At 70.9% G+C, this 56,340-nt stretch carries 55 protein-coding genes and 3 pseudogenes (1 of these 58 only partly in view); 41 read left to right on the top strand and 17 right to left on the bottom strand.

Translation table 11 applies throughout. The annotated features are described in order from the left end of the window. Positions 1-1,264: sensor histidine kinase (locus G3I60_RS33450; RefSeq protein ID WP_239070588.1), on the bottom strand; the 1,264-nt coding region annotated here is incomplete at its 3' end. Positions 1,265-1,471: 207 nt separating this feature from the next. After that, positions 1,472-2,419 (bottom strand): 5'-3' exonuclease, encoded by a 948-nt coding sequence (locus G3I60_RS33455; RefSeq protein ID WP_138354839.1) that lies wholly within the window; start codon positions 2,417-2,419, stop codon positions 1,472-1,474. Positions 2,420-2,632: 213 nt separating this feature from the next. Between G3I60_RS33455 and G3I60_RS33460 the strand changes: the two are divergent. The 3 genes and pseudogenes from G3I60_RS33460 to G3I60_RS33470 all read left to right on the top strand — a co-directional run. Further along, positions 2,633-3,448: pseudogene (locus tag G3I60_RS33460) on the top strand (glycine betaine/L-proline ABC transporter ATP-binding protein); the annotation flags it as partial. A gap of 61 nt (positions 3,449-3,509) precedes the next feature. Next, positions 3,510-5,333: an ABC transporter permease/substrate binding protein gene (locus G3I60_RS33465; RefSeq protein ID WP_164299554.1), complete on the top strand. Its 1,824-nt coding sequence runs from the start codon at positions 3,510-3,512 to the stop codon at positions 5,331-5,333. Positions 5,334-5,427: 94 nt separating this feature from the next. Beyond that, positions 5,428-6,141 (top strand): helical backbone metal receptor, encoded by a 714-nt coding sequence (locus G3I60_RS33470; protein WP_343241890.1) that lies wholly within the window; start codon positions 5,428-5,430, stop codon positions 6,139-6,141. On the opposite strand, the gene G3I60_RS33475 is transcribed toward G3I60_RS33470, so the two are convergent. Beyond that, positions 6,110-7,231 carry a TDT family transporter gene (locus G3I60_RS33475; RefSeq protein WP_164299558.1) on the bottom strand — a complete coding sequence of 374 codons (1,122 nt, stop codon included), beginning with the start codon at positions 7,229-7,231 and terminating at the stop codon, positions 6,110-6,112. The genes G3I60_RS33470 and G3I60_RS33475 overlap by 32 nt on opposite strands. A 71-nt stretch (positions 7,232-7,302) precedes the next feature. On the opposite strand from G3I60_RS33475, the gene G3I60_RS33480 reads away from it, so the two are divergent. Both G3I60_RS33480 and G3I60_RS33485 read left to right on the top strand, forming a co-directional pair. Beyond that, entirely contained in the window at positions 7,303-8,247 is a 945-nt protein-coding gene (locus G3I60_RS33480) for a LysR family transcriptional regulator (RefSeq protein WP_164299560.1), read from the top strand. A gap of 168 nt (positions 8,248-8,415) precedes the next feature. Then, positions 8,416-9,333 carry a DUF2510 domain-containing protein gene (locus G3I60_RS33485; RefSeq protein WP_164299564.1) on the top strand — a complete coding sequence of 306 codons (918 nt, stop codon included), beginning with the start codon at positions 8,416-8,418 and terminating at the stop codon, positions 9,331-9,333. A 57-nt stretch (positions 9,334-9,390) separates the two neighbouring features. On the opposite strand, the gene G3I60_RS33490 is transcribed toward G3I60_RS33485, so the two are convergent. Next, on the bottom strand, positions 9,391-10,593 hold the full coding sequence (locus tag G3I60_RS33490; RefSeq protein ID WP_164299562.1) for an amino acid deaminase/aldolase: 1,203 nt from the start codon (positions 10,591-10,593) through the stop codon (positions 9,391-9,393). A gap of 415 nt (positions 10,594-11,008) precedes the next feature. Between G3I60_RS33490 and G3I60_RS45910 the strand changes: the two genes are divergently transcribed. Next, the gene (locus G3I60_RS45910) at positions 11,009-12,151 is read left to right on the top strand and encodes a hypothetical protein (RefSeq protein ID WP_239070597.1); all 1,143 of its coding nucleotides are present in this window, start codon (positions 11,009-11,011) and stop codon (positions 12,149-12,151) included. After that, positions 12,145-13,365, top strand: a complete 1,221-nt coding sequence (mycP, locus tag G3I60_RS33500) for a type VII secretion-associated serine protease mycosin (protein WP_164297074.1) — start codon at positions 12,145-12,147, stop codon at positions 13,363-13,365. The genes G3I60_RS45910 and mycP overlap by 7 nt, the downstream gene beginning before the upstream one ends. Before the next feature lie 14 nt (positions 13,366-13,379). Here the strand turns inward: mycP and G3I60_RS33505 are convergent, their stop codons facing one another. Continuing rightward, positions 13,380-14,312, bottom strand: a complete 933-nt coding sequence (locus tag G3I60_RS33505; RefSeq protein WP_203674521.1) for a serine hydrolase — start codon at positions 14,310-14,312, stop codon at positions 13,380-13,382. Positions 14,313-14,432: 120 nt separating this feature from the next. On the opposite strand from G3I60_RS33505, the gene G3I60_RS33510 reads away from it, so the two are divergent. Then, positions 14,433-15,167: an SseB family protein gene (locus tag G3I60_RS33510; RefSeq protein ID WP_138354847.1), complete on the top strand. Its 735-nt coding sequence runs from the start codon at positions 14,433-14,435 to the stop codon at positions 15,165-15,167. Positions 15,168-15,309: 142 nt separating this feature from the next. After that, complete coding sequence (locus G3I60_RS33515; protein ID WP_138354848.1) at positions 15,310-16,083, top strand: MIP family channel protein; 774 nt, start codon at positions 15,310-15,312, stop codon at positions 16,081-16,083. A 31-nt stretch (positions 16,084-16,114) separates the two neighbouring features. Here the strand turns inward: G3I60_RS33515 and G3I60_RS33520 are convergent, their stop codons facing one another. Continuing rightward, positions 16,115-16,468, bottom strand: coding sequence for a DUF1844 domain-containing protein (locus tag G3I60_RS33520; protein ID WP_138354849.1), 354 nt, complete (start codon positions 16,466-16,468; stop codon positions 16,115-16,117). A gap of 399 nt (positions 16,469-16,867) precedes the next feature. Between G3I60_RS33520 and infC the strand changes: the two genes are divergently transcribed. The 7 genes from infC to pheT all read left to right on the top strand — a co-directional run bounded on the left by infC (position 16,868) and on the right by pheT (position 24,379). Then, positions 16,868-17,611, top strand: coding sequence for a translation initiation factor IF-3 (gene infC, locus G3I60_RS33525; RefSeq protein ID WP_244809812.1), 744 nt, complete (start codon positions 16,868-16,870; stop codon positions 17,609-17,611). Between the two features lie 108 nt (positions 17,612-17,719). After that, positions 17,720-17,914 carry a 50S ribosomal protein L35 gene (gene rpmI, locus G3I60_RS33530; RefSeq protein WP_138354851.1) on the top strand — a complete coding sequence of 65 codons (195 nt, stop codon included), beginning with the start codon at positions 17,720-17,722 and terminating at the stop codon, positions 17,912-17,914. Positions 17,915-18,025: 111 nt separating this feature from the next. Beyond that, on the top strand, positions 18,026-18,409 hold the full coding sequence (gene rplT / locus G3I60_RS33535; RefSeq protein ID WP_138354852.1) for a 50S ribosomal protein L20: 384 nt from the start codon (positions 18,026-18,028) through the stop codon (positions 18,407-18,409). 149 nt (positions 18,410-18,558) lie between these two features. Further along, positions 18,559-19,422, top strand: a complete 864-nt coding sequence (locus tag G3I60_RS33540; RefSeq protein ID WP_164297062.1) for an RNA methyltransferase — start codon at positions 18,559-18,561, stop codon at positions 19,420-19,422. 77 nt (positions 19,423-19,499) lie between these two features. Next, the gene (locus G3I60_RS33545; RefSeq protein ID WP_138354875.1) at positions 19,500-20,594 is read left to right on the top strand and encodes an ATP-binding protein; all 1,095 of its coding nucleotides are present in this window, start codon (positions 19,500-19,502) and stop codon (positions 20,592-20,594) included. Positions 20,595-20,717: 123 nt separating this feature from the next. Further along, complete coding sequence (gene pheS, locus G3I60_RS33550) at positions 20,718-21,854, top strand: phenylalanine--tRNA ligase subunit alpha (protein ID WP_164297060.1); 1,137 nt, start codon at positions 20,718-20,720, stop codon at positions 21,852-21,854. Then, positions 21,854-24,379 (top strand): phenylalanine--tRNA ligase subunit beta, encoded by a 2,526-nt coding sequence (gene pheT, locus G3I60_RS33555; RefSeq protein ID WP_164297058.1) that lies wholly within the window; start codon positions 21,854-21,856, stop codon positions 24,377-24,379. Before pheS ends, pheT begins: the two co-directional genes overlap by 1 nt. Positions 24,380-24,481: 102 nt before the next feature. Here pheT and G3I60_RS33560 read toward each other — a convergent pair whose 3' ends face one another. Continuing rightward, complete coding sequence (locus tag G3I60_RS33560) at positions 24,482-24,844, bottom strand: nuclear transport factor 2 family protein (protein ID WP_138354856.1); 363 nt, start codon at positions 24,842-24,844, stop codon at positions 24,482-24,484. Between the two features lie 294 nt (positions 24,845-25,138). On the opposite strand from G3I60_RS33560, the gene G3I60_RS33565 reads away from it, so the two are divergent. The 4 genes from G3I60_RS33565 (at position 25,139) to G3I60_RS33580 (ending at position 28,986) form a co-directional block, all read left to right on the top strand. After that, positions 25,139-26,359 carry a PP2C family protein-serine/threonine phosphatase gene (locus G3I60_RS33565; protein WP_239070590.1) on the top strand — a complete coding sequence of 407 codons (1,221 nt, stop codon included), beginning with the start codon at positions 25,139-25,141 and terminating at the stop codon, positions 26,357-26,359. Positions 26,360-26,475: 116 nt separating this feature from the next. Further along, complete coding sequence (locus G3I60_RS33570; RefSeq protein WP_164297054.1) at positions 26,476-26,679, top strand: YegP family protein; 204 nt, start codon at positions 26,476-26,478, stop codon at positions 26,677-26,679. A gap of 386 nt (positions 26,680-27,065) precedes the next feature. Next, positions 27,066-28,403, top strand: a complete 1,338-nt coding sequence (locus tag G3I60_RS33575; RefSeq protein ID WP_164297052.1) for a transcriptional regulator — start codon at positions 27,066-27,068, stop codon at positions 28,401-28,403. Between the two features lie 52 nt (positions 28,404-28,455). Next, the gene (locus tag G3I60_RS33580; RefSeq protein WP_138354859.1) at positions 28,456-28,986 is read left to right on the top strand and encodes an NUDIX hydrolase; all 531 of its coding nucleotides are present in this window, start codon (positions 28,456-28,458) and stop codon (positions 28,984-28,986) included. Here the strand turns inward: G3I60_RS33580 and G3I60_RS33585 are convergent. Then, positions 28,968-29,180, bottom strand: coding sequence for a hypothetical protein (locus G3I60_RS33585; protein WP_138354860.1), 213 nt, complete (start codon positions 29,178-29,180; stop codon positions 28,968-28,970). The genes G3I60_RS33580 and G3I60_RS33585 overlap by 19 nt on opposite strands. 91 nt (positions 29,181-29,271) lie before the next feature. Here G3I60_RS33585 and G3I60_RS33590 point away from each other — a divergent pair, with 91 nt between their 5' ends. Continuing rightward, on the top strand, positions 29,272-29,670 hold the full coding sequence (locus G3I60_RS33590; protein WP_138354861.1) for a hypothetical protein: 399 nt from the start codon (positions 29,272-29,274) through the stop codon (positions 29,668-29,670). Between the two features lie 176 nt (positions 29,671-29,846). Continuing rightward, on the top strand, positions 29,847-30,065 hold the full coding sequence (locus tag G3I60_RS33595) for a hypothetical protein (protein ID WP_164297049.1): 219 nt from the start codon (positions 29,847-29,849) through the stop codon (positions 30,063-30,065). A gap of 34 nt (positions 30,066-30,099) precedes the next feature. Here G3I60_RS33595 and G3I60_RS33600 read toward each other — a convergent pair whose 3' ends face one another. Next, positions 30,100-30,720 carry a TetR/AcrR family transcriptional regulator gene (locus G3I60_RS33600; RefSeq protein ID WP_138354863.1) on the bottom strand — a complete coding sequence of 207 codons (621 nt, stop codon included), beginning with the start codon at positions 30,718-30,720 and terminating at the stop codon, positions 30,100-30,102. 143 nt (positions 30,721-30,863) lie between these two features. Between G3I60_RS33600 and G3I60_RS33605 the strand changes: the two genes are divergently transcribed. Continuing rightward, complete coding sequence (locus tag G3I60_RS33605; RefSeq protein ID WP_164297070.1) at positions 30,864-31,784, top strand: ABC transporter permease; 921 nt, start codon at positions 30,864-30,866, stop codon at positions 31,782-31,784. A 97-nt stretch (positions 31,785-31,881) separates the two neighbouring features. Continuing rightward, positions 31,882-32,631: an ABC transporter ATP-binding protein gene (locus G3I60_RS33610; RefSeq protein ID WP_343241786.1), complete on the top strand. Its 750-nt coding sequence runs from the start codon at positions 31,882-31,884 to the stop codon at positions 32,629-32,631. A 57-nt stretch (positions 32,632-32,688) separates the two neighbouring features. Here the strand turns inward: G3I60_RS33610 and G3I60_RS33615 are convergent, their stop codons facing one another. Next, positions 32,689-33,546 (bottom strand): 3-hydroxybutyryl-CoA dehydrogenase, encoded by an 858-nt coding sequence (locus G3I60_RS33615; protein ID WP_138352721.1) that lies wholly within the window; start codon positions 33,544-33,546, stop codon positions 32,689-32,691. 155 nt (positions 33,547-33,701) lie between these two features. Between G3I60_RS33615 and G3I60_RS33620 the strand changes: the two genes are divergently transcribed. Together G3I60_RS33620 and G3I60_RS33625 are read left to right on the top strand one after the other, a co-directional pair. Next, complete coding sequence (locus G3I60_RS33620) at positions 33,702-34,961, top strand: glycoside hydrolase family 10 protein (protein WP_164297045.1); 1,260 nt, start codon at positions 33,702-33,704, stop codon at positions 34,959-34,961. Positions 34,962-35,084: 123 nt separating this feature from the next. After that, positions 35,085-35,819, top strand: coding sequence for a hypothetical protein (locus G3I60_RS33625; protein WP_138352719.1), 735 nt, complete (start codon positions 35,085-35,087; stop codon positions 35,817-35,819). Positions 35,820-36,251: 432 nt separating this feature from the next. On the opposite strand, the gene G3I60_RS33630 is transcribed toward G3I60_RS33625, so the two are convergent. Next, entirely contained in the window at positions 36,252-36,611 is a 360-nt protein-coding gene (locus G3I60_RS33630) for a LysR substrate-binding domain-containing protein (protein ID WP_203674527.1), read from the bottom strand. Positions 36,612-36,915: 304 nt separating this feature from the next. On the opposite strand from G3I60_RS33630, the gene G3I60_RS33635 reads away from it, so the two are divergent. Further along, complete coding sequence (locus G3I60_RS33635) at positions 36,916-37,347, top strand: GNAT family N-acetyltransferase (protein WP_138352729.1); 432 nt, start codon at positions 36,916-36,918, stop codon at positions 37,345-37,347. A 117-nt stretch (positions 37,348-37,464) separates the two neighbouring features. Next, positions 37,465-38,634, top strand: a complete 1,170-nt coding sequence (locus tag G3I60_RS33640; protein ID WP_164297040.1) for a methyltransferase — start codon at positions 37,465-37,467, stop codon at positions 38,632-38,634. Positions 38,635-38,654: 20 nt separating this feature from the next. On the opposite strand, the gene G3I60_RS33645 is transcribed toward G3I60_RS33640, so the two are convergent. Continuing rightward, positions 38,655-39,551: a LysR family transcriptional regulator gene (locus tag G3I60_RS33645; RefSeq protein ID WP_138352716.1), complete on the bottom strand. Its 897-nt coding sequence runs from the start codon at positions 39,549-39,551 to the stop codon at positions 38,655-38,657. A gap of 152 nt (positions 39,552-39,703) precedes the next feature. On the opposite strand from G3I60_RS33645, the gene G3I60_RS33650 reads away from it, so the two are divergent. Next, a complete protein-coding gene (locus G3I60_RS33650) occupies positions 39,704-40,603 on the top strand; it encodes a DMT family transporter (RefSeq protein WP_164297068.1) in 900 nt (299 codons plus the stop codon). Between the two features lie 73 nt (positions 40,604-40,676). Here G3I60_RS33650 and G3I60_RS45915 read toward each other — a convergent pair. From G3I60_RS45915 to G3I60_RS33665, 4 genes and pseudogenes are all read right to left on the bottom strand, one after another. After that, positions 40,677-40,862, bottom strand: a pseudogene (locus G3I60_RS45915) (acyltransferase); the annotation flags it as partial. 26 nt (positions 40,863-40,888) lie between these two features. Next, entirely contained in the window at positions 40,889-41,467 is a 579-nt protein-coding gene (locus G3I60_RS33655; RefSeq protein WP_164297038.1) for a YdeI family protein, read from the bottom strand. A 123-nt stretch (positions 41,468-41,590) separates the two neighbouring features. Then, a complete protein-coding gene (gene gap / locus G3I60_RS33660) occupies positions 41,591-42,589 on the bottom strand; it encodes a type I glyceraldehyde-3-phosphate dehydrogenase (RefSeq protein WP_164608104.1) in 999 nt (332 codons plus the stop codon). 122 nt (positions 42,590-42,711) lie between these two features. After that, a complete protein-coding gene (locus tag G3I60_RS33665) occupies positions 42,712-43,668 on the bottom strand; it encodes a GlxA family transcriptional regulator (RefSeq protein WP_138352713.1) in 957 nt (318 codons plus the stop codon). 785 nt (positions 43,669-44,453) lie between these two features. Here G3I60_RS33665 and G3I60_RS33670 point away from each other — a divergent pair. From G3I60_RS33670 to G3I60_RS33690, 5 genes and pseudogenes are all read left to right on the top strand, one after another. Then, the gene (locus G3I60_RS33670) at positions 44,454-44,717 is read left to right on the top strand and encodes a hypothetical protein (RefSeq protein ID WP_164297034.1); all 264 of its coding nucleotides are present in this window, start codon (positions 44,454-44,456) and stop codon (positions 44,715-44,717) included. A 351-nt stretch (positions 44,718-45,068) separates the two neighbouring features. Next, a pseudogene (locus G3I60_RS47130) lies at positions 45,069-45,161 on the top strand (ALF repeat-containing protein); the annotation flags it as partial. 6 nt (positions 45,162-45,167) lie between these two features. After that, positions 45,168-45,836, top strand: a complete 669-nt coding sequence (locus tag G3I60_RS33675) for a hypothetical protein (RefSeq protein ID WP_203674529.1) — start codon at positions 45,168-45,170, stop codon at positions 45,834-45,836. A 151-nt stretch (positions 45,837-45,987) separates the two neighbouring features. Then, the gene (locus tag G3I60_RS33680; RefSeq protein WP_164297031.1) at positions 45,988-46,449 is read left to right on the top strand and encodes a hypothetical protein; all 462 of its coding nucleotides are present in this window, start codon (positions 45,988-45,990) and stop codon (positions 46,447-46,449) included. A 932-nt stretch (positions 46,450-47,381) separates the two neighbouring features. Then, positions 47,382-47,693, top strand: a complete 312-nt coding sequence (locus G3I60_RS33690) for a hypothetical protein (protein ID WP_343241785.1) — start codon at positions 47,382-47,384, stop codon at positions 47,691-47,693. 457 nt (positions 47,694-48,150) lie between these two features. Here G3I60_RS33690 and G3I60_RS33695 read toward each other — a convergent pair whose 3' ends face one another. Beyond that, complete coding sequence (locus tag G3I60_RS33695; RefSeq protein ID WP_239070593.1) at positions 48,151-48,951, bottom strand: hypothetical protein; 801 nt, start codon at positions 48,949-48,951, stop codon at positions 48,151-48,153. A 596-nt stretch (positions 48,952-49,547) separates the two neighbouring features. On the opposite strand from G3I60_RS33695, the gene argC reads away from it, so the two are divergent. The 7 genes from argC to G3I60_RS33730 all read left to right on the top strand — a co-directional run. Further along, a complete protein-coding gene (gene argC, locus G3I60_RS33700; protein ID WP_164297027.1) occupies positions 49,548-50,576 on the top strand; it encodes an N-acetyl-gamma-glutamyl-phosphate reductase in 1,029 nt (342 codons plus the stop codon). After that, positions 50,573-51,724, top strand: coding sequence for a bifunctional glutamate N-acetyltransferase/amino-acid acetyltransferase ArgJ (gene argJ / locus G3I60_RS33705; protein WP_164297025.1), 1,152 nt, complete (start codon positions 50,573-50,575; stop codon positions 51,722-51,724). Before argC ends, argJ begins: the two co-directional genes overlap by 4 nt. Beyond that, positions 51,721-52,629, top strand: a complete 909-nt coding sequence (gene argB, locus G3I60_RS33710) for an acetylglutamate kinase (protein ID WP_138352689.1) — start codon at positions 51,721-51,723, stop codon at positions 52,627-52,629. The genes argJ and argB overlap by 4 nt, the downstream gene beginning before the upstream one ends. After that, complete coding sequence (locus G3I60_RS33715; RefSeq protein WP_164297023.1) at positions 52,626-53,828, top strand: acetylornithine transaminase; 1,203 nt, start codon at positions 52,626-52,628, stop codon at positions 53,826-53,828. Before argB ends, G3I60_RS33715 begins: the two co-directional genes overlap by 4 nt. Next, entirely contained in the window at positions 53,825-54,358 is a 534-nt protein-coding gene (locus tag G3I60_RS33720; RefSeq protein ID WP_138352687.1) for an arginine repressor, read from the top strand. The genes G3I60_RS33715 and G3I60_RS33720 overlap by 4 nt, the downstream gene beginning before the upstream one ends. Positions 54,359-54,556: 198 nt before the next feature. Next, positions 54,557-55,981, top strand: coding sequence for an argininosuccinate lyase (gene argH, locus G3I60_RS33725; RefSeq protein ID WP_164297021.1), 1,425 nt, complete (start codon positions 54,557-54,559; stop codon positions 55,979-55,981). Positions 55,982-56,076: 95 nt separating this feature from the next. Continuing rightward, a protein-coding gene (locus tag G3I60_RS33730) for a TetR/AcrR family transcriptional regulator (RefSeq protein WP_138352685.1) crosses the window boundary here: on the top strand, positions 56,077-56,340 show its start. Its footprint extends 285 nt past the window's final position; the window shows 264 of its 549 coding nt (coding positions 1-264); the start codon lies at positions 56,077-56,079; its stop codon lies off the right edge, out of view.

A 56,340-nucleotide genomic window follows, 5' to 3' on the forward strand; every position in this document is an offset into this window, starting at 1 on the left:
CGGCACGGGCCCTGCGGCGGCGCTGCGGCAGGGCGTCGCCGTCCGGCGCGGGTTCATGGGTGATGACGGCGGAGTCGCGCGCGGCGACGGGGGCCGCCGGCTGCGCCGTGGTGTGCGCGGCCGTGTGCGTCCGCGTGTGCGGCACGGGCCGCGCCTCCGCCGGCGCCTCCGGGCGGGTGGAGCGCGGGGTGCTGGCGGCGGGCGGCCGTTCGACCGGGTCGATCCGGCTGAGCAGGTGGTTCTTGACGAGCAGCACCGCGCGGACGCCGCCGTAGGGCGACGGCGACGACAGGTCGACGGACAGGTCGAACTTCCGGGTCAGCTGGCCGATCGCGGCCAGCCCCATCCGGGGCGGGTCACCCAGCTCGGACAACAGGATCGGGTCGCGTCCCGCCACCATCCGCTGCGCGTAGGCCCGTTCGTCCGTGGCCATGCCGACCCCGGCGTCGTCGATCGTGACCGAGACGCCGTGGTGGGCGCGTTCGAGGTTCACCGTGACCTCGGTGTCCGGGGCGGAGTGCCGCAGCGCGTTGTCGAGGAGTTCGGCGACGATGATCGCGACGGGTTCCACGGCGTGCGAGACGAGCGCCATGCCCGGCTCCAGGTGGTTGTGGATCCGCACCCGGTGGTAGCCGACGAGCCGGGACTGGCCACCGGTCACCGCCTCCACCAGATGGGACTCCTCACGGGCCAGCCCCACCCAGGCACCGCACACCACGGCGGTGACCTGCGCGCGCCGCAGCGACTGCTCGTTCTCGTGGTCGAGGGCGAACAGCGTCTGCGACAACTCCGGGTCGTCGTAGCGCTGTTGCATGCCGCGCAGGACGTCCTGCAGCCGGTACAGCCCGGCCTGGATGTCCCGGGTGGCGCCGCGCATGCCCGCGCGGGCGGCCGCGTCGACCCGTTTGCGCTCCTGCGCCATGGCGGTCAGCAGCCCGTCCAGGACACTGTCCAGGCCCGCGCCAAGACCGGTGCCGGCGAGCTCCGGGTGGAGCGGCCCCGGCACCTGGATGTGCGGGTGGGCGGCGCGGGTGGCCTCGGCCGGCATGCGCTGGTTCGCCAAGTGGACGATCTCGGCGGTGAACGCGTCGGCGGAGCGGCCGATTTCCTGCCGCGCGCCGTCCAGATGGGTGCGCAGGGCGGCGATCTCCTCGCCCTGCCGGGCCCGGTGACGGCGCGAGCGCAACAGCCCGCCCCCCAGGACGAACGCCAACACGGTCCCGGCGGCCAGGCCGCCGGCGGCCAGGTCCGGTATTTCGATCATCGAATGGACCTCAGGGAGATCAGGGAGCGGGGGGAACGGGGCACCATCCGCCCCGAAAGCGGATCCGCACAGTACACACCGCGACCGACTGATCCCGCACTGTTTTGAGGGAAGATCCTTTCGAATTTGGCCATTCGCGGGTCAGTTCTGTCCGAAGTGTCGGACTGCGCCTCGGCGTTGTGAACGTCGCTCCTTTCGGAACGCGCCCTAGTGCGCCTCGTCCAACGCGTCCAGCAGGCGCATCAGGGAACTGCCCAGACCCCACTGGGCGGCGAGGGCTTCGAGGACCTCGGGGTCGGCGGGCTCGGTGGGCAGGGCCGGGTTGAACGCGGGGAGCGGGACGTCGGGGGCGACCGTGACGACCTTGGGGGCGACGTCCAGATAGTCCGAGGCCTCCAGGATCCCCCGGCGCTTGGCGGGGGTGAGCTTGGAGACCGGGTCCGCGGCGGCACGCCGGACTCCGGCCAGGTCGCCGTGCTCGTTGATGAGCTGCGCGGCGGTCTTCTCGCCGATGCCCTTCACCCCCGGCAGGCCGTCGCTGGCGTCGCCGCGCAGCGCCGCGAAGTCGGCGTACTGGTCGGCACGGACGCCGTAGCGTTCGAGGATGACGTCCTCGGTGATGAAGTCGCAGTCGCCGACACCCTTGCGGGGGTAGAGCACGCGCACGCCGCGGGCGTCGTCGACCAGCTGGAACAGGTCGCGGTCACCGGTGACGATGTCGACCGCCCACAGGGCCTGGCCGGCGAGCGTCCCGATGACGTCGTCCGCCTCGTAGCCGGCGACGCCGACGCGGGCGATGCCGATGGCGTCGAGGACGGCCTCGATGACGGGGACCTGCGGGGAGAGCGTGTCGGGGATCTCCTCGGTGTCCGGTCCCGACGCACCCTCGGGCGCCTCCTCGGCGACGCGGTGCGCCTTGTAGGAGGGGATGAGGTCGACCCGCCACTGCGGCCGCCAGTCGGCGTCCATGCAGGCGACGATCTCGTCGGGGCTGTGGTCGGTGACCAGCCGGGTGATGAAGTCCAGCAGCCCGCGCACCGCGTTGACGGGGGTGCCGTCGGGTGCCTTCACCGACTCCGGGACGCCGAAATAGGCGCGGAAGTACAGGCTCGCGGTGTCGAGCAGGAGCAGCTTGTTCGGGCGCGCGTCAGTCACGCGGCCAGCATGGCACGCCCGCGCGGGGTGATTCCGGCGCCGCCGCGCCGGGCCGCACGGCGCCCGCGGTGCTCTTGCGCCGAATGTGACGAGATGTGACCTGAGTCACCGTTGCGTTTGGTTTGCATAAGGGGGGGGCAGCCGCCGGACTTGAAGTGAGCGACCCACAAGCGGGGGCTGTGCGTCGCTCTTCCTGCGAGCCGCGAGGTATATGTGTCAAGGCTGCAAGTTGAGCATCTGTACAAGGTCTTCGGGCGACAGCCCGAAGAAGCGGTCCGCCGGCTCGAAGCGGGCGCGGACCGCGACGAGCTGCGCGAGGACGGTGTCACACCAGCCGTCATCGATGCCTCCTTCGAGGTGAGCGAGGGCGAGGTCTTCGTCGTCATGGGCCTGTCCGGATCGGGCAAGTCCACCCTCCTGCGCACGCTCAACGGACTGCTTCCACCCACTGCCGGACGCGTACTGTTCGACGGCCAGGACCTCACCGCGCTGAACGACACCGAACTGCGCCGTGTGCGCTCGCACAGCATCAGCATGGTCTTCCAGCACTTTGCGCTCTTCCCGCACCGCAGCGTGCTGGAGAACGCGGCCTACGGCCTCGAGGTGCAGGGCGTCGCCCGTGCCGAGCGTGAGCGCCGGGCCGGCGAGGCACTGGAGATGACCGGGCTCGGCGGCTGGGAGAAGTCCTGGCCCGACCAACTGTCCGGCGGTATGCAGCAGCGGGTGGGCCTGGCCCGCGCGCTCGCCACCGAAGCCCCCGTCCTGCTGATGGACGAGGCGTTCAGCGCGCTGGACCCGCTGATCCGCCGCGAGATGCAGCAGCAGCTGGTGGACCTGCAGAAGACCCTGCACAAGACCATCGTCTTCATCACGCACGACCCCCACGAGGCGGTGCGCCTCGGGAACCGGATCGCGGTGATGCGCGACGGCCGGATCGTCCAGAACGGCACCGTCGAGGAACTCCTGCTGCAGCCCGCCGACGACTACGTCGCCTCCTTCATGGAGGACGTGGACCGCGGCCGGGCGCTGGCAGGCGTCAGCGCGGGCTCCGCCGGCACCCCGGGCAGCACCCTCGGAAAGGAGTCGGCCGATGCCTAGGCTGCAACTCGGCGACTGGATCGACAGCGCCGTCACCTATCTGCGTGACCACTTCGCCTGGCTCTTCGACATCATCACCAACGTCGTGTCCGGTATGTACGACGGCCTGGACGCCGTGCTCGGCGCGCCGTCACCGCTGCTGCTCGCGGGGATCCTCGCGGTCGTCGCCCTGTGGCTGCGCGGTCCCACCGCGGCCGTGCTCACCTTCGCCGGCTTCGCGCTCATCGACTCGATCCAGCAGTGGGACCAGGCGATGGCGACCCTGTCGCTGGTGCTGGTCGCCACGGTGATCACCATCGTGCTCGCGATACCGCTCGGCATCTGGGCGGCCCGTAACCGCACCGTCAGCGCGGTGCTGCGGCCGGTACTGGACTTCATGCAGACGATGCCCGCCTTCGTCTATCTGATCCCGGGCATCTTCTTCTTCGGCGTCGGCCAGGTGCCCGGCGTCATCTCCTGCATCGTCTTCGCGATCCCGCCGGGCGTCCGGATGACCGAACTGGGCATCCGGCAGGTCGACGGCGATCTCATCGAGGCCGCCGAGGCGTTCGGCACCACCTCGCGCAACACCCTGCTGCGGGTGCAGCTGCCGCTCGCGCTGCCGACCATCATGGCCGGCATCAACCAGGTCATCATGCTGGGCCTGTCCATGGTCGTGACCGCGGGCATGGTCGGCGGCGGAGGCCTGGGCGCATCGGTCTTCACCGCGATCAGTCAGGTCAACATCGGGCTGGGCTTCGAGGGCGGCATCTCCGTCGTCATCCTGGCCATGTACCTGGACCGGATGACCTCCTCGCTCGGCACCCGGGTCTCACCGCTCGGCCGCCGCGCCACCGCGGCCCTGACGTCCGTCCGCGGTGCCAGCATCTGGAACTACCGGCCGCAGACCGGCATCGCGGTCGTCGGTGTGGTCGTTCTCGCCCTCGTGGCGGGCGGCATGAACATCTTCGGCGGCTCGGCCGACACGAACACCGCCGCCGCGGGCAAGAACGTCGGCGACGGCCGCTCGGTGAACATCGGCTACATCCCCTGGGACGAGGGCATCGCGTCCAGCTTCCTGTGGAAGGAAGCGCTGGAGGAGCGCGGCTACCAGCCCAAGCTCTCGCAGTACGACGTCGGTGCGCTCTACACCGGGCTGTCCGCCGGGAAGCTGGACTTCCAGACCGACGCCTGGCTGCCGACCACCCACCAGTCGTACTGGGACAAGTACAAGGACAGCCTGGACGACCTGGGCTCCTGGTACGGCCCGACCTCCCTCGAACTCTCCGTCCCCTCCTACGTCAAGGGCGTCGACTCGCTGGCCGACCTCAAGGGGCAGGGCGGCAAGTTCAAGGGCCGGATCATCGGCATCGAGCCGGGCGCAGGCATGATGAAGGCTCTCAACGACAAGGTCCTCAAGCAGTACGGCCTGGAGGGCGAGTACCAGGTCACCACCGGCAGCACCGCGAGCATGCTGGCCCAGCTCGACCGGTCGCTGAAGGCCAAGGAGCCCGTCGTCGTCACCCTGTGGTCCCCGCACTGGGCCTACAGCAAGTACGACCTGAAGAAGCTCAAGGACCCGATGGGCGCCTGGGGCGCCGGTGACGGCCTGCACACCCTGACCCACAAGGGGTTCGCGGCCAAGGAGCCGCAGGTCGCCCAGTGGCTCAAGGACTTCAAGCTCACCGAGCCGCAACTCAGCAGTCTGGAGGCGGCCATCCAGGACGCCGGACAGAACCATGAGCAGGACGGCGTGCGCGCCTGGCTCAAGAAGAACCCCGGCCTGATCGACAAGATCGCGCCGGTGAAGAAGCCGGCGGCGGCCGCCAAGGGCTGACCGGCTGCCCGGCCGCGCGACCTGACGGTGCGCGCCGGGCCCCGACCACGCGCCGTACGGTAGGCCGGTGACTCATCGTCCTGCCGTACGGCGCGTGGTTTCGCTTGTCCCCTCACTGACCGAGGCGGTGGCGGGGACCGCCCCCGGGCTGCTGGTCGGCGCGACCGACTGGTGCAGCCACCCGGCCGGTCTGGAGGTGACCCGGATCGGCGGGACCAAGAACCCGGACATCGCCCGGATCACCGCCCTCGCGCCCGACCTCGTGATCGCCAACGAGGAGGAGAACCGCGCACCGGACATCGTCGAACTGCGAGCCGCCGGGGTGCCGGTCCTGGTCACCGAGATCCGCGACCTCGACCAGGCCTTCGCCGAACTCCACCGGGTGCTGGTCGACGGCTGCGGCCTGGAACGTCCCGGCTGGCTCGACGAGGCGGCGGCCGCCTGGCGCGCGCTGCCCGTCCCCGGGCGGCGGCTGCGCGCGGTCGTCCCGATCTGGCGGCGGCCCTGGATGGTGCTCGGCCGGGACACCTTCGCGGGCGATCTGCTCGCCCGGCTGGGTGTGGACAACGTGTACACGGAGCACGCCGACCGCTATCCGGCGATCCCCGTCGAGGAGCTGCGCGCAGCCGGCGCCGATCTGGTGGTGCTGCCCGACGAGCCGTACGCCTTCACCGCCGACGACGGCCCGGAAGCCTTCCCCGGCCTGCCCGCCGCGCTCGTCGGCGGCCGTCACCTCACCTGGTACGGCCCCTCGCTCACGGCCGCGCCCGCCGCGCTCAGCGCGGCGCTGCGAGCAGCGATCCGCTGAGCAGCCCGCGCACCGTCCGCGTACCGGCGACCGCCCAGGCCGCCACGAGGACGACGTACAGCGCGGCCGCGAGCCACGCGAAGGCGTCGAGGCCGGTGTGCCGGGCCAGTCCCGCGGCGCCCGTGACACAGGTGCCGACGGGGAAGGTGAAGGCCCACCACGTCATCGCGAACGGCATCCCGCGGCGTGCCGCCCGCACCACCAGCGCCGCGGCCAGCGCCAGCCAGAGCAGGGCGAAGCCCATCACCGGCACCCCGTACAGCACGGCGAACCCGCTCATGGCCGCCGCGTACGGTGCCTGGACGACGCCCGGTGCGGCGTCGGCGAGCTGGTTGACGGCCGTCGTGGACTGGCCGAGCGGGCCGAGGACCAGGAAGAGCGTCGGGGTCAGCGCGAGCGGCAGCGGCCCGTGCTGCACGAGCCGGCCCCAGATCAGCGGCAGCATCACCAGGGTGCCCAGCAGGCTCAGCCCGAACATCGCGTAGCAGCCCAGCAGCATCGCCTCCTGCCACTGGCCGGCGGGCAGATGCGCGATCAGCGCCGGGCCGAGCGCGGCCGACACCATCGGCGCCACCACCGGCAACAGCCAGACGGGAGAGGCACTGCCCGGCTCGACGCGGTGCCGGGTGATCATCAGATACGGGACCGTCGCCGCGATCAGCAGCCCGCTGACGGTGCCCGCCGTCCAGAGCACGGAGTCCGCGGCGACCGCGGCGGTCCGCCCGATCACGGGGGAGCCCAGGCTCAAAGTGCCGCCCCCGACCGCGAGCAGCGCCATCGGCAGACAGCCGTAGAACGGGGCGACGGCCGGGTCCAGCAGATGCCGGCGGGCCTGGTCGCCGTGGCGGAGCCAGTGCGCGGTACGGGCGGTGAGCAGCGTGGCCAGCAGTCCGGCGGAGAGCGCCCAGACGACGGTGCAGGCGGTGTGCAGACCGGGGACGCGCACCGGCAGGGCGGCGCCCGCGGTGGCGACGATGGCGGTGCCCATCACGGTGGCGTACCAGTTGGGACCGAGGTGACGCAGGGCGCCGGAGCGGATCTCCAGATCGTGGAGAGCGCGGGCCCGTACAGGGGCGAGGGTGGTTGCCATGCTGTCCACGTTCCCCGCCCGGCGGCCCGGCCGGAAGGCGGCGCAGGTCTATGGGGGCATAACCTGGGCTTATGAGTGCAGACAGTGACACCGGTGACCGCGTCCCCCGGGCGGGCCTGGGCCACCGGGTGCCCGACCTCGGCGCGATGGAGCTGCTGCTCGCCGTCGCCCGGCTCGGCAGCCTCGGCCGGGCCGCCCGCGAGCTGGGCATCAGCCAGCCGGCCGCGAGCAGCCGGGTGCGGGCCGTGGAACGGCAGCTGGGCGTCGCGCTGGTGAACCGCTCGCCCACCGGCTCCACCCTCACCGACGCGGGCGCGCTGGTCACCGAGTGGGCGCGGCGGGTCGTGGAGGCGGCGGAGGCGTTCGACGCCGGAGCGCGGGCGCTGCGCACCCGCCGTGACTCCCGGCTGCGGGTCGCGGCGAGCATGACCATCGCCGAATATCTGCTGCCGGGGTGGCTGATCGTGCTGCACGGCCGGCACCCCGACACCGCCGTGTCGCTGTTCGCCGGGAACTCGGCGGACGTCGCGGAACGTGTCATCAGCGGCGGCGCCGACCTCGGATTCGTCGAGGGGACGGATGTGCCGGGCGGTCTGGACGCGGCGGTCATCGCGCACGACCGGCTGGTCGTCGTGGTGGCGCCGTCGCACCGCTGGGCGCGGCGGCGCAAGCCGCTGTCCGCGGCCGAGCTCTCCGCCACCGCCTTCATCCTGCGCGAGCAGGGCTCCGGCACCCGCCAGGTGCTGGACGCCGCCCTCGCCGGACACGGCGGCCTCGCCGTACCGCTGCTCGAACTCGCCTCGACCACCGCGCTCAAGGGGGCCACGCTGAGCGGCGCGGGTCCGGCGGTGCTCAGCGAACTGGCGGTGGCCGACGAGCTGGCCGCCCGCCGGCTCGTCGAGGTCCCGGTGGAGGGCATCGCGCTGGAACGCGTCCTGCGCGCCGTCTGGCCCACCGGCCACCGCCCGACGGGACCCGCCCGCGACCTGCTGTCGCTCACCCGCCGGCCGGCGTGACGGGACCTACGGCGGGATACACGACAGGACGAGCGGCGGGACCTGCGGCGGACGGGTGCCGGGCGGGCGGCACCGCCCGGCACACCGCCATGCCGGTCATGTGACCTGCCTGTAACCGCCGTACTTACGGGATTCTCATGCTGTGGCCTTAGGGTGACGGCCGTGACCATGACGACCCCGCCCGGCTGGTATCCAGAGCCCGGGCACACAGGCAACGGCCCGGCCCTGGAACGGTGGTGGGACGGCGCCGCGTGGAGCGAGTACACGCGGACCGCCCAGGCCCCGGCCGACCAGGCCGCGGCCCCCGGCATCCCGTCCTACGCCGCCTATCCCGGTGGCAGTGTGCCGGACCGGCCGGCCCGCAGGGGAGGCGTGATCGCGATCGGCATCATCGCCGTCCTCGTCCTCGTCGGCGGTGTGGTCGGCGGCGTCGTCATGCTGAAGAACAGCGATGGTGACAAGGGCTCGGACCGGGCGGCCACCAGCGCGCCGAGCACCCCGGGCGACGGCCCGAGCGGTTCCGACGGACCGTCGCAGGGCCCCGACCAGGCGCCCCGGACCAGTGGCGTCGTCGTGGACGCCCTGGACAAGATCAGCCTGCCGATCCTGCCCGGCTGGCAGGGCAAGACCGGCGCCGGCGGCGCGGGCCTGACCATCGGCGGCTACCCGTGCGTCTCCGACCCGGCCAAGAACTGCGTCCGCGGCGGTGTGTTCTCCGTGCCGGCCGTGGCGTACAAGCTCAAGAGCACGACGCCCGAGGCCGCCGCCAAGGAGGACATCCCGCTCAACGCGGACCAGTCCTACGAGGGCGGGCTCACCTCCCACAAGGAGCTGCTGTCGCAGCCGGTCACCGTCGCCGGGCAGCAGGGGTACCTGGTGCGCTGGCAGGTCGTGACGAAGGTCGGCGACGACGGCTACGTCCAGTCGCTGGTCTTCCCGTCACCGGCCGGCCCGCAGCAGCTCGTCGTGGTCCGCTACGGCTTCGACATCAACGCGCAGGCCCCCGAGCTCGACGTCATGGACCAGATCACCAAGGGCATCAAGGCCGCCAGTGGCTCCGGCGGCACGGGCGGCACCGGCGTCTGACCGCGCGCCCGCCGGCCGCCGGAAACGGGGCCGGCGGGGCCGGTGCGGCCGGGACGTTCAGAGGAACGTCTTGCCCTCGCCCCGGTAGGTCGGCACCGTCGCGGTGACCCGGTCACCCTCCACGAGCTGCAGGTCGGAGAAGCGCTCGCACAGCTCCCCGGCCTTGGCGTGCCGGAACCACACCTTGTCGCCGATCAGCAGATCGTCCGCGGGCGATCCGAGCAGCGGCGTCTGCACCTCGCCCGGACCCTCCTGCGGGTCGTAGCGCAGACCCTGCGGAAGGTGCGGCACGGGCAGCCGGTCGGGGCCCGCGGCGCCCGACGCCGGATAGCCGCCGCCCAGCACCGTCACGATGCCCACGCCGGGACGGCGCACCACCGGCTGTGCGAACAGCGCCGCCGGACGCCCCCGGAACGACGTGTAGTTGTCGAAGAGCCGCGGCACGAACAGCCCGGAGCCGGCCGCGATCTCGGTGACCGCGTCCTCCGCCGCCGTGTGCTGCACACTGCCGGTCCCGCCACCGTTGACGAACTCCAGCTCGGGAGCGACGGCGCGCACCGCCCGCACCACCTCGGCCCGCCGGACCGCCAGTTCCTTGCGCGCGGCGGCCTGCATCAGCCGGATCACGCGCGAGCGCACCGGGCGGCCGGCCAGCGAGTCGCCGACCCCGGCCACATGGCCCTCGTACGCCATGATCCCGGCCAGCCGGAATCCGGGCCGGCGGGCGATCGCCCGGGCCAGCTCGGCCAGTTGCTCGGGCTCCCGCAGCGGGGACCGCAGCGCGCCGATCCGTACCCGGCCGCCCAGCATCCGCAGCGACGTGTCGAGTTCCAGACAGACCCTGATCCGCTCCGAGCCGCCGCGGCGGGCCGCGTCGATCAGGTCCAGCTGGGAGATGTCGTCGACCATCACCGTCACGGCGGCGGCCAGTTTCGGATCCCCGGCCAGCTCCGCGAAGCCGTCGCGGTCGGCGGACGGGTACGCCAGCAGCACGTCCTCGAAGCCGGCCCGCGCCAGCCACAGCGACTCGTCCAGGGTGAACGACATGATGCCCGCGAACCCGTCACGGGCCAGCACCCGTTCCAGCAGCGCCCGGCACCGCACCGACTTGGACGCCACCCGGATCGGCTTCCCGCCGGCCCGGCGGGTCAGATCGGCGGCGTTGGCGTCGAACGCCTCCAGGTCGACGATGGCGACCGGGGCATCGAGATGGGCGGTGGCCCGGTCGTACCGGACGCGGTCGGCTGCGGGATCAGACATGCGCGCAGCTTGCCAGACGGTGACTACCGAACGGTAGGGGTCGTGGGTCACGGGCAGGTCCCGGGCTGCGCACGGCCGGGCGGGAGGCACTTCCACGGCACTTCCGGGGCGGATCATCCCGGTACCGCCGGGTCTGGCGGTACCCGCCGCGGCACCCGTCCCGCAGTACCCCCCGCGACCTGCGCCGCTCCCGATCCACGGCATCGCCGGAGCCCGTAGAGTGGCGCCAGACCGTTTCTGACGAATGGCGGCGTCCGCCCGGAGGGCAGGACCTGCCCTCCGGGCTGGGGCACCTCCCAGCGGCAGCCGTTGGGGCACCTCCCAGCGGTAGTTGTGGGGGCACCTCCCAGCGGTAGCTGGGGGAGATTCGGCAGACACGGTCCGGACCACGTAGGCACATTGCGAGGGGGCACGGGTGAGCACCGGGGTCGAGAACGGAGCGGGGCAGCCGTCCCCTCCGCAGCCGCCCGCCTTCCCCGCGCTCTACCCGACGACCCCGCCGCGACCCGTGCACCGCCCGGCGGCCCGTGAGCCGATCGCCGCGCGCAGCCCCCAGGAGCGGCCGGCGGAGTGGACGCCCGCACCGCCGACCGTGCCGCCGCCGCCCGCCGCACCGCCGCCCGCCGCACCACCGGCCGCCGCGTCACCGTTCCTGGCGCGGCACCCGGAACCACCGCGCCCCGGCACTCCGCCGCAGCAGGCACCGCAGCAACAGGCATGGACGCGCTCGGAACCCGAACCACCCGCCGTACCCGAGCCGTTCGCGGTGCCCGTGCCGCCCGCCCGCCGTCCCCGTACGGCCGCCGGCCGGACCGCGTCGGCGCTCTGCCTCGTTCTGGGCCTCGGCCTGTTCACGGGCGCCGCCACCGGCGCCCTGATCAACCACGACCCGGCGGCGGTCGGGACCACCCAGGGCGCCTACGCCCGCGCCGGCGACCTGTGGCACAGCGTGCCGGTCGACACGCTCCTGCCGCCCGTCGTCAGCCGGCCGGGCGCGGGACCCGGTGGCGCCGACCGCACCTACACGCGGATCGGGGTCGCCCCGGCCGCCGGCTGCGCGGGCGCCTTCGACCCGCTGCTGGCGAAGGTGCTGGCTCCCGTCGGCTGCGTGCAGGTGCTGCGCGCCACCTACGTCGACGCCACGTCCAGCCGCGTCACCACCGTGGGCCTGCTCGTCACCGGCGGCGACGCCGCCGGCATGAGCGCGCTGAACCACCGCTGGAACAGCGAACACCTCGGCTCCCGGCTGGATCTGATGCCTCATCCGGTCGCGTTCCCCGGCACCGCGGCGGCCTCCTTCGGCGACGCGCAGCGGGCCAGCTGGACGGTGAGCGTCTCCGCCACCCTCCCCGTCGTGGTCTACGCGGTGAGCGGCTTCGCGGACGGCCGTCCGGTGCCCGAACCACAACCGGCCGCCGCGGCCACCGCGCCGGGCGCCACCTCCGCCCCGGCGCAGGCCGGCCTCGGCACCGACGTCCTCGTCCTCGCCGCCGACCTCGACGCCCGGCTGCGCAAGGCCGTCACGACCGACCCCGCGTCCTCCCAGGGAGCATCGTGAGGAGATCAGCCGCCCTCGGGCGTACCGCCGCCGCTCTGCTGGGAGCCCTGCTCGCCGTGCTGCCGGCCGCGTCCGCCCGCGCCGATTCGGTCCGCGACGCGGAATGGACGCTGGACGCCCTGCACGCGCACGACGCCTGGCGCACGACCCAGGGCGCCGGCGTCACCGTCGCCGTACTGGACACCGGTGTCGACGGCACCCACCCCGACCTGGCGGGACAGGTACTGCCCGGCAACGACCTCATCGGCTTCGGATCCGGTCCGGGCGACAGCACGTGGGCCAAGCACGGCACCGGCATGGCCGCCATCATCGCCGGCCACGGCCACGGCCCGGGGTACTCGCAGGGTGTCCTCGGCATCGCGCCACGGGCCAAGATCCTGCCGGTCCGGGTGATCCTGGAGGAGAAGGACCCCCGGCGCGACGAAGCCCGCGCGAGCAGGGGAAAGGCCGTTCCGGACGGGATCCGCTGGGCCACCGACCACGGAGCCGGCGTCATCAACCTGTCGCTCGGCGACGACAGCGCGACCGCCGCGCCCACCGCGGACTACGACAACGCGATCCAGTACGCCCTCGGCAAGGGCGTGGTCGTCGTCGCGTCGGCGGGCAACGGCGGCGAGCAGGCGGACCGCGCCTCGTACCCGGCCGCCTACCCGGGGGTGATCGCGGTCGCGGCCGTGGACCGGGTCGGCGCGCACGCCTCGTTCTCCACCCGGCGCTGGTACGCCTCCGTCTCGGCGCCCGGTGTCGACGTCATCCTGGCCGACCCCAACCGCAAGTACTACGAGGGGTGGGGGACCAGCCCCGCCTCGGCGTACGTCTCCGGCGCGGTGGCCCTGATCCGCTCCGCCTACCCGAAGCTGAGCCCCGCGCAGATCAAGCAGCTCCTGGAGAGCACCACCCGTGAGCGGCCGGCCGGCGGCCGCAGCGACGCGGTCGGCACCGGTCTGATGGACCCGGCCGCGGCGCTCAAGGCGGCGGCGAAGCTCGAACCCCGGGGCGAGGCGCCGACCCCGGCACCCTCGGCGCGGCGGTACTTCGGCGCCGGCCCGACGATCACGCTCTCGCCGGCCGCGGACGGCGGCGGACTCGGCGACGGGGTGGCGGTCACCTGCGCACTGCTGGGCGGGGTCCTGGTCGGCGCGGCGGCGCTGCTCTGGTTCCGCCCCCGCCTCGGCCGGTCACGACGCCGGGCGACGCACGGAATCCCTACCTGAACACCTGACGATCCCTACTCGAACGCCCCGACCGCCGCCTGCGCGACGTCCTCGGCCAGCGCGATCCCCGCGGCCTGAGTGGTGTTCCCACTGCTCAGGACCGCGACGAGATAGGTGCTCCGGTCCGTGGCGACCTGGCCGATGCTGTTGATGTCCCACAGCCCGGTCGTGCTGCGCTGCAGCCAGCCGTTCTTGAGCGCGGTGTCGGAGGCCGGCACCGCCGCGGCCGTGACGCCCCAGTCCTGGCCGTCGGATATCCGCCCCATCAGCCCCTGCAGATACGTTCGCGAGGCGGCCTCCAGCGGTGAGTCGTCACCGAACACGGCCTGCAGTAGCCGCAGTTGGTCGGCGGCCGTGGTCCTGGTGAGCCCCCACAGGTCGCCGTCGCCGCCCTCGGTCCCGGTCAGCCCGAGGCGTTCGTTGGCCTCGGCGAGACCGTCCGCGCGGCCGACGGAGTGCCAGAGCGCGGTCGCCGCGTCGTTGTCGCTCTGCTCGATCATGACGGTGGCGTTCGCCTTCTCCCCGGCGGTGAGACCGCGCCCGGCGTCCTGCGCCGTCAGCAGCAGCGCCGCGAGGATGTCGACCTTGACGATGCTCGCCGTGTCGTACGTCCCGTCCCCGTACACCGCCTGCGCGCCGGACGCGGTGTCCAGCACAGCGACGGAGAAGTCGGCGTCGGTCGCGTCGGCCATGGTGCCGAGCGCGTCGCTCAGCTCCTGGTCGCGGTCCGCCGCGGATGCCCCGGTCTGCACGCTCTCCCCACCCTCCCCGGCCGGCTGCGCCGCGTCGGAGGAGGCGGCCGGCCGCACGTGTGCCTGGGCCGGCGGCCGCGCCATCGCGCGGACGCCCGCCACCACCCCGCCGCCCGCCAGTACGACGGCCGCGATGGTCGCGATGATGACGGTGCGGCCGGTATGACGGGTCCGGTGCCGGTTGTGAGGTCGCATTCCCACCAGCATTGGAATCGAACCTGCGGGCACGCTGAGACACGGATGAACAAGCCGTGAGAAAGCGGGCCGTACGAGCCCGTCGACGGCTGCCGATCGGGTCCCGATACGCTGCCCAGCGTGTCACTCAAGAATATCCCCGACCCGGGCTTCGCCGACGACGACGGTTCGGCCGACGCGGCGCTGGCCACCGCACTCGCCGCCTACGCCGACGACAGCCGGGCCGAGCCCGGTGTACTCGCCGCGCTGCCCGGCGCCCGTCTGCTGGTCCCCGTGGTGGCCGTACTGGGCGAGGTGGAGACCGGCCCTGACGGCCTGCGCCGCGAGAAGACCAGCGACATGGCGGTGCCCACGATCCAGGCCGCCGACGGACGGCGGGCGCTGCCCGCCTTCACCTCGGTGGAATCCCTCGCCCGCTGGCGCCCCGACGCCCGGCCGGTCGCGGTCCCGCTGCACCAGGCGCTCCAGGCCCTCGCGCACGAGAAGGCCGACACCCTGCTGATCGACATGGCGGGCCCGGCCCCGTACGCCCTCACCGGCCCGGCGCTGCGCGCCGTCGCCCTGGGGCGCGAGCACGTGGATCCGCTCGGTGATCCGGAGGTGCTCGGCGCGCTGCGCGCGGCCGTCGCCGCCGAACCGGGTGTGCTGCGCGCGTATCTCTCCCCGGCGGGCACCTCGGACGGCACCCTCGGCCTGGTCCTCGCCCCGGACGCGGCCGTGGCCGAGGTGGCCCGGCGGATCGCTACCGCCCTGTCGGCCGACGAGGTGTTGCGGTCCCGGCTGGTCCGCGGGCTCGACCTCGCGCTGCTGGGGCCGGATGCCGAGGTGTCGGGCGAGCCGCTCTTCACGCGTTGAGCGGACCGGTCCGGCCGACGGCCGGGTGACATCCGGTAGGCCCCACTCTCTGCCGAAGTGTGCGATGTGGTCATGGGGCCGAGAATGCGAGAGCAGACCGACAGCGCACGCATACGGGCAGTAATCGACGCCAGGAGGCCCCATGGACAAGCGGACAGTGACCTGTGAATTCCTGGGAACGCTGCTGCTGGTCTTCTTCGCCGTCGGATCCGCGGTGCTGGCGGGCGAGTACATCGGCACCCTCGGCATCGCCCTCGCCTTCGGCTTCACGCTGCTGGCGCTGGCCTACGCGCTCGGCCCGATCTCCGGCTGCCATGTGAACCCGGCCGTCACCCTCGGCATGCTGGTCGCCGGGCGCGTCAGCGTCAGGACGGCCGTCGAGTACTGGATCGCCCAGCTGCTGGGCGGCATCGCGGGCGCCGCGCTGCTCTTCCTGGTGGCCAAGCAGGTGCCGGGGCTGAAGACCAGCGGGGCGTTCGGCACCAACGGCTACGGCAGCCGGTCCGCGGTCGGCATCAACATCGGCGGCGCGTTCGTCGTCGAGGTGGTGCTGACGTTCCTGCTGGTGTTCGTAGTGCTCTCGGTCACGCACAAGGTGGCGGTGTTCGGCTTCGACGGCCTGCCGATCGGCCTGGTGCTGGCCGCGATCCACCTGGTCGGCATCCCGCTGACCGGGACCTCGGTGAACCCGGCGCGCAGCCTCGGCCCCGCCCTGTTCGCGGGCGGGGCCGCGCTGTCGCAGCTGTGGCTGTTCATCGTGGCGCCGCTGATCGGCGGCGCGCTGGCGGCTCTGGTGCACCATGTGACCCACCCGCCGACGGCCGCGCGGCACGGCGGCCTCCGGGTGGACGACCTCGCCGACCAGGTCGACGATGCCGCCGGGGACGCCGGGACGGAACGGCCGGAGCCTGCCTGACGCGACCCGGGGCGGCGCGCCCGGCTTCGGTTCAGCTGTAGACGGGACCCGTGAGCTTCTCGCCGGGCCCGTGGCCGGGCTCGTCCGGCACCAGGGAAGCCTCGCGGAAGGCCAGCTGCAGCGACTTCAGACCGTCCTTGAGCGGGGCGGCGTGGTAAGTGCTGATCTCCGGCGCGCCGGCGGTGACCAGGCCGGCCAGCGCGGTGATCAGCTTCCGGGCCTCGTCCAGGTCCTTGTGCTCCGGGCCCTCCTCGGCGAGGCCCAGGTTGACGGCCGCCGCGCTCATCAGGTGGACCGCCACCGTCGTGATGACCTCGACGGCGGGGACGTCCGCGATGTCGCGGGTCATCGCGTCGAAGTCGGGGTTCTGGTTCTCGTCACTCATGGGCCTCACGATAGGCGACCGCGACACAGCCGGATGTCGACGGGTACGATCCCGCCGATTACGGGCTTCCCCAGGTCACTGGTATGCTTGCAAATCGACCGGCCGGACACACCTGTGCCCGGCCCACAAGTGGAGGCTCCGATCTCCCACCCGACCGACCGAGAGGTTGGCGGGTCCGGTCAGGCAGCGTTCTTCGGTGGATGGTTCTTCCGGACACCGAAGTGAGGCACGTGCTGCCCGATGCGCCCCGCGGTGTTCCGTGGCGGTGCTCCCGGTTTTGAGGAGCCCTGCCTGTGACCTGTATGGGGCGTTTTTTGCGTTCCTCGTGCAGGGGTCGGACGACACAGACGTTACGTGGCTGTCCGCCAGGCGGCCGCGTGGTGCAACCGAGGAGGCCCCATCAGCGCCGAGCCCCGCATCGTCGAGCCTCGCATCAACGACCGCATTCGCGTCCCCGAGGTGCGACTCGTCGGTCCCAGTGGTGAGCAGGTCGGCATCGTGCCGCTTGCCAAGGCCCTGGAGCTTGCGCAGGAATACGACCTCGACCTGGTCGAGGTCGCAGCGACCGCACGTCCGCCCGTGTGCAAGCTCATGGACTACGGGAAGTTCAAGTACGAATCGGCCATGAAGGCCCGTGAGGCGCGCAAGAACCAGGCGCACACGGTCATCAAGGAGATGAAACTCCGGCCGAAGATCGACCCGCACGACTACGACACCAAGAAGGGCCACGTCGTCCGCTTCCTGAAGCAGGGCGACAAGGTCAAGATCACGATCATGTTCCGTGGTCGCGAGCAGTCCCGCCCCGAGCTGGGCTTCCGGCTGCTGCAGCGACTGGCGTCCGACGTGGAGGAACTCGGCTTCATCGAGTCGAATCCGAAGCAGGACGGCCGAAACATGATCATGGTTCTCGGTCCTCACAAGAAGAAGACCGAAGCGATGGCCGAAGCCCGCGAGGCAGCGGCCGTTCGCAAGGCCGAGCGTCAGGGTTACGGCTCCGACGACGAGTCGGAAGAGCACGACGAGTCCTTCGACGGCACCGTCGAGAACTCCGAGGGTTCCGAGGAGTCCGCCGAGGCGCCGGTCGTCGAGGCGGCCGAGGAATCGGCCGAGAAGCCTGCCGACAAGCCGGTCGAGGACAACTGAGACCGCGTAAGGCCCCGGGGCACCGTTCCGGGATGGAAGACAGTACTGACGCTCTCCGTCCGCACCTGTTGCGGACGGGAGGGCCAGCGACGAGGAGACTACGGCGACATGCCGAAGAACAAGACGCACAGCGGTGCCAGCAAGCGCTTCAAGGTCACCGGCAGCGGCAAGATCATGCGTGAGCGCGCCGGCCGTCGTCACCTGCTCGAGCACAAGCCGTCGAGCAAGACGCGCCGCCTCGCCGGCACGGTCCAGCTCGCCAAGGCCGACACCAAGAAGATCAAGAAGCTTCTCGGTCTGTGACGGCCGCGCCCCATCGTCCGTGAGGACAACGAGGGGCGCGACGTCCAACCGGGATCCCATCGCTTTCGGGCCGCGTGAGTCCCCCCGCGGTCCCCTACAAGGAGTTATCAAGTGGCACGCGTCAAGAGGGCTGTAAACGCCCACAAGAAGCGCAGGGCAATCCTCGAAGCGGCGAAGGGTTACCGCGGTCAGCGTTCGCGCCTGTACCGCAAGGCCAAGGAGCAGGTCACCCACTCCCTGGTCTACAACTTCAACGACCGCAAGAAGCGCAAGGGCGACTTCCGTCGTCTGTGGATCCAGCGCATCAACGCCGCTGCCCGCCAGAACGACATGACGTACAACCGCCTCATCCAGGGTCTGAACGCCGCCAACATCGAGGTGGACCGCAAGATCCTCGCCGAGCTGGCCGTCAACGACCCCAACGCCTTCGCCGCGCTGGTCGAGGTCGCCAAGAAGGCGCTGCCCACGGACGTCAACGCGCCCAAGGCCGCCTGAGAACGACGCGACGGGGTGCTGCCGGGGTCGCCCCGAGTGACCCCCACGCAGTCCCCGGACCCGCAGGCTGAGCCTGCGGGTCCGTGTGCTGTCCCGGCGCCCAGGGACTACGTCACCTCCCGGATCCACCCCAGAAGCGAGCACTCCCCATGGCGAGCCCCGAGCCCGAGCTGACCTCCTTGCGATCCCCGCGTGTCACCGCGGCCCACCGCCTGGCCAAGCGCAGCTTCCGCGGCAAGGAGCGACGGTTCATCGCCGAGGGCCCGCAGGCGGTCAGGGAGGCCATCAGCCACCCCGGCGGCGCCGCCGGGCGGACGCTCATCGAGCTGTACGCGACCCTCGAGGCCGCCGAGCGGCATGCCGACATCGTCGCGGCCGCCCGCGCGATCGGCGCCCCGGTGCTCACCGCGGCCGACGAGGTCGTCGCCGAGATCTCCGACACCGTCACCCCGCAGGGCATCGTCGGCATCTGCCGCTTCCTGGACTCCCCGTTCGAGGAGATCCTGGCGTCCGCCCCGAAGCTCGTCGCGGTCCTCGCGCACGTCCGGGACCCCGGCAACGCCGGGACCGTGCTGCGCTGCGCGGACGCGGCCGGGGCCGACGCGGTGATCCTCACCGACGCCTCCGTCGATCTGTACAACCCCAAGTGCGTGCGTGCCTCGGTCGGCAGTCTCTTCCATCTGCCCGTCGCCGTCGGAGTGCCCGTCGAGAAGGCCGTCGCCGGTCTGCGCGCGGCCGGAGTGCGGCTGGTCGCCGCCGACGGCGCCGGTGTACGGGACCTGGACGCCGAACTCGACGAGGGCACCATGGGCGGCCCCACCGGCTGGATCTTCGGCAACGAGGCCTGGGGACTGCCGGAGGAGACCCGCGCACTCGCGGACGAGGTGGTGCGCGTCCCGATCCACGGCAAGGCCGAAAGTCTCAACCTCGCGACGGCCGCCGCGGTGTGCCTCTATGCCTCCGCCCGGGCGCAGCGTGCGCCCGGAGGGTGCCGCTCCGTCACATCCAGCTAGTAGGGTTGCGGCCCGGGGGCCCTGAGAAGGGGGGTGCGGAGATGGACGTCGCGGCTACCGAGAGCACCACGCCTGCCATGCTCGCCGGCTGGGCGGCGGGCCTGGGCGAGTACGGACTCACACCGGACGACCTTCCCGACGGACTCGTCGTCGCGGACGAGGACGGCCGGGTCATCTGCTTCAACTCCGCCGCCGCCCGGATCACCGCGCTGCACCCGGCCGATGTGCTGGGCGCCCCGATCGAGCGGGCGCTGCCGCTGGAGGACCTCGAAGGCCGCCGCTGGTGGTCGCTGACCGACCCGTACCAGGGGCTCGCGATCAGGGTGGGCCAGCCGGAACGGAATCTGCTGCTGCCCGGCGGCCGTGAGGTGCTGGTCTCCGCGCGCTATGTGCGCACCCACCCGACCGGTCCGGTCCGCCGGCTCGTCGTCGCCCTGCGCGGCACCGAGGCGCGGCGCCGTACCGAGCGCAGTCACGCCGAGCTGATCGCCACCGTCGCGCACGAGCTGCGCTCGCCCCTCACCTCGGTCAAGGGCTTCACCGCGACGCTGCTGGCCAAGTGGGAGCGGTTCACCGACGACCAGAAGAAACTGATGCTGGAGACCGTCGACCAGGACGCCAACCGCGTCACCCGGCTGATCGCCGAGCTGCTCGACATCTCCCGGATCGACTCCGGCCGCCTGGAGGTGCGCCGCCAGCCGGTCGACATCGCCGCGATGGTCCAGCGGCATGTGGACTCGCATGTGGCCGCCGGGCAGTCCAGGGAGCGCTTCCGGGTCGACGTCACCCAGCCGCTGCCCGCCCTGTGGGCCGATCCCGACAAGATCGACCAGATCCTCGGCAACCTGCTGGAAAATGCGGTGCGGCACGGCGAGGGACAGGTCACCATCGAGGTGGCACCCGCCGTTCTGGGCGCCCCCGACAAGGACCGCGCGGAAGGTACGGCACTGACGGTGAGCGACGAGGGCCCCGGCATCCCCGAGGAGTCGATGAGCCGCGTCTTCACCCGCTTCTGGCGGGGGAGCAAGCGCGGCGGCACCGGCCTGGGCCTGTACATCGTCAAGGGCATCGTCGAGGCGCACGGCGGGACGATCGCGGTCGGCCGGGCTCCCGGCGGCGGCGCCCAGTTCCGATTTATTCTGCCCGTCGGGGCGCCGGCGTTCATGGCCTGAGCCATGGCCCTGCTCGGTCCGATGGGCGTGACCGGCCAATCAGCGCGGCCCCAGTAGACTCGACCCTTGGCATGTGTCCGGTCGGGCAGGCCGCTCACAGCACCCAATTCGGAACGGGAAGAGATGTCGGCACCGAACAAGTCGTACGACCCTGTCGAGGTCGAGGCACTGAAACCCGAAGAGATCGAGCGCATGCGGGACGAGGCGCTCGCCGCCATCGCCGCGGCCGCCGGCCTCGACGAGCTGCGCGAGGTCAAGGTGGCACACACCGGTGACCGGTCGCCGCTCGCCCTCGCGAACCGTGAGATCGGCGCGCTGCCGCCGCACGCGAAGGCGGAGGCCGGCAAGCGCGTCGGCCAGGCCCGCGGCGGGGTGAACAAGGCGCTGGCCGCCCGCCAGGCCGAGCTGGAGGCCGAGCGCGACGCCCGGGTGCTGGTCGAGGAGGCAGTGGACGTCACGCTGCCCTACGACCGGGTCCCGGCCGGTGCCCGGCACCCGCTCACCACGCTCTCGGACCGCATCGAGGACATCTTCGTGGCCATGGGCTACGAGGTCGCCGAAGGCCCCGAGATCGAGGCCGAGTGGTTCAACTTCGACGCCCTGAACTTCCCGCCGGACCACCCGGCCCGCGAGATGCAGGACACCTTCTTCGTCCAGCCGCTGGCCGGCGGCTCCGACGGGGACTCCGCGGAGTCGGGTGTGGTGCTGCGCACGCACACCTCCCCGGTGCAGATCCGTTCGATGATCGACCGCGAGCCGCCGGTCTACGTGATCTGCCCCGGCCGGGTCTACCGGACCGACGAGCTGGACGCCACGCACACCCCGGTCTTCGCCCAGGTCGAGCTGCTCGCCATCGACGAGGGCCTGACCATGGCCGATCTCAAGGGCACGCTGGACCACATGGTCCGTGCGCTGTTCGGCAGTGGCCTCACCACCCGGCTGCGGCCCGCGTACTTCCCGTTCACCGAGCCGTCCGCCGAGATGGACATGCAGTGCTTCGCGTGCCGCGGCGAGTCGGCCGTCAACCCGGACCGCCCCTGCCGGACCTGCTCCTCCGAGGGCTGGATCGAGCTGGGCGGCTGCGGCATGGTCAACCCGCGGGTGCTCACCGCGTGCGGCGTCGACCCCCGGAAGTACAGCGGTTTCGCGTTCGGTTTCGGCATCGAGCGGTTGCTGATGTTCCGTCACAACATCGCGGACATGCGAGACATCATCGAGGGTGACGTGCGTTTCACCCTTCCGTTCGGGATGGAGATCTGATGCGGATCCCGCTTTCTTGGCTGCGGGAGTACGTCGACCTGCCCGCCGGCGAAACCGGCCGTGACGTCCAGGCCAAGCTCATTTCCTCCGGCCTCGAGGTCGAGACCGTCGAGCAGCTCGGCGCCGGCCTCACCGGCCCGCTGGTGGTCGGCAAGGTCCTCACCATCGAGGAGCTGGAGGGCTTCAAGAAGCCGATCCGCTTCTGCACGGTCGACGTCGGCACCGCCAACGGCACCGGTGAGCCGCAGGAGATCGTCTGCGGCGCCCGGAACTTCGCCGTCGGCGACAAGGTCGTCGTCGTACTGCCCGGCGCGACGCTGCCCGGCGACTTCAAGATCGCCGCACGCAAGACGTACGGCAGGACCTCGCACGGCATGATCTGCTCGGCCGCCGAGCTGGGCATGGGCGACGACCACGACGGCATCATCGTGCTCCCGCCGGAGCACGAGGCCGGCACCGACGCGATCGCGCTGCTGGAGCTCGTCGACGAGGTGCTCGACATCGCCGTCACCCCGGACCGGGGCTACTGCCTGTCGATGCGCGGTGTCGCCCGCGAGACCGCCATCGCCTACGGGATCTCGCTCAGCGACCCCGCGCTCCTCGACGTGCCGCCGCCGAACGCGTTCGGCTACCCGGTCCAGGTCGGCGACCCGTTCGGCTGCGACCGCTTCACCGCCCGCACCGTGGTCGGCCTGGACCCCGAGGCCCGCTCCCCGATCTGGCTGCAGCGCCGGCTGCAGAAAGCCGGCATGCGGCCGATCAGCCTGGCCGTGGACGTCACCAACTACGTGATGCTCGAGCTCGGCCAGCCGCTGCACGCCTACGACAGGACCCGGGTCGACGGACCGATCGGCGTCCGCCGCGCACAGCCCGGCGAGAAGCTCACCACGCTCGACGGCGCCCAGCGGGTGCTGGACGCCGAGGACCTGGTGATCACCGACAACAGCGGTGTGATCGGCCTGGCCGGTGTCATGGGCGGGGCCAACACCGAGATCGGGGACGCGGTCCGCGACGAGACGACGGGCGAGGTGCGCGGCACCACCGACGTCGTCATCGAGGCCGCGCACTTCGAGCCGGTCGCCATCGCCCGCACCGCCCGCCGGCACAAGCTGTCCTCCGAGGCGTCCAAGCGCTTCGAGCGCGGCACCGACCCGCAGACCACCTCGGCCGCCGCACAGCGCACCGCCGACCTGCTGGTGCTGCTCGCGGGCGGCACCGCGGAGGCCGGCGTCACGGAGATCATCTCCCCGTCCGCGCCGCGCACCATCTCCATCCCGGCCGACCACCCGGACCGCGTCGCGGGCACCGAGTACGGCCGCGAGACCGTGGTGCGCCGGCTGCAGCAGGTCGGCTGTGACGTCTACGGCTCCGACGAGCTCGTCGTCACCGTGCCCAGCTGGCGCCCGGACCTCACCGACCCGAACGACCTCGCGGAAGAGGTCATCCGGCTCGAGGGGTACGAGAACCTGCCGTCGACGCTGCCCAAGCTGCCGTCCGGCCGCGGTCTGACCGGATCGCAGCAGCTGCGCCGCCGGACCGGCCGGGCGCTGGCCGGAGCCGGCTACGTCGAGGTGCAGAACACGCCGTTCCTCGGCGAGGCCGCCTTCGACCAGCTCGGCCTGGAGGCGGACGACCCGCGCCGCCGCACCGTCAAGCTCGTCAACCCGCTCTCCGACGAGGAACCGGCGATGCGCACGACGCTGCTGCCGGGGCTGCTGGCCACGCTGCGCCGCAACATCGGACGGGGCTCGCACGACCTGGCCCTGTTCGAGACCGGTCTGGTCTTCCGGCCCACCGGCGCCGAGCCGGCGCCGCCGCGGCTGCCGGTCGACCGCCGGCCCACCGACGAGGAGATCGCGGCCCTGAACGCCGCGCTGCCCGAGCAGCCGCGCCGGGTCGCCGTCGCCCTGTCCGGCGCGCGCGAGCAGGCCGGCTGGTGGGGCAAGGGCACCGCCGCGAGCTGGGCGGACGCCATCGAGGCCGGCCGCACGGTCGCCCGCGAGGCGGGGGTCGAGCTGATCGTCCGCCAGGACCAGCACGCCCCGTTCCACCCGGGCCGCTGCGCGGCGCTGCTCGCCGTCGTGGACGGTGAGGAGCTCCTCGTCGGCCATGCCGGTGAACTGCACCCGCGGGTCGTCAAGGCGCTGCACCTGCCGGACCAGACCTCCGCGATGGAGCTCGACCTGGACCGCGTGGAGCGGGCGTCCTCCGGACCGGTGCCGGCACCCCGGGTGTCCACCTTCCCGGTGGCCACCCAGGACGTCGCCCTGATCACCGACGCGTCCGTACCGGCAGCCGAGGTGGAGGCCGCACTGCGCACCGGTGCCGGTGAACTGCTGGAATCGCTGCGGCTGTTCGACATCTACACCGGCGAGCAGGTCGGCGAGGGCAAGAAGTCCCTGGCCTACGCCCTGCGCTTCCGGGCCGCCGACCGCACGCTGACGGCCGAGGAGACGACCGCCGCCCGCGACGCCGCCGTCGCCGCGGCCACCGCGGCCACCGGCGCGGTGCTGCGCGGCGCGTGACAGCGGCCCTTCGGGCCTGACCGAACGCCGATGGGGCGCACCCGGATCTCCGGGTGCGCCCCATTCGTCGGTCCGGGCCCGGCGGGGGGCACGGTCGTACGGTCATCGCTCACGGGATTCGGGCCGGTCCAGGATGCGCAGCCAGCTGCCGTCCGGCTGGCGGCGCGCCACCTGGGCGCGGCCGCCGGTCCCGTCGGCGGACCGGGTGGCGGTCAGCGCCAGATCGCCGTTGACCAGGGTGGGCAGCGACTCCTCCAGCGTGAAGCGCGGTGCCTGCCGCAGCAGTTGCTCGATGACGCCGCGGATCGCCTCCCGGCCGACGGTCTCGCTGCCGAGCGGGAACCCCAGCACGGCGTCCGGCTCGTAGAGCGCGGCGACTCCCTCGGCGTCGCCCGCGTTCGCCCGCTCCACGAACAGCCGGGCCAGGTCCTCCGGTTGTGCGGCGGCTTCGCGTGTGGTGGTCATGGTCGCTCGCTCTCTTCGGTTGGGTCACTGGTCGATTGGTTTCTCCTCTCCCATGGTGCGACGCCATCGAGCAGAAGTCGAAGAGATGGATCGTATGAGCGGCAGAAGTATCGATTATGGGTAAGCGCTTGTCCCCGTGCGGAGGTTTCTTCGCTCGATCGGGTGATTCTGCAGGGCTGGGTGTCGTGGGAGGTGCACGGATCGACAGAATCGGTCGCGACGCGGGGGCCCGATCCCTGTGGGGGCGGTTCCGTCGCCGACCGCGCCAAACGGCTGCGAGGGGGAGCCGGCGGGATGATCCGTATCAGAGCAGTTCTCGGGGTGCCGTACGGCACCCCGGCCGTGCTGATGTACGTGCTGCCCGGTGTCTGGATCGCGCTGGTGCTGGTGGTCGCGGTGGTGGCGCCCGACGGGGTGAGCCCGCTGCCGGCGCTCGCCGTGGCGCCCGCCATCGCGTGCGTGGGCAGCGGTCAGCGGCAGTGTGTACTGGTCAGCGGTGTCATCGCGCTCGTGGCGCTGGTGGCGGGGCTGGTGGGCCAGGGCGTCCGTGAGGTGCAGGAGCGGCTCGGCACCGGGGTGGCGGTGCTCGCCGTGGTGGCGCTGTGTTTCTGGATGGCCGGCCGCCGGGCGGTGCTGGCGGCGGAGCTGGAGCGCACCCGGGAGATCGCCGTCGCCGCCCAGCGGGTGCTGCTGCGGCCGCTGCCGCCGCGGGTGAACGGCTATGCGGTGGCGGGCGAGTACCTCTCCGCGAGCCTGGGCGCGCGGGTCGGCGGCGACCTGTACGAGGTGCTGGCCACGCCGTACGGGCTGCGCGCGGTGCTCGGTGATGTCCGGGGCCATGGGCTGGCCGCGATCGACTCGGTCGCCGCGCTGCTCGGCAGCTTCCGGGAGGCCGCGCACGACGAGCCCGAGCTGACCGGGGTGCTGTCCCGGCTGGACCGCTCGCTCCACCGCCATCTGCGGCAGCGTTCGTGCGCGGAGCACCCGGCGGTGGCGGACACCGAGTCGCAGAACCCGGTCGCCGAGGAGTTCGTCACCCTGCTGTTGGTGCAGCTGGGCGACGACGGGAAGCTGGAGACGGTCAACTGCGGTCATCCGCAGCCCTTTGTGACCGGGCCGTACGCGACCGGCGAGCGCCCGCGGCCGCTCGCGGTGGGGGAACCGCTGCCCCCGCTGGGCCTGTTGGACGACGGCGACCGGGCGGCGCCGGCCCATCGCGGCGCGCTGCTGCCCGGCCAGGCCCTGGTGCTCTACACCGACGGGCTGCAGGACGCCCGCAACGCGTCCGGGACGTTCTTCCCGCTCCCCGAAGCCGTGGCGGCCGCGGCCGCCACCGCGTGGATCGGCGGCGCACTGGCCGCCGCGCCCTTCGCCCGCGCGCTGAGCGCCGCGGCCCTGCGGCACACCGGCGGCCGGCCGGCCGACGACATGGCCCTGCTCGTCCTGCTCCGCGATGTGGCCCGCGTCCCGCTGCGGAACCGTTCCGCCGCACTGTCGGGAACGCCGCGCCGCTGAGCCGTTCCGCTGAGCCGCTCCAGGGCCGCGGGCTACGGTGGCGGGTGGTCCCGGTACGTCGTACTTTGCGGATATCTCTCGTCTTCGCAAGGACGCCAGGGACGCAACGGAACGAGGTGTTCGCAGTAGCCGGTGAGTTCGAGGTCTACCAGGACAAGGCCGACAAGTGGAGGTTCCATCTCAAGGCGGGCAACGGCGAGATCATCGCGGTGGGTGAGGCGTACGAGTCCACGTCCGGCGCGATGAACGGGGTGGACTCCGTCAAGCGGAACGCCGGTGACGCCGCGGTGCAGGAAGTCGCCGGCACGAAGAAGCAGTAGTCGGGGTCCGGCGCGGCGGGCAGGCACTCGGCACAGGCCCAGACGGGATAGTCGCCGCCCTCACGCGGGCGCAGCGTGCCGACCCGTGTCGTCCCGGCGCCGCTCGCCGCGCAGCGGAAGCATGTACCGGTCACGGTCGGCCTCCCAGAGATCGTCGCGGACCGCACCACCCGTCCTGCCGCGGTGTGCCTGGCAACGCAGGGCGGGCGGTGCGGGGTGGGCCGCCGCCAATGCACGAGGGGGAGTCGGCGACCCGGGGCACAGTCAATCCCGCCGCCAACTCCCGGGGGAGCGTGTGCGACCGGCATATGCGGGTGCTCCGCTCACACCCCGTGTGAACGGGCTGGTACTACGCTGCGCGCAGTGGGCGAAACCAGGGGGACCGGATGGAACCCAACACGCTGTTCGACGCCGTCCTCGACGAGGCGGGTGCCTCCCATGCGGGGCTGGCCGCCCGGATCAACGCACTCGGCCGGGCCCGGGGAATGCCGCTCCGCTACGACCGCACCGCGGTGACCCGCTGGATCAAGGGCCAGCGGCCCCGCGGCGAGGTGCCCGATCTGATCCGCGAGGTGCTCGGCGGCCTGGTGCAACGCCCGCTGACCCTCGCCGACATCGGGATGGACCGGGGAGCCGTGGTCCAGACGGCGGGTACCCCGCTGACGGGTTTCGTGGAACGCGCCACGGCGTTATGGCGTGCCGACGAACAGCAGCGCCCCCATGTGCGCACCGCGCCCGTACTGACCGGGCCCAAGGCGGTCATGCCGCTGTGGGAGTGGGAGAACCCGCCGGAGGACATGGACGTCTCCCGGACCGGGGTGCAGCGGGTGACCGGCGCGGACGTGGCCATGCTGCACGCCGCCCGCGCGCACTACGAGGAGCTGTACCGGGGAGCGGGCGGCGTGGCGACCCGGGACCGCGTCGTCGGGTTCCTCAACGCCCAGGCCGCGCCGCTGCTGCGCGGCCGCTACTCCGATCCCCTCGGCCGGCAGCTGCACCGCGCGGTCGGGGCGCTCGTCGGGATCGCCGGGATCTGCGCCTACGACACCGACGCGCACGGGCTCGCGCAGCGCTACTTCCACCAGTCGCTGCGGCTGGCCAAGGCGTCCGGGGACCGGGGGCTGGGCGCCTGCGTGGTGGGCATGCTGGTCTACCAGTCGCTCCATCTGCGGGACTACCGGCAGGCGGTGGCGTTCGCGGAGGCGGCGCTGCGCACGGCGGGCCACAACGTCACTCCCGCGCTGGCGGCGGATCTGTACGCGATGCAGGCCAAGGCGTACGGGCGGCTCGGCGACCGGCCCAGCGCCCACCGCTGCGGCCGGCTCGCCGAGACCGCGGAGCAGCGGATCAGGACCGAGGACGAGCCCGCGGAGACCGCCTACGTCCAACCGGGGCTGGTGGACGTGCAGTTGGCGGAGGCGTTCCTGAGCCTCGGTGAGCTGCGGCCCGCCCTCGAACACGCCGTCCAGGCGGTGAGTTCCCCGTCGCACGCCCGGGGACGGGTGCACCGGCTGGCCGTGCTGACCCATGTGGAGCTGCGCCGGGGCGAGGCCGATCACGCCGCGACGCTGGCGGTCCGGATGGTGGAGCAGGGGCGGGGTATGGAATCGCAGCGTCTGCGCGACCGGTTCGCGGCGGTCCGCGGCCATCTGGCCGCCTACGACAGCGTGCTGGTGGTCCAGGCCGCGGGGCTCATCGACGAGCTGCTCCGCGTTCCGTTGTGACGCTCACGCGAGCTGCGATGTTGTCACCATCCGAAAGGAAGGTGGCGGAATCGTGCAATGGAAGAACCTTAGTGAGCGAACTGTGTACAGAAACCGCTGGATGCGCGTCAATCTCGCAGATGTCGAACTCCCCGACGGGCGTCATCTCAACCACTACCTGATCAGGCTGCGGCCGGTCGCGCTGGCCACCGCCGTCAACGAGGCGAACGAGGTGCTGCTGCTGTGGCGGCACCGGTTCATCACCGACAGCTGGGGCTGGGAGCTCGCGGCCGGGGTCGTCGAGGACGGCGAGGACATCGAGACGGCGGCGGCCAGGGAGATGCTGGAGGAGACCGGCTGGCGACCGGGGCGGCTGCAGCACCTGCTGACCGTCGAACCCTCCAACGGCCTGACCGACGCACGCCACTTCGTCTACTGGTCGGAGGAGGCGGAGTACGTCGGTCATCCGGAGGACGACTTCGAGTCGGACCGGCGGGAGTGGGTGCCGCTCAAGACCGTGCCGGACATGGTCGCGCGGGGTGAGGTCCCCGCGTCGAACATGGCCGCCGCGCTGCTGATGCTGCATCATCTGCGCCTGGGGTGATGTTCGCGGCCGAGCAGGCTGTTCAGGACGTGGAGTGCGGCCGCCCGCCGTGCGGGTCTGCGGGACCACACGGCGGGTGCGGCGGCGCCGATCAGCAGCAGGAGGGAGAGGGCGGCGACGGCGACCGCGGGCACCAGCGCGCGGCGTCCGCCGACGACGATGGTGAGCGTGCTGAGAGGGAGGCTGAGGATCACGGGGGAGAGTGCTCTATGGGGATGGTCCGGTCTCATGTAAAAATAGTGAAGCACTTGAGAGACGTTTCGTCTACGAATTGGGACGGTGGGCATGGTGGGCAGTGAACGCCACGATCAGCTGTCCCGGTTGGTCCAGGAGGCGCAGACGGCCGGGGACTCGTACCAGGACCTCGCCGACCGGGCCATCGACCCGGTGACCGGGGCCACCGTCTCCAAGCCGTATCTGCACAAGCTCGCCCGCGGCCAGGTCGCCACCGCTCCCGGCCCCGTCCAGCTGCGCGCCATCGCCGCCGCGCTGCGCCGGCCGGCCGCCCTCGTGCAGCGGGCCGCCGCCGAGCAGTTCCTCGGCTGGGTCTCGGACGAGGTGCAGGGCTACGACGACGACATGCGCGTCATCGTCACCTACGCGGAGGCCATGCCGCCCGCTGAGCGCCGACGGCTGCGCGCCACGGTCGAGGCGTGGGAGCGGGCGCGGGCCGAGGAGCGGTAGCCGCCGGAAGGTGCGCTGCGGGGCGGTCGCGGAGGCTCGCTCGCGGGGTCGGATTCCCTTGCGGTTGTTGGCCGGTACAGCTGTTGTCGGGGTGTGGACCCGGCGGTACGTTTCCCCGTGACGCGCATCCGGTGCCTGGATTCGGCCGGTCGCGCGTGCCATCGATGGGGAATACCGTGATCCGGATCGTCTATCTCCTGGCCCCTCTCGAACCCGATGTCGGCGCGGTCGTCCGCGAACGCCGCGGCCGGGTCGAGGTCTATCTCTCCGACCGCCATCACACCCGTGACGGAGTCGCGGCCCTCAACAGCGCCTCCGAGGAGCTCCTCGCGGCAGGGCACTGGTTCCAGCTCTGGAAGGGCGAGATCGTGTCCATCCGGTCGCCCGAGCACTGACCGGGCGGCCGGGCCGCGGGCCGGAGCGGCGCGGTCAGCGCGCCGCCCCGGCCGCCTTCAGGGCGGTCACGGTGGCCGCCGCGAGGCTGTCGAGGTACCCCTTGGGCAGCGGGGAGCGGATCACGGCGAGCCGCCAGTAGAGCGGGCCCGCGATCAGGTCAAGGGACAGGTCCGCGTCGGTTCCCGCCGCCAGTTCGCCGCGCTCGACCGCCTTGCGCACGACGGCCGCCGAGATACCGCGCTGGGTGTCGCGCAGCGCCGTCTGCAGGGCCGCGGCGATCTCCGGATTGCGCGCCGCCTCGGCGAGCAGGTCCGGGATGATCTGCGACGCGACCGGATGCCGCAGGGCGCGCGCGGTGACCTCCAGCAGTAACCGGACGTCACCGAGGAGCGAGCCGGTGTCCGGTGCGGGCATGCCCTGGACCGCCACGGCGGACACCGTGTCGAGGACCAGCGGCAGTTTCGAACGCCAGCGCCGGTAGACCGCGGCCTTGCCGACGCCGGCCCGGCGGGCGATCCCCTCGATGGACATCCGGCCGTAGCCGACCGCCGCCAGCTCGTCGAAGACGGCGCTGCGGATGGCGTCCGTCACGTCCTCCCGGAGCACGGCGGCTCCCGCGGGGGCGCGACGAGGGGTTCGGGGCTCCGTTGGCATGCCACCGAGCCTAGCGTGACGTGGCGACGGAACGGTTGCGTTCCATTCAACGGATGCTCTACCGTCGGACCACACGACGAGACGGATCCGTTCCGTCGTGTCGTGTTCACTCCCCGTTTTCGCCTCGAACGAAAGCGCGTCACATGACCTTGCACACGGACGCCCCCGCGGCGGCGCAGGACCTGGACAGCCCGGACGGCGGGCTGTCGGCCGCTGAGCTGGCGGCGAAGTACGGGCTGTCGGTCAGCGGTGCCCGGCCGGGCCTCGGCGAGTACACCCGGCAGTTGTGGGGCCGGCGGCACTTCATCAATGAGTTCGCGAAGGCGCGGACGCAGGCGCAGTACACCGATGCCCGGCTGGGTCAGCTGTGGCAGGTGATGACGCCGTTGCTGAACGCGGCGGTGTACTACCTGATCTTCGGGCTGTTGCTGGGTACCGACCGCGGTGTGGACAACTTCATCGCGTTCCTGGTGACGGGCATCTTCATCTTCACGTTCACCCAGTCGTCGATCATGAGTGGCGTGCGGGCGGTCGCGGGGAACCTGGGCCTTATCCGGGCGCTGCACTTCCCCCGGGCGTCGATGCCGATCGCGTTCACGCTGATGCAGTTGCAGCAGCTGCTGATGTCGATGCTGGTGCTGTTCTCGATCGTGCTGATGACCGGCGAGGTGCCGACCTGGTCGTGGTTGCTGGCGATTCCGGCGCTGTTCATCCAGTCGATCTTCAATGCCGGCCTGGCGCTGGCGGTGGCCCGGCTGGGCAGCAGGATGACGGACCTCGCGCAGCTGATGCCGTTCATCCTGCGCACGTGGATGTACACCTCCGGCGTGATGTACAGCATCAGCAATTTCACGAAGACGGCACCGTATTTCGTGAAGATCCTGCTCGATGTGAATCCCATCGCGGTGTACATCGACCTGATGCGCTTCGCGCTGATCGACAGCGTGACCGCCGAGGAGATGCCGCCGCACGTGTGGGCGGTGGCGGTGGGCTGGGCGGTCGTGGTGGGTGTCGGCGGGTACGTGTATTTCTGGAAGGCTGAGGAGAAGTACGGCCGTGGCTGAGACAGTGGAGATCGAGAAGCGCGCCACCGGCACCGGCACCGACCGGAGCGCCGCCGGCAGCACCGCCGTTCAGGCTCCGGCTCCGGCCCGGTCCCGTATCCCGACCGTCATCGTGGACGATGTGCACATCGTCTACCGGGTGCACGGCGCCGGGAACAGCAAGGGCAGCGCGACGGCCGCCCTCGGCCGCCTGGTGTCCCGTAAGTCGTCGCCCAACGTCCGGCTGGTGCACGCCGTGCGCGGGGTGAGTTTCACCGCGTACCGGGGTGAGGCCATCGGTCTGATCGGGTCGAACGGGTCGGGCAAGTCGACGATGCTGCGGGCGATCGCGGGTCTGCTGCCGCCGGAGAGCGGCCGGGTCTACACCGACGGCCAGCCCTCGCTGCTGGGGGTCAACGCCGCGCTGATGAACGACCTGTCCGGCGAGCGGAACGTCGTGCTCGGCGGTCTGGCGATGGGGATGTCGCAGGAGGAGATCCGCGAGCGGTACCAGGGAATCGTGGAGTTCTCGGGAATCAACGAGAAGGACGATTTCATCTCGTTGCCGATGCGGACGTATTCCTCGGGTATGGCGGCCCGGCTGCGGTTCTCGATCGCGGCTGCCAAGAACCATGACGTGCTGATGATCGACGAGGCGCTGGCCACCGGCGACCGTTCTTTCCAGCGCCGCTCGGAGGAGCGTATTCGCGAACTGCGCAAGGAAGCGGGCACGGTCTTCCTGGTCAGCCACAACAACAAATCGATCCGCGACACGTGCGACCGGGTGCTGTGGCTGGAGAAGGGCGAGCTCCTCATGGACGGCCCCACCGAGGAAGTCGTCAGCGCCTACGAGAACGCCCACGGATGACGGACCGGCCCGCCGTCGGAACGGCGGGCCGGCTCTTTCACTGGTTCATCAATGCGGTCAGTACTGGTAGAAACCGGCCCCGGTCTTACGGCCCAGCCGGCCCGCGTCGACCATGCGCTGGAGCAGCGGGGGAGCGGCGTACAGCGGCTCCTTGAATTCGTGGTACATCGAATCCGCGATGGCGGCAATGGTGTCCAGACCGATGAGGTCGGAAAGCTTGAGCGGGCCCATCGGGTGCGCGCAGCCCATTTCCATACCGTTGTCGATGTCCTCGCGATTGGCGATTCCGGACTCGAACATCCGGATCGCCGACAGGAGATACGGGACCAGCAGCGCGTTCACCACGAATCCGGAGCGGTCCTGGGCGCGGATCGCGTGCTTGCCGAGGACGTCGGTGACGAGGCTCTCGGTGCGCTTGAGGGTGTCGTCCGCGGTGGTGAGGGCCGGAATCAGCTCGACGAGCTTCTGCACCGGGGCCGGGTTGAAGAAGTGGATCCCGAGCACGTACTCGGGACGCGAGGTGGCCACCGCGAGCTTCACCAGGGGGATGGACGAGGTGTTGGAGGCCAGGATCGCGTCCGGCCGGGTCACCACCTGGTCGAGGACCTGGAAGATCTCGGTCTTGACCTGCTCGTTCTCGACCACGGCCTCGATCACGAGGTCACGGTCGGCGAATTCGCCGAGGTCGGTGGTGAAGCTCAGACGGGCGAGTGTCGCGTCCCGCTCCTCCTCGGTGATCTTGCCGCGTTCCGCGGCCTTCCCGAGGGAGTTCGTCAGACGGGTACGGCCGAGCTCCAGGGCCTCGCCGGTGGTCTCCGCGACCCGGACGTCCAGTCCGGCACGGGCGCAGACCTCCGCGATACCGGAGCCCATCTGCCCGGCCCCCACCACTCCGACGCGCTGGATGTCGCTCACTCGTAAGCCTTTCGCTGTGGTACAGGAATAAGCGGGCGCACCACGCGGTAGCGGGCCCGCCCGCTCCGACGTTACTCCGCCGGTGCGGAGGATTGCTCCAGCCCCCCGGCCGCACCATCATCAGCGGGACAGCACCCGACGATCAGGGGGCACGGATGGGGCACATCACTCGCAGGACCTTCGCCGTGGGAGCCATCGGCACCGTGGGCGCGGTGGCCCTGGCGGCCGCCACCGGGACACCCGCGGCGGCGGCCGCCAAGGCCGGGACCACGGAACGGGAGCGGCCCGCGCGCCAGTTCCGCGGTATGTGGATCGCGACCGTCGCCAACACGGACTGGCCCTCCGCAGCCGGCCTGCCGGCGGCGGAGCAGCGGCGGGAACTGCTCGATCTGCTGGACACCGCCGTCGAGCGCCGGCTCAACGCGGTGATCCTCCAGGTCCGGCCCACCGCGGACGCGCTGTGGGCGTCGCCGTACGAGCCGTGGTCGCAGTACCTCAGCGGGACCCAGGGCCAGGACCCCGGCTGGGACCCGCTCGGCACGGCCGTGCGCGAGGCGCACCGGCGCGGTCTGGAACTGCACGCCTGGTTCAACCCGTACCGCATCGCCAACAACACCGACCCGAACCTGCTCACCCCGACCCACCCGGCCCGGCTGCACCCCGAGTGGGTCGTCCCGTACGGCGGGAAGCTGTACTACAACCCGGGGCTGCCGGAGGTGCGGCGGTTCGTCCAGGACGCGATGCTCGACGCCGTGCGGCGCTATCCGGTCGACGCGGTGCACTGGGACGACTACTTCTATCCGTACCCGGTGGCGGGGCAGGTCTTCGACGACGATGCCGCGTACGCCGCCTTCGGTTCCGGGTTCCCCGACCGGGCGGCCTGGCGGCGCGACAACACCGACCGGCTGGTGCGTGAGACGGCCGTCCGGATCAAGCGGATCCGGCCGCACTCCCGCTTCGGGATCAGCCCCTTCGGGGTGTGGCGCAACCGGGCGACCGACCCGCTCGGCTCCGACACCACAGCGGGCGTCCAGACCTACGACAACCTGCACGCCGACACCCGCGGGTGGGTGAAGAAGGGGTGGATCGACTACATCGTTCCCCAGGTGTACTGGAACATCGGGTTCCCGGCCGCCGACTACGCCAAGCTCGTCCCCTGGTGGGCGGATGTGGTCTCCGGAACGGACGTCGACCTGTACGTGGGCGAGGCGCTGTACAAGGTGGGTGTCGCCGGCCAGCCCGCGGCCTGGCAGGACCCCGCCGAGCTCTCCCGCCATCTCACCTTCGACCGCGACTTCCCGCAGGTGCGCGGCAACGTCTTCTTCTCGTCGACCCAGGTGGCGTCCGACCCGCGCGGAGCGATGACCCGCGTCGTGGCCGACCACTACGGCGGCTGCGCGCACCCGCCGCACTGAGCCGCCGCACTGAGCCACCGGGGCCCGTGGTCCGCCAAGACCGCTCCTGTGCACGGCGGTTGCCGCGGGCCTTCCGGCGGATATTCGTTCGATCAAGGGGTTCGGGCCTGTTAGCGTCCTCCTGTGGCGAAACTCAATCAGATCATCGCGGTCGAGAAGGGCGTCAAGTCCAAGTCCCAACAGGAACTGACCGCTTCCCATCACGACCTGCAGAAGCCCGTTCTGCTCTCCGGGCTCTCCCGGACCTATCAGCCGAAGGACGAGGAGGGCGAACAGCTGCCCCCCGAGTCGACCCGGGTCCAGATCAAGGCCGAGGACGTACTGCGGACGACCGCGGTCACCCTCACCCGGCTCTTCGACGTCACCGCCACCAAGGACTGGGCGAACTGCGAGGCCCGCGCCGACGTGACGGTCGACGGCCGCCCGCTGGTGCGGGAAGTGCCGGTGTCGTACCTGCTGTTCCTGGAGAAGCAGCTGGTGGACCTGCACACCTTCATCCGCAAGCTGCCGGTGCTCGACGCCTCGGAGTCGTGGAACCTCGACCCGTCGAGCGACGCGTGGAAGACCGAGCCGGTACGCACCATCCGTACGAAGAAGGTGCCGCGCAACCACGTCAAGGCCGAGGCGACGGAGAAGCACCCCGCCCAGGTCGACGTGTACTACGAGGACGTGCCGGTCGGTTACTGGACGACCGTCAAGTTCTCCGGCGCCCTTCCGGCCCGGCGCGTCAACGAGCTGCTCGAGCGGGTGGAGAAGCTGCAGAACGCGGTCAAGTTCGCCCGCGAGGAGGCCAACAGCGCGGAAGTCACCGACCAGCGGGTCGGGGACGCCGTACTCGGCTACCTTCTCGGCCCGTAGCCGGCCACACCCCAACAGACCCCCTCCGCCTATGTGCGGAGGGTGCGCCAGGAGCGCAAAGCTCAGCCTGAAGCTTGTCGTGACGACGTGGTTCCAGTGGGGGTTCGAGTCCCTCTCCCGGCACTACCGGCCGGGGTAGCCCAACTGGCAGAGGCAGACCGCGATCAATCTCAGACTCTTGCTCCAGACTCAGCATTCGCCGCCGATCGCCGGATCCACCGGGTTCGGGCTTGGTCGTCAGGTGCCGGTTCGAATCCGGTCCGCCGCTTCCTTCCTGCGGCGGTAGTTCAATGGCAGAACAAGACGACGTAAAACTGACCCGTACCCACTCGCGCCGGCGTGTGCATATGGGCGGCATCAACAGGGGCCCGGGAGCTGGACACGCTCTCGGGCCCTGCTCCATGTCCGGGCCCGTTGCCCGTTGTGAACCCCTCACCCGGTGCCGGCTTCGAGGCCGGCGAGCAGTCCGGCGACGGCCCCGTCGAGCAGCCCGAGGAACACGCCGACCGCCGGGGACGGTGACAGGCCGCGCGCGGTGGCGGCGTGGACGGCGCGGCCCGGGACGTCGTCGGGATGCAGGGCCACAAGGGCGATGTCGGCCCGCACCGAGGCGGCGGCCAGCGCCGGGACGAGCGTGACGCCGAGTCCCGCCGCGACGAAGCCCTGCTTCGCGATCCACTCGGCCGCGACGAAACCGATCCGCGGCAGCCGGTCGAAGAGCGGGGCGCCCGTCTGCCCTTCCAGGGCGGCGTTCGCGCGGGAGGCGCACTTCTCCGTGGCGCTCGCGGCCAAGGACGTCCGTCTCGCGACCGACGCCGCCGAACTGCCGGTGGCGAGCGCGGTGCTCGGCTTCCTCACGGAGTTCCCCGAACTCGCGGACGAGGACCTGGCGCAGGCCGCCCAGCGCTTCCGCACCCGGGCCGGTGGCCGCCTCAGCGGCGAGGCCGCGCTTCCCACCGACCGCTGGAAGCAGCGTCCGCATCTCGCAGCACACGACCTAAGGCCGGAACCGCTGGGTACGGTGAACGGGCGCGGGTACGCGTCGGGCAGGACCGTGCTGGGACAACGTGGTTCCGTACACCGGGAGGCGAAGGTGCTGGACATCCGGCGGGTGACGCGGGCGGCGGACGTGATCGACGCGGAGACCCTCTTCGACGGGCCGGCCCGTCCGGAGTGGGCGGCCCGGTTCCTCGCCGAGCCGGGCCATCACCTGCTGGTGGCCTACCGGGGAGCGGAGCCGGCCGGGTTCGTCACCGGGGTGGAGATGACCCACCCGGACAAGGGGACCGAGATGTTCCTCTACGAGCTCGGGGTGGCCGAGGGGCACCGGCGGCGCGGCATCGGACGCGCCCTGGTCACCGGGCTGGCCGCGCTCGCCCGCGAGCGCGGCTGCTACGGGATGTGGGTGCTCACCGACCGCGACAACCCGGCAGCCCTGGCCACCTACCGCTCCACCGGGGCGGACACCGACGAGGCCACCGCCCTGCTGTCGTGGACCTTCACCACGGACAGCGTCCCGGAGCCGTAGTGGTCCGCCCCGGTCCGCCGCCCGTCCCGCCGCCCGTCCCGCCGTCCGGTGCCCGTCCGGTGCCCGCCCGGCGGCGTGGCCCGGACGTCCGGGGGACTCGGCTAGCCTGAGGGCACAATGAACCGTTTGACGACGTCATCGGGTGCGTACGACCTCACCCGCTTCCCCGAGGACCCCCGCGACAGGCTCCGTGCCTGGGACGCCGCCGACGAGTACCTGCTGCGGCACCTGGACGGCAGCGCGCCGGACGGCGGCGAGCCGGCGCCCGTGGACCTCTCCGGCACCGTCGTCGTGGTGGGCGACCGGTGGGGCGCGCTGGTCACCTCGCTCGCCGCGCACCGCCCCGTACAGATCACCGACTCCTTCCTCGCCCAGCAGGCGACCCGGGCGAACCTGGCGCGCAGCGGGGCCGAGCCCGGCACGGTACGGCTGCTTTCGGCCATGGACCCGGTCCCGGACCGCATCGACGTCCTGCTGGTCCGGGTGCCCAAGAGCCTCGCGCTCCTGGAGGACCAACTGCACCGGCTCGCACCGCGGCTGCACGCGGGCACCGTCGTCGTCGGCACGGGCATGGTCACCGAGATCCACACCTCGACGCTCACCCTCTTCGAAGAGCTCATCGGTCCCACCAGGACGTCGCTGGCCGCCAAGAAGGCTCGCCTCATCTTCAGTACGCCGGACCCCGCGCTCGTCCGCACCGACAGCCCGTGGCCGCGTACGTACCAGCTGCCCGGCGACGTCGGCGCGGCCTCCGGCCTGGCCGTCACCAACCACGCGGGCATCTTCTGCGCCGAACGCCTCGACATCGGCACCCGGTTCTTCCTCCGGAACCTCCCGCAGCGCGACGGCCCCGAGCGCGTCGTCGACCTGGGCTGCGGCAACGGCGTGGTCGGAACGGCCGCGGCGCTGGCCAACCCCGGCGCCGACGTGACGTTCATCGACGAGTCCTTCTCCGCGGTGGCGTCGGCCGAGGCGACCTTCCGGGCCAATGCCGGACCGGACGCCAAGGCCGAGTTCCTGGTCGACGACGGCCTGTCGTCCGTCCCCGCCGGCTCGGTGGACCTGGTGCTGAACAACCCGCCGTTCCACAGTCACCAGGCGACGACCGACACGACGGCCTGGAACATGTTCACCGGATCCCGCGAAGCGCTGCGCGCCGGGGGCGAGTTGTGGGTGATCGGCAACCGGCATCTCGGCTACCACGTGAAGCTGCGCCGGCTCTTCGGCAACTGCGAAGTCGTCGCGAGCGACCCGAAGTTCGTCATCCTGCGAGCGGTGAAACGCTGATCACGGCCTGACGCGGCGGCTCAGCGGGCCGCCGCGTCCCGGAGGGCGTCGATCAGGCCCAGCAGGGCGGGCTGGGCCGGCGAGGTCTCGCGTACCGCGGCGTAGATCGCCCGGACCGGCTCCGGTCCGCGGACTCTGCGCACCACGATGCCGGGATGATGGCGGTTCCCCAGTCCGAGCGTCGGCATCAGACCGACTCCGAGGCCGGCCGCGATGAATCCCTGGGCCGTGGCGTAGTCCTCGCTCTCGACCACGAAGTCCGGGCTGAAGCCGGCCGCGGCGCAGGCGTCGACGACGGTTTCGAGGCAGGGGCCCGCGGGCCATTCGTTGCCGACCCAGGGCTCGTCGGCGAGGTCGGTCAGATCCAGCACCTTCTTCGCCGCGAGGCGGTGTCCCTTGGGCAGTACGGCGCGGTAGGGGTCGTCGAGCAGGTGCACGAGACGGATGCCCGCGCTGGGCCGGTCGCGTGGGTGCACCACGATCGCCAGATCGGCCCGGCCCTGTTGCACCTCGGGCAGGGGATCCTCGGGGTCGACGAGCTTGAGGTCGATCCGTACCCCCGGATGTTCGTCACGCAGCCGTGCCAGCGCGGGCGCGACCAGCGTCGCGCCCGCCGTGGCGAAGTAGCGGACCGACAGCTGCCCGGTCCGGCCGGCCCGGAGGTCGGCCAGTGCCGTCTCCGCCTCCGCGACGTTCCTGCTGATCACGGCCGCGTGCTCGGTGAGCAGCAGTCCGGCCGCCGTCGGCCGTACGCCCCGGCCGAAGCGTTCGAGCAGCGCCGTCCCGGCCTGCTTCTCCAGCGCCGCCACCTGCTGGCTGACGGCGGAGGGGGTGTACCCCAGATTCGCCGCCGCCGCGGTCACCGAACCACTGGTGACGACCGCCCGCAGCACCTGCATCCGTCTCACATCGAGCATGTAGGAGAGCTTAATGGTGCATGCAACTCTTTTCTCTTGTCCTGTCGTATCGACTCGGGGCACGGTGATCACCTGAGACGGAAGACCGAACAGGGAGACAGCACGTGAGCAACAACGGCAGTGGTGGGTCCGGCCCGATGGCGTTGGTGCGGATGGGCGTCCTCGCCCTGCTGTGGGGATCGACGTTCCTGTGGATCAAGTTGGCCCTGGACGGCCTGTCGCCCGCTCAAGTGACGTTCACCCGCTGCGCGTTGGGCGCCCTGGTGCTGCTGGTCCTGTGCTTCTCGTCGCGCCGCCACCTGCCCCGCGACCGCGCGACCTGGGGCCATGTCGTCGTGGCCGCCTTCTTCTGCAACGCCCTGCCGTTCGCGTTGTTCAGCGTCGGGGAGCAGACGGTCGACTCCGGCGTGGCCGGCGTCCTGAACGCGACCACCCCGCTCTGGTCCCTGCTGATCGGCCTCACCATCGGCACGGAACGCCGGCTCCACCCCGCCCGCCTGGGCGGACTCCTCCTCGGATTCGCGGGCACGCTGCTGATCTTCGCCCCGTGGGGACGGAACGGACTCGTCAGCTGGGGTTCCGCCGCCATCCTCGGGGCGGCGGCGAGCTACGCCGTCGCGTTCGCCTACATGGGGCGCCATCTCGTCGGGAAGGGCACCGCCACCATCGCGCTCTCCGCGTCCCAGCTCATCGCCGCGACGGGACTCAGCGCGCTGACCCTGCCGATCGGCGGCCTGGCGCCCGTACACCCCGGCCCCGCAGCCCTGTTGGCTGTCGTCGTCCTGGGGATCTTCGCCACCGGGATCACCTTCCACCTCACCTACCGGCTCATCGCGGACGAGGGCGCCACCAACGCCGCCACCGTCGGATACCTGCTGCCGGTGGTCTCGGTGGCGCTGGGCGCGATCGTGCTCCACGAGGACGTCAGCCTCAGGACCGTCGCGGGCATGGCCGTGGTCCTCGTCGGCGTCGGCATGACCCGCCGGCCGGCGCGAAGCGCGCGTGGGGACGGATCGCTGTGCGAGGGAGCCGCCCTGCCCGGCCGTCCGTAGCCGGCCGGAGCTGGAGCCAGGTCCGCGGTGCCGCCGGCCGGGCCGGGCGCCCCTTGCGTACGACCCGGCCGCCCGTTCTCGGCCGCCCCTGTTCATAGGGGCGGAACGCGGCCCGGCAGACCAGCAGCGCCACGGCGAACACCGGCAGCCAGGCCAGCCGGGCGAGCACCCAGCCCGGGCCGTCGGGCACGGTGTGCAGACCGGGCGGGGGCGAGCCCACGGGCAGGCCGGTCGCGGTGACCGCCAGGGGGGACGCCCGCCGGGCGGGAGACCGTGCCGACGCCGCTATCCGGAGGTCTCGCCGTTCATCAGCAGTTGCAGGGCCTTCTCGAGCCGGGCTTGCCTGCTCTCCGGCGTGAGCGCCTGGAGCAACGGCAGGATCGTCAGATAGCGCCCGGTCCTGTCGAGCGCCTCGAACGCCTTTCCCGCCGCGGGGTTCGCGTCGAGCGCGGCCGCGAGGTCGGGCGGCACGGCCGCCGTCCGCTGCGACGCGTAGGCCGCGGCCCACCGCCCGTCCTCCTGCGCCTTGAACACCTCGGCCAGCCCGGGTTCGCGCATCCGCCCCGCGGCGGTCAGCATCTCGACCTTCTCCACGTTCACCCGCGACCACAGGCTTCTGGGCCGGCGCGGCACGTACTTCTGCAGGTAGTGCCGCTCGTCCTGGGAGCGCCGCTGCCCGGAGATCCAGCCGTAGCAGAGCCCGATGTCGACCAGCTCGTCGGAGGTGACGCTCGGGATGCCGGAGTTCTTCTTGGCCATCCTGATCCACACGCCCTCTTGGCGGGTGAAGTGCCCGGCCAGCCAGTCCTCGAACGCCCCGGCGTCCGCGAAGGCGATGATCTCCACTCCGTCGAGCTCGTCCATGCGGCCCAGGCTATCGCCGGACCGGGCGCTCCAGTTGGCCCGACCGGCCGACCGGCCGACCGGAGCGCCCACGGGAAGCGTTGGGCGCCGCGGCGGCCGGAGGCGGGGTGCCCCGGCGTCCGGTCAGCGGGTGGCGAGCAGCTCCAGCGTGTCGATCACGCGGTTCGAGAAGCCCCACTCGTTGTCGTACCAGGCGGCCACCTTGATGTGCCGGCCGTCGACGCGGGTGAGGGCCGAGTCGAAGATCGACGAGGCGGGGTTGCCCGTGATGTCCGACGACACGAGCGGGTCCTCCGAGTACTCGAGGATGCCGGCGAGCGGCCCCTCCGCGGCGGTGCGGTACGCCGCCAGCACGTCGTCGCGCGTCACGTCGCGGGCGACGGTCGTGTTGAGTTCGACGATCGATCCCACCGGAACGGGCACCCGGATCGAGTCGCCCGACAGCTTGCCCTCGAGGTTCGGCAGCACGAGGCCGATCGCCTTGGCGGCGCCCGTCGTGGTCGGCACGATGTTCACCGCGGCGGCGCGGTCGCGGCGGGCGTCCCGGTGCGGGCCGTCCTGCAGGTTCTGCTCCTGCGTATAGGCGTGCACCGTCGTCATGAAGCCGTGCTCGATGCCGGCGAGCTCGTCGAGCACCGCGGCGAGCGGTGCGAGCGCGTTGGTCGTGCACGAGGCGTTCGAGATGATCGTGTGCAGGGCCGGGTCGTACGCGTCGGTGTTGACCCCGAACGCGAGCGTGACATCGGCGCCGTCCGACGGCGCGCTGACGAGCACCTTCCGCGCGCCCGCGTCGAGGTGGGCACGGGCGGCCTTGGCCGAGGTGAAGCGGCCAGTCGCCTCGAGCACGATGTCGACGCCCAGCTCGGCCCACGGCAGCTGCGCCGGTTCGCGCTCGGCGAGGACCTTGATGCGACGGCCGTCCACGACGAGGGCGTCCCCGTCGACGGTGACCGGGCGGCCGAGCCGGCCGGCCGTCGTGTCGTAGGCGAGCAGCCGCGCGAGGGTGGCCGGCTCCGTGAGGTCGTTGACGGCGACGACCTCGAGGGTGCTGTCGCGCTCGAGCAGCACGCGCAGCGCATTGCGCCCGATGCGGCCGAATCCGTTGATGGCGATGCGAGTCATGAGTGGTGTCCCTTCGGTTCACCACCAGGTTCTCGCGCACCGTCGGCCGGTGGCAGCGGCGTGATCGCCATGGTTCGAAAGGATCGCGCCACGCGGTGGCGGCCTACTCGCGCCGGGTGAACCTACTCGCCCCGGGTGAAGGTGCGCCGGTACTCGCTCGGCGTCGTGTCCAGGATGCTCTGGAAGTGCCGCCGCAGATTGGCGCCGGTGCCGAGACCGACGTCGGCGGCGATCTGCTCGACGCTCCGCTCCGAACGCTCGAGCAGCTCACGGGCCACGTCGATGCGGGCCCGCATGACCCACTGCATCGGTGTGTATCCCGTGTCCTCGACGAAGCGCCGCGAGAACGTGCGCGGCGACACCGCCGCATGCCGGGCGAGCACCTCAAGGTTGAGGGGCTCGCCGAGCCGGAGAAGGGCCCACTCGCGGGTGGCCGCGAACCGCTCGCCGAGCAGCTCGGGCACGCTGCGCGGCACGTACTGCGCCTGCCCGCCGCTGCGGTAGGGAGCCGCGACCAGGCGCCGGGCCGCATGGTTCGACGCGGCCACCCCGAGGTCGCCGCGCAGGATGTGCAGGCACAGGTCGATGCCCGAGGCCGCGCCGGCCGACGTCAGGACGCTGCCCTCGTCGACGAACAGGACGTTCTCGTCGAGCCGCACGAGGGGATGCCTCGCCGCCAGCGCCCGCGTGTAGTGCCAGTGCGTCGTGGCGCGCTTGCCGTCGAGCAGACCCGTGGCGGCGAGCGCGAAGGCGCCGGTCGAGATGGCGGCGAGCCGCGCACCCCGGTCGTGTGCGGCGATCAGCGCGTCGACGACGGCCTGCGGCGGGTCGTCGCGGTCCGGCAACCGGTAACCGGGGACGAAGACGATGTCGGCCCACTCCAGCGCGTCGAGGCCGTGGGCCACGTGGTAGGACAGGCCGTCGCCACCGTTCACGAGACCGGGTGCCGCCCCGCACACCCGCACCTCGTACGGCATGCTCGCGCGGGTCGTGAAAACCTGCGCGGGAATGCCGACATCGAGTGGCTTCGCACCCTGCAGCACAAGGACGGCGACGCGGTACAGGCGAGAGGCTGGCACGGAAAGAGGGTACGGGGGGCGTGACGTCGACAGGCTCCGCGCCGACCGAAGCGCTGAAAGGCCGCCTGAGGCGCTGAACGGCCGACCGAAGCGCCGGTCACACCGGTGTGACCGAGAATTTTGGTTGGCGAATCTTGATCCGAGCTGTGCAGGCCAGGCGGGATTGGGGAATTTTTGGTGGCAGATCTTGAGAGGAATAGTTGGCGAATCATGAGCATGAGTTTTCACTGTGCGTGAGTGCCGTTGAGCGCAGGCGGCGCGGCTGGTCAGACCGTGAGTGAGTGCTTCGCGACGCCGTGCGCAGCGCTGTCCGGAGCGGCAGTGCTGTCCGGACCTGCGGTGCCGGGGGCCGGGGGTGCTGGGGAGACGCTCCGAAGTCCTTCACAGCGCGCCGCCGGTAAACCCACCCACATCTGGAGCATCGGCAAGAAATCCTCCCCAGCAGCGAACGCCGCGTCGCACTGGAGCAAACACAGGGCAGAGTTCCCCGAGTTGCAGAACGCAAAGCAATACGTTGAACTCGCACACAGCTACCGCGTGCTCGCAGATGCTGGCAAGCCGGTAGTCGGGTACCGTATCTATGCTCAGAACAGTGGATCAAAAGCAGTCTTCGACGAATCCAAAAAGACGTGGTCAGCATTCAGTCCCGACGGAGTACCTCAAACCATGTACAAACCGTCCCCCGTACGATCCAGTGAAAAATAGAGGCGGCTATAGAGGAACTCTAGAGGAATGGCTAAAGGAACCTGGCCGCGGAACCGAAATCAAATAACAATGGGAAAATCATGGAAGCCTCGATCGAAACTTCCTGTCGCATTTGTGGTCTAACTGACGGGAAGACTCACATTTGGAAAGATGGGGAGCCTCTGTACATCATCTGCGAATGCTGCGGAATGGAGTCAGGAATCGGCGACGAAACCCTGGAACGCGTCCGCGAATATCGCGGCGCCTGGGTAGGCGAAGGCGCAAAATGGAGCGAGCCAAAGCGCAAGCCTGCGGCCTGGAATATTTTCGAGCAGTTGGCGAATATTCCTCTCCGGTGGCGCTGATCAATGGTTCACGTCTGATCTGAAGTCCATAGGATGCCAGCTCTCTTCGGCTTTCTATGATTGGCCGCCAGCTACAGCTGGCGGCCAATCTGTACTTGTGCACTGCTGTGCGTATCGGACGGGTTATGGGAGGTCGCGGAGCCCTTCCTGCCCACCGTTCTGGTGTGGCCGCAGGGCGGCGGGGTGGCGAACACCGGTGATTGAAGCGGGCTTTGCCACCGCGCTTCGGGGCGTGGAAATCGACTCTGCACCGCCGGTTCGCCATTAGCCCGCCACAACGCGATCGCGTCGGACCGGAACTCCGGCCAGTACGCGGCCCGGGAGGCTGATGATCAGCTGCGTGCCACGCAGCTGATCAGTATCGGTGGTCCCGAGGTCAGGGCCGCGGCGAGAATCGCGCTGGAAGGTCCTGCGCCACTGCTGCAGCAGTTCATCGCGTCGGGCCAGTTCATGGCCGAACGCAAGGACAATCTCGCCACCACCCACGCGTCCCAGGTCCAGGCGCTCATCGCCGGCGCGGACTCCGTGGCCGCGATCGCACAACAGAACGCCGCCGAAGCCCTCCGTGTCGCCGCTGTCGCCATCAACGCCGCAACAGACGCCGAGAACTACCGCAAACAGGCGCTGCAGTCCGCCGCGCAGGCCGCCACCTTCACCGAACAGGCCAGGAAGTCCGCCCAGGCGGCAGAGGCCTCTGCCGCCCGAGCCGCGGCATCCGCCAAGACCGCGCGCACGGCCGAAACCACTGCCAAAAACGCTGCACGCGATGCCACCAACTCCGCCACCCACGCAGCGGATTCGGCCGCCGCAGCACGCGGCTCCGCCGACGCGGCATGGTCCGCCGCCAACGAAGCCCGCGCCTCCGCCGTACAGGCCGGCAAGGACGCCGCAGCGGCGGACCAGGCGGCCATCGACGCTTGGAAATCCACCTTCACCAAGCTGATCGCGGAAGCGGCGGAACGTCGGCGCAAGGAGACAGAAAAGGCCGATCGGCAGCAACTCCAGACTCTGGAGGACGAACTCCAGAACGCGCTCGACGAGGACGAACCCGGTTGGTGGGATCGGAAGCTCAACGACTTCCAGTTCAGCACCGATCTCATCGGGATGCTCCCGGCGTAGGTGAGCCTTTCGACCTGCTCAACTGCGGGATATCCGAGATGCGCGGGAAGACGGTGGACGCCAGCCTGTCGTGCGCGGCCGCCATCCCCGTTATCGGCTGGGGCGCCACCGGAACCAAGTGGGGCGCCAAGGCCCTACCCCCGGTGCAGGAGTGCAAGGCACCGAAACGCTCCTGGACTTTCTGCGGGCCAATCGGGATGCGGGCAGGTCCACCCATATCTGGGCCACCAAGTACACCAAGGCCGGCAACGTCAAGGCCGATCGCGTCACACTCGCTCTTGACCACTGGAAAAAGCACCAGGCGGAGTTTCCGGAGCTGAAACAGCCCGGGGACTACGTCGCCAAGGCGCACAGCTACCGTAAACTGACGGATCCGGGAAGCCCCCCGCCGGGATATCGCGTTTTCGATCGAAAGCTCCCGAACGGGACAGATGTGGGGTGGATGGTTTACGAAACCAAGTCGAACACCCTAATTACGTACAATGCAGAGGGTCTCCCGGTAACAATGTACAGGCCATCGAAGTATGATCCCGCGACGAACCCAAATGGCTATAAGGAGGCTACGCTTGAGGATCATCTGCAGAAGAATGCCGGGGGAGCCGAGCGCCACTAGCTCAAGATGTGACGGAGGGAAAAAAGTTGGATGACGAGGACAACTACGAAGTCGTTTGCCGCGTCTGCGGTTACACTGACGATGGCGTTCTGTGGGAGTACGGCATTGCAACAGCCGTGATCTGCCCCTGTTGCGGATCGCAGACGGGCCTTAATGACTCGTCTCTGCAGGGCGTCCGAAATTATCGGGGCCACTGGGCTGATCGTGGATTCGACTGGTGGGCCCCGGATCGCAAACCTGAGAAATGGGATCGGCTCGCGCAGATGGCCAATGTGCCGCCGGAATGGGTCTGACGAGTGAAATGATCCACCGGGCGTGGAAAGGCCGGTAGCCGCTCCGCGCAAGGGCCCGCCCGCAGCACGCGGACGGGCCCTTGCCGCGAGAGCACGGGCCCGGACGGTTCGCGGCCGCGTTCCTCATGTCAGCCGAGGACATCGCATCCGAACTCCCGGAACGACTCGACTGGCCCAAATTTCTCCGCTTGAAGGCAAAATGGAACGTCTCGCTATCCATCCTTTTGGTTAGGGCAAAAACGCTCTGAGTCATGAGCGGACACATCTACGTGCAAGGATGGAAAGCATTGTCCGTCCGAGGATGGAGGAAAGTAGAGCCGGGGCTCCCTGGGAAACCCAGAAGCCCGGTACTATTGCAACGCGCACTTGATCTCATGGAAACAACTGGCCTCTCCTTCGCCGATTTCATCAATCGTTCTGGACTTCCGGAAGCCGACGTTCGAACCCTGCTCAGCCGGGATATCAGCGAACGACCCCGCGTGGAGTTTTGACCTGGGCCGTGACGGTTGGTGATCTGTTAAGCACTTGAGTCGAAGTCCCGGGCGAGCTGGTAGGCAAACTCAGCGAGGAGTTTCCGCAGGTCGGCGTAGTGCCGTAGCGGATCAGACCGGGCGAGGTTGTACCAGGTGGTGTTCCGACGTGGCAGCCGTACTCACCGCGTACGCGCGGGAGCAGCGACTGCTGACAGCGACGGACCCCGATCTCAGCACCGACCGGATCGGCGAGGGCCTGACGGCGGTCGTGTCGGTGAAGCTGGACCATCCCGAGTTCAAGGGCTCCACGCGCGACACGCTGGTCAACACCGCAGTGCGGACCTGCGTCGGACAGGCCGTCCAGGAACACCTCGGCAGGTGGCTGGAGGGGCACCCGGAGCGGGCCGCAGCCGTCATCGACCGGATCGACCGGATCGACCGGATCGACGGGATCGACCAGGGTGTCCGACGGGACTGACCAACAACGGATCGCCCTGCCGTTTCCCGGAACCGGCTACCAGCAGAGCGGTCGGCACCACGCGGACGCTCGACCAGGGTCCCGAATCCGTGCAGTCGGTCCAATTCATCGATCACAACAGCAACACCGACGGCCAGATCCTCTGAGACGCCGAGCGAATCGGACCAGATCATCTGAGATAGGGACCAGATCGCTCGAGACGGGACAGCGGGTGATGCTCTCTTCGGTGCAGGTCGCCGGCAGGCGGAGGGAGCTGGTTGGCGGATCTTGAGGGCGATAGTTGGCGGGCCGGGATCCGTCTTGGTCACGGTGCGTGACTGATGGTGGCGACCGCCTGTCTGGCGTGTTCCTCAAGGGCCGTGCAGAGCCAGGAGGCGGGGCCGGGTGGTTTTTGCATTCCCAACGCCTGAGTAGCGTCAGGTGCGACAACTCCGATGCACAACCACAGACCGGTTGCTCAGAACAAGGAGCCCCAGAGGACCTCTTCCGGGTCCGGTTCTTCTGGGTGGAGCATGCAGCGTCTGCAGCGCAGGAGTCCTGGTTCGTTGGTGCCCGAGGCGGCGCTCATCCACGGCAGGGCCTCCATGGCGTGTGCGCGCTCGTTGTCGGCGAGGGTGTCGACGGTCCGGCGGAGCTCCTCCGGTGCGGATTGGTCGGTGAGGCAGAGCCAGCCGACCGCCGCCGACAGACGGGCTTCGGGGGCCTCCGCCCGGTCGTGCCACCGTTCGCGCAACCAGGTGACAGTCGGCGGGTGCGGGTGGGCCCGCGTGATCTCGGCGGTGGCCAGGAGCAGGGCGGCGCGGACCATGGCGTCGCCCTCGGTGGCGAATCCGTTGGCCAGGGCAGTCCGGATGGTGTGGGTGGGGTCGGCGGCGGTCGCCAGGACGTAGGCGGCGTCGACGCGGACGGTGAGGTCGGAGTCTCCGAGAAGGGGCAGGAGTGTGGAGGTGGCGGTGGTGATCGCGGCTCGGGCGGCGGCCACCGACCAGCCGGCCGGGTAGCCGGTCACCTCGTAGCCGTAGTCGTCGTGGGTATCGGGGGCGTGGCGCCGGGGATCGTTGCGGTGAAGGAGGAATTCCTCACGAGAGGCGACGCCGTGGTGCCTGGCACGGGCGGGGCCGGAGAGGACGGCGAGGGCGGCGGTGCGGTGTGGGTGGTGGGCGTTGATGGCGAGGGGAATGAGGAACGGCACGGCGAGGGCGGCGGCGGCCCGGCTGTCGTCGGCGCACAGGCCCCACAGCACACCCGTCGCGTCCACGACCGGTTCGCCGCCAGTGCGCAGGAGGGAAACCGCCTCCCGGACGTCGCACCCATGGGGGAAGTTAACCCACGGGACGGCATCGAGGTCCAAGCCCTGTCGGGGCTCGGACAGGATGCCGGCTACCACCGTCCGCACGTCGAACGGACCTCCCGAGAACGAGGCCAGGTCCGCCCCGTCCGTCACTTTCCGGCACATCGCGAATGTCGGATCGGTCCGCCAGTCCTTCACGTCACACCCCAACCGTCGAATCTCCGGAACTTGATCATGGCTGGCCCGGCGGCCCACCGGAAGCCTCTCGGCGGTGATCCAGCGGTTCGTACGGGCCAACCATCATGCACCGGGGTCAACCGGAATGCTCATGGGTCACCCACCGAGCTCAGTCCCAGGTAGGCACGTGCTAGCTGCAACGCTCAAGGGCCAACGAGAGCACTAAGTCTCAACAAACACAGCGTTACGGAAGCAAGATCCGCCAAGTACTGCGCTCGTCCGCCACGTAAAAATCTCGGTCGCAACCGGTGAGCCGGCCCTCAGCCGAGATCTTTGCATAAAGCTTCGGTGGACCGTATAGTCATGCCATCGACGAGGAGGGTTCGATGGCTTTGCGGGCAGCGGTGGCAGGGGCGAGTGGTTACGCGGGAGGTGAGATCCTGCGGCTGCTCCTCGGGCACCCGGAGATCGAGATCGGTGCGCTCACCGGCAACTCCAATGCGGGACAGCGACTGGGCGCACTGCAGCCGCATCTGCTGCCGCTGGCCGGACGCGTACTGGAGCCGACGTCGGCCGAGGTGCTGGCCGGGCACGACGTGGTCTTTCTCGCGCTGCCGCACGGGCAGTCCGCGGCGGTCGCCGAACAGCTCGGCGACGGTGTGCTGATCGTCGACTGCGGTGCCGACTTCCGGCTGAGCGATGCCGCGGACTGGGAGAAGTTCTACGGCTCCCCGCACGCCGGGACCTGGCCGTACGGGCTGCCCGAGCTGCCCGGGGCGCGGGTCGCGCTGCTGGGCTCGAAGCGCATCGCGGTGCCCGGCTGCTTCCCGACCAGCGTCTCGCTGGCGCTCTTCCCGGCGTACGCGGCCGGGCTCGCCGAGCCCGAGGCCGTGATCGTCGCCGCTTCCGGCACGTCCGGCGCGGGAAAGGCCCTCAAGCCGCACCTGCTCGGCAGCGAGATCATGGGATCCGTCACCCCGTACGGCGTCGGGGGCGTGCACCGGCACACCCCCGAGATGATCCAGAACCTGTCGGCCGTGGCCGGGGAGCCGGTCGGCGTCTCGTTCACCCCGACCCTCGTACCCATGCCGCGCGGCATCCTCGCCACCTGCAGTGCGCGGGCGAAGGCGGGAGTCACTGCCGAAGCGGTCCGCGCCGTGTACGAGAAGGCCTTCGCGGACGAGCCGTTCGTGTACCTGCTGCCCGAGGGGCAGTGGCCGTCGACCGGCGCGGTGCTCGGCTCCAACGCCGTACAGCTGCAGGTCGCGTACGACGAGGCGGCCGGCCGCATCATCGCCATCAGCGCGATCGACAACCTGACGAAGGGCACCGCGGGCGGCGCGGTGCAGAGCATGAACGTGGCCCTCGGACTTCCCGAGGACATGGGACTTTCCACGACAGGAGTGGCACCGTGAGCGTCACGGCAGCACAGGGATTCACGGCCGCGGGGATCGCCGCCGGGATCAAGGACAGCGGCAACCCCGACCTGGCCCTCGTGGTCAACAACGGGCCGCGCCTGGCCGCCGCGGGTGTCTTCACCTCCAACCGTGTGAAGGCCGCGCCCGTCGTCTGGTCCGAGCAGGTCGTCAAGGGCGGGCTGGTGTCCGCCGTCGTCCTCAACTCCGGTGGCGCGAACGCCTGCACGGGACCGCTCGGCTTCCAGGACACGCACGCGACCGCCGAGCGGGCCGCGGAGGTCCTCGGACAGAACGCGGGCGAGATCGCGGTCGCCTCGACCGGTCTGATCGGGCTGCGGCTGCCGATGGACAAGCTGCTGCCCGGCATCACCAAGGCGGCGGCCGAACTCTCCGCGCACGGCGGCGAGAAGGCCGCCATCGCGATCAAGACCACCGACTCGGTGCACAAGACGGCCGTCGTCGAGAAGGACGGCTGGACCGTCGGCGGGATGGCCAAGGGTGCGGGCATGCTCGCACCGGGACTGGCCACCATGCTGGTCGTGCTCACCACGGATGCCGACCTGGACGCCGGCACCCTCGACACCGCGCTGCGCGCCGCCACCCGCACCACCTTCGACCGGGCCGACTCCGACGGCTGCATGTCGACCAACGACACCGTGCTGCTGCTCGCCTCCGGCGCCTCCGGCACCGTCCCCGCCTACGACGACTTCGCCGCCGCCGTCGAGCAGGTGTGCGCCGACCTGGCCCGTCAGCTGATCGGTGACGCCGAGGGCGCGTCCAAGGACATCAAGGTCGAGGTGATCAACGCCGCGACCGAGGACGACGCCGTCGAGGTGGGCCGCTCCATCGCCCGCAACAACCTCCTCAAGTGCGCAATCCACGGCGAGGACCCCAACTGGGGCCGGGTGCTGTCCGCGATCGGCACGACCGCCGCCGCCTTCGAGCCGGACCGGTTGAACGTGGCCATCAACGGCGTCTGGGTCTGCAAGGACGGCTCGGTCGGCGAGGACCGCGACCTGGTCGACATGCGGTACCGCGAGGTCGTCATCACCGCCGACCTCAGCGCGGGCAGCGCCGCCGCCACCATCTGGACCAACGACCTGACGGCGGACTACGTGCACGAGAACAGCGCGTACAGCTCATGACCAACCCCACCGCGCGCAACCACACCGCGCTCCCCAAGGCCCGCATCCTCATCGAGGCGCTGCCGTGGCTCACCCGCTTCAACGGCAAGACCGTCGTCATCAAGTTCGGCGGCAACGCCATGGTCGACGAGGAGCTGAAGGCGGCCTTCGCCCAGGACGTCGTCTTCCTGCGGCATGCCGGCCTCAGGCCCGTCGTCGTGCACGGCGGCGGCCCGCAGATCAGCGCGCAGCTCGACCGGCTCGGCATCACGTCGTCCTTCACCGCGGGACTGCGGGTGACCACCCCCGAGACGATGGACGTCGTCCGGATGGTGCTCGCCGGACAGGTCCAGCGGCAGCTGGTCGGACTGCTCAACGAGCACGGCCCGTTCGCCGTCGGGATGACCGGCGAGGACGCGCACACCATGACCGCCGTCAAGCGGCACGCGGTCGTCGACGGGGAGCAGGTGGACATCGGCTTCGTCGGCGAGATCACCCATGTCGACCCGGGCGCCATCCAGGCGCTGCTGGACGACGGCCGGATCCCGGTCGTCTCGTCGATCGCCCGCGGCGAGGACGGCCATGTCTACAACATCAACGCGGACACCGCCGCCGCCGCGCTCGCCTCGGCGCTGGACGCCGAGGTGCTCGTGGTCCTCACCGACGTCGAGGGGCTGTACGCCGACTGGCCGTCCAGCGAGGACGTGATCAGCCAGCTCACCGCGAGCGAGCTGGAGAAGCTGCTGCCCTCGCTGGCCAGCGGCATGGTGCCCAAGATGGAAGGCTGTCTGCACGCGGTGCGGCACGGCGTCGGCAGCGCACGGATCATCGATGGCCGGGTGCCCCACTCGATGCTCCTCGAAGTATTCACGGACGACGGCATCGGCACGATGATCGTGCCGGACGCGCAGGGGGACGGGTCATGAGCAACGAGGAACTGACGCGGCGGTGGCAGGGCTCGCTGATGGACAACTACGGGACGCCGCGCGTCCCGCTGGTCCGCGGCGAGGGCGCGAAGTTCTGGGACGCCGACGGGAAGGTCTATCTCGACTTCGTCGGCGGTATCGCGGTCAACTCCCTCGGCACCGGCCACCCGGCCGTGGTCCGGGCGGTCTCCGAGCAGATCGGCACGCTCGGCCATGTGTCGAACCTCTTCATCGCCGAGCCCCCGCTGGCGGTCGCGGAACGGCTGCTGGAACTCTTCGGCCGGGCAGGCCGGGTCTTCTTCTCCAACTCCGGTGCGGAGGCGGTGGAAGCCGCCTTCAAGATCGGCCGGCTGACCGGCCGCACTCACATGGTCGCCACCTCCGGCGCCTTCCACGGCCGGACGATGGGCGCCCTCGCGCTCACCGGCCAGCCGAAGAAGCAGGAGGCGTTCCACCCGCTGCCCGGTGATGTCACCCATGTGCCGTTCGGGGACGCGGACGCACTGCGCGCCGCCGTCACCACCGACACCGCGCTGGTGATCATCGAGCCCATCCAGGGGGAGAACGGCGTCGTCGTGCCGCCCGCCGGCTATCTGAAGGCGGCGCGGGAGATCACCTCCGCCACCGGCACCCTGCTGGTCCTGGACGAGGTACAGACCGGCATCGGCCGGACCGGCCACTGGTTCGAGCACCAGGCGCACGGCGTCGAGCCCGATGTCGTCACCCTCGCCAAGGGGCTCGGCGGCGGTCTGCCGATCGGGGCGACGATCGCCTTCGGCACCGCTGCCGACCTGCTGACGCCGGGTCAGCACGGCACCACCTTCGGCGGGAACCCGGTCTCCTGCGCCGCCGCGCTCGCCGTACTGGACACCATCGCGGCCGACGGGATCCTCGACAACGTCAAGCGGCAGGGCGACCGGCTGCGGCACGGGATCGAGGCGCTCGGGCACCCGCTGGTCGATCATGTGCGCGGTGCGGGGCTCCTGCTGGGTATCGTTCTCACGGAGCCGCTCGCACCGCAGGTGCAGCAGGCGGCTCAGGACGCCGGACTCCTGGTGAACGCCGCTGTGCCCGACACGGTACGGCTCGCTCCTCCGCTGATCCTCGGTGACGACGAGGTGGAGGTGTTCCTCCAGGCGCTGCCCGCCGTCCTCGACGCGGTACACAGGGACCAACGATCCGGAGAAGGGCGACGATGACCGAGGCGCAGCACGGCCAGGCCGTACCGCAGACCCGCACCGCACGCCACCGGCGGATCGTGGACATCCTCAACCGGCAGCCGGTGCGGTCGCAGAGCCAGCTGGCGAAGATGCTCTCCGACGACGGGCTGAGCGTTACGCAGGCGACGCTCTCGCGGGACCTGGACGAGCTGGGCGCGGTCAAGATCCGCAACTCCGGCGGCGAGCTGATCTACGCGGTGCCGTCCGAAGGCGGCTTCCGCACCCCGCAGGCGCCGTTGGGGGAGTCGGTCAAGGAGGAGCGGATGGCCCGGCTCGCCGGCGAGCTGCTCATCTCGGCGGAGGCGTCCGCCAACCTGGTCGTGCTGCGCACCCCGCCGGGCGCGGCCCAGTTCCTGGCCTCCGCGATCGACCAGGCCGAGGTGCACGACATCCTGGGCACCATCGCCGGCGACGACACCCTCATGCTGATCAGCCGCGACGCGGCGGGCGGCCAGGCGCTGGCCGACCACCTCCTCCGGCTGGCGGCTGGCGACCACCGGCAGAACTGAGCCGGCGCCGTACGACCCGGATCGTGTCGCCGAAGCCGTCTGGAAGGGCCCCCGTTCCCGGGGGCCCTTCGGCGTTCCCGGGGCGCCGGAACGCGCCGGAAGGCCTTTTTGACGAATCATGCAGTGCAATGCATACTTATGCCAGTCAGTGCGTTCGTCACCAGGCGACGGTCCACGCGACACTTTCGAGGAGCAGCGGTGAGCAGCAACGGCGATGTCAGGCTCTGGGGCGGCCGGTTCGCGGACGGCCCGGCGGAGGCCCTGGCCAAGCTTTCGGCGTCGGTCCACTTCGACTGGCGGCTGGCCCCTTACGACATCGCCGGTTCCCGCGCCCACGCCCGCGCCCTGCACAAGGCCGGGCTGCTCACCGATGACGAGCTGGGGCGGATGCTGGCCGGGCTCGACCAGCTGGCGGTGGATGTCGAGGCGGGCACCATCACCGGCACCATCGCCGACGAGGACGTGCACACCGCGCTGGAGCGCGGTCTGCTGGAGCGGATCGGCCCGGACCTGGGCGGCAAGCTGCGGGCCGGCCGGTCCCGCAACGACCAGATCGCCACCCTCTTCCGGATGTACCTGCGCGACCACGCGCGGATCATCGGCGGGCTGATCGCCGAGCTGCAGGAGGCGCTGGTCGGTCTCGCCGAGACGCACGCGGACGTCGCCATGCCGGGACGTACACATCTGCAGCACGCCCAGCCGGTGCTCTTCGCCCACCACGTCCTGGCGCATGTGCAGGCGCTGAGCCGGGACGCCGAGCGGCTGCGGCAGTGGGACGACCGGACGGCCGTCTCGCCGTACGGCTCCGGTGCGCTCGCGGGCTCCTCGCTCGGCCTCGACCCGGTGGCGGTCGCCGCCGAACTCGGCTTCGAGCGCGGTTCGGTCGCCAACTCCATCGACGGCACGGCCTCGCGCGACTTCGTCGCGGAGTTCGCGTTCATCACCGCGATGATCGGGATCGACCTGTCGAGGATCGCCGAGGAGATCATCATCTGGAACACGAAGGAGTTCTCCTTCGTCACCCTCCACGACGCCTTCTCCACCGGCTCGTCGATCATGCCGCAGAAGAAGAACCCGGACATCGCCGAGCTGGCGCGCGGCAAGTCGGGCCGGCTCATCGGCAATCTGACCGGTCTGCTGGCGACGCTGAAGGCCCTGCCGCTCGCGTACAACCGCGATCTGCAGGAGGACAAGGAGCCGGTCTTCGACTCCTGCGACACCCTCGAGGTCCTGCTGCCCGCCTTCACCGGGATGATGGCCACCCTCACGGTCAACGCCGCGCGGATGGAGGAACTGGCACCGGCCGGCTTCTCCCTCGCCACCGACATCGCCGAATGGCTGGTCAAGCAGGGCGTTCCGTTCCGGGTCGCGCACGAGGTCGCGGGGGAGTGCGTCAAGGTCTGCGAGGCCGGCGGCATCGAGCTGGACGAGCTGACGGACGAACAGTTCGCCAAGATCTCACCCCATCTGACGCCCGAGGTCCGCACCGTCCTCAACGTCAAGGGCGCGCTCGCCTCCCGCGACGGGCGGGGCGGCACGGCGCCGGTCCGGGTGGCCGAGCAGCTGGCCGAGGTCAAGCAGGACGTGGCCGTACAGCTGGCCTGGGCGCTGGCCGAACGCTGACACCGGGCGGAGCGCCGGGCCGTGACGGCCCGGCCTCCGCCGTTCTGCGGATTCAATGTGAGACATCCGTGTCTCATGCGCGCTATATTTGTCTCATGAGTTTCGATCGTGAACAGGTGCTGCGCGACGCCGCGGCCCTGCTGAGCCGCCGGGCCACCGCGTCCATGGACGAGATCGCCAAGGCGGCCGGAATCAGCCGCGCCACCCTCCACCGGCACTTCCCCGGCCGCGACGCCCTCGTCCGGGCCCTCGGCCTGCTCGGGATCGCGCAGATGGACGAGCGGCTGGACGCCGCCCGCATAGAGGAGGGCGACCCGGTCGAAGCGGTCCGCCGGCTGATCGACGAGGCTATGCCCGTC

The organism is Streptomyces sp. SID13666 (assembly GCF_010548325.1).
In the GTDB taxonomy this organism is placed as follows: domain Bacteria; phylum Actinomycetota; class Actinomycetes; order Streptomycetales; family Streptomycetaceae; genus Actinacidiphila; species Actinacidiphila fildesensis.

Bases quoted from the DNA above. Each gene is read 5' to 3' on its own strand.
- G3I60_RS33505 (WP_203674521.1), bottom strand. From the start codon at position 14,312: ATGCGACCTCACAACCGGCACCGGACCCGTCATACCGGCCGCACCGTC.
- G3I60_RS33720 (WP_138352687.1), top strand. From the start codon at position 53,825: ATGACCGAGGCGCAGCACGGCCAGGCCGTACCGCAGACCCGCACCGCA.
- G3I60_RS33485 (WP_164299564.1), top strand. From the start codon at position 8,416: ATGACGACCCCGCCCGGCTGGTATCCAGAGCCCGGGCACACAGGCAAC.
- G3I60_RS33650 (WP_164297068.1), top strand. From the start codon at position 39,704: ATGGGCGTCCTCGCCCTGCTGTGGGGATCGACGTTCCTGTGGATCAAG.
- G3I60_RS33645 (WP_138352716.1), bottom strand. From the start codon at position 39,551: ATGCTCGATGTGAGACGGATGCAGGTGCTGCGGGCGGTCGTCACCAGT.
- G3I60_RS33655 (WP_164297038.1), bottom strand. From the start codon at position 41,467: ATGGACGAGCTCGACGGAGTGGAGATCATCGCCTTCGCGGACGCCGGG.
- G3I60_RS33480 (WP_164299560.1), top strand. From the start codon at position 7,303: ATGAGTGCAGACAGTGACACCGGTGACCGCGTCCCCCGGGCGGGCCTG.
- G3I60_RS33560 (WP_138354856.1), bottom strand. From the start codon at position 24,844: ATGACCACCACACGCGAAGCCGCCGCACAACCGGAGGACCTGGCCCGG.
- G3I60_RS33540 (WP_164297062.1), top strand. From the start codon at position 18,559: ATGGCGAGCCCCGAGCCCGAGCTGACCTCCTTGCGATCCCCGCGTGTC.
- G3I60_RS33575 (WP_164297052.1), top strand. From the start codon at position 27,066: ATGGAACCCAACACGCTGTTCGACGCCGTCCTCGACGAGGCGGGTGCC.
- G3I60_RS33520 (WP_138354849.1), bottom strand. From the start codon at position 16,468: ATGAGTGACGAGAACCAGAACCCCGACTTCGACGCGATGACCCGCGAC.
- G3I60_RS33475 (WP_164299558.1), bottom strand. From the start codon at position 7,231: ATGGCAACCACCCTCGCCCCTGTACGGGCCCGCGCTCTCCACGATCTG.
- G3I60_RS33565 (WP_239070590.1), top strand. From the start codon at position 25,139: ATGATCCGTATCAGAGCAGTTCTCGGGGTGCCGTACGGCACCCCGGCC.
- rpmI (WP_138354851.1), top strand. From the start codon at position 17,720: ATGCCGAAGAACAAGACGCACAGCGGTGCCAGCAAGCGCTTCAAGGTC.
- G3I60_RS33640 (WP_164297040.1), top strand. From the start codon at position 37,465: ATGAACCGTTTGACGACGTCATCGGGTGCGTACGACCTCACCCGCTTC.
- argB (WP_138352689.1), top strand. From the start codon at position 51,721: ATGACCAACCCCACCGCGCGCAACCACACCGCGCTCCCCAAGGCCCGC.
- G3I60_RS33605 (WP_164297070.1), top strand. From the start codon at position 30,864: ATGACCTTGCACACGGACGCCCCCGCGGCGGCGCAGGACCTGGACAGC.
- gap (WP_164608104.1), bottom strand. From the start codon at position 42,589: ATGACTCGCATCGCCATCAACGGATTCGGCCGCATCGGGCGCAATGCG.
- G3I60_RS33670 (WP_164297034.1), top strand. From the start codon at position 44,454: ATGGAAGCCTCGATCGAAACTTCCTGTCGCATTTGTGGTCTAACTGAC.
- G3I60_RS33490 (WP_164299562.1), bottom strand. From the start codon at position 10,593: ATGTCTGATCCCGCAGCCGACCGCGTCCGGTACGACCGGGCCACCGCC.
- G3I60_RS33465 (WP_164299554.1), top strand. From the start codon at position 3,510: ATGCCTAGGCTGCAACTCGGCGACTGGATCGACAGCGCCGTCACCTAT.
- G3I60_RS33590 (WP_138354861.1), top strand. From the start codon at position 29,272: ATGGTGGGCAGTGAACGCCACGATCAGCTGTCCCGGTTGGTCCAGGAG.
- G3I60_RS33715 (WP_164297023.1), top strand. From the start codon at position 52,626: ATGAGCAACGAGGAACTGACGCGGCGGTGGCAGGGCTCGCTGATGGAC.
- G3I60_RS33515 (WP_138354848.1), top strand. From the start codon at position 15,310: ATGGACAAGCGGACAGTGACCTGTGAATTCCTGGGAACGCTGCTGCTG.
- G3I60_RS33675 (WP_203674529.1), top strand. From the start codon at position 45,168: ATGGCCGAACGCAAGGACAATCTCGCCACCACCCACGCGTCCCAGGTC.
- pheS (WP_164297060.1), top strand. From the start codon at position 20,718: ATGTCGGCACCGAACAAGTCGTACGACCCTGTCGAGGTCGAGGCACTG.
- pheT (WP_164297058.1), top strand. From the start codon at position 21,854: ATGCGGATCCCGCTTTCTTGGCTGCGGGAGTACGTCGACCTGCCCGCC.
- G3I60_RS33545 (WP_138354875.1), top strand. From the start codon at position 19,500: ATGCTCGCCGGCTGGGCGGCGGGCCTGGGCGAGTACGGACTCACACCG.
- argC (WP_164297027.1), top strand. From the start codon at position 49,548: ATGGCTTTGCGGGCAGCGGTGGCAGGGGCGAGTGGTTACGCGGGAGGT.
- G3I60_RS33600 (WP_138354863.1), bottom strand. From the start codon at position 30,720: ATGCCAACGGAGCCCCGAACCCCTCGTCGCGCCCCCGCGGGAGCCGCC.
- G3I60_RS33620 (WP_164297045.1), top strand. From the start codon at position 33,702: ATGGGGCACATCACTCGCAGGACCTTCGCCGTGGGAGCCATCGGCACC.